Consider the following 57671-nt stretch of genomic DNA (forward strand, 5'->3'; position numbering starts at 1 on the left):
GGAGTTCCTCAAATTGATTTCGGAGTTCCCCAAATTGATTTCGGAGTTCCCCAAATTGGTTTCGGAGTTCCCCAAATTGGTTTCGGAGTTCCCCAAATTGGTTTCGGAGTTCCCCAAATTGGTTTCGGAGTCTGTCTTCCCAATTTTTCCCGCTTCTCTTCTCCCTACGCTCTCTTTGGGTATCCACCGTTCTGCTTCTTGAACATAAGGAGTTGCACCGAGTGCTGTTGATGCTAGGGTGCGTGTGGCTTGAATGCGATCGCCCCCTGCTACGCTAACATTTGGCAGGTGTGCTGTGCCTAGTGGAATGGTGACGGTGAAACAGCTACCCACTTCTGGAGTGCTGGTTACATCTAAAGTTCCACCATGCAGTTTAATTAATTCATGTACTAAAGCTAGACCAATTCCCGAACCTTCATGTGTTCTGGCTTTTGCCGCGCACACTTGATAAAACCGTTTCATAATATAGGGCAGTTGTTCTGGCTCAATCCCTACACCTGTATCTTGTACCTGTAGCGTTACATGATGATCATCAGCTAAATGCAGCCTAACGGCAATTTCACCCTCAAAGGTAAACTTAAAGGCATTGGAAAGCAAGTTGAGAACAATTTTCTCCCACATTTGGCGGTCTACATATACAGACTCAGCTAAAGGTGGACAATCGACTACTAGCCGCAGCCCAGCTTGTTCAATGGCGGAACGAAATACACTGGCTAACTCGGTTGTGTACATTGCCAACTCGGTTGGTTCATAAACTGCTTCCATCCGTCCGGCTTCAATACGGGAGAAGTCAAGTAGGGTATTAACTAGCTTCAGCAGTCTCAGCGTGTTGCGATGTACAAGTTTCATAAGAAATTGCAAGCACAGCATAAATTTCCCCATTTTCAGCCCGAAGTGGCGTTAAGCGTGAAATATAACTGTGATCGTGGGCATTGTGTTCGTGTTCAAACCCCTCACCTGCCAGAGCTTGACGGTACCTTGGCTCGTAATACGTGGCTAATTCAGAGGGTAGTACCTCGAAAATTGTGCGTCCAACGAAATCTTCTCTTTGGAATCCGGCGATCGCTAATGCTTCGCCTTCGGCAACTAGATAGCGCAAATTTTGGTCAACGACAAACACCGCTCCACCAGGCAGATTCGAGATCAAAGCGCGCAAACTTTCTTCTGTTAGTTTGCATTCCACAATTTGGGCTGTCTTAGCCGCATTCGCCGCCTGTAATTTTTGCGTTTGGCGCTCCTTCAAGAGGGCAGCAGTAGTAAAGTCTGCCAAAAGAGTCATTACCCGTACATCTTGGGAATCAAAATGCCGAGAAATATCGTGCGACATCACCCAGATTGTGCCAATGGTATGATTATCGGCAATTAGAGGTAACACTAACGCTTCTACAATGGGCGTGTTGCCTGCCTGTAAAGAAGTAAAATACCGTTCAGGATGGGACAAAAGTTGAGGACTACCGCAATCAACACAGACACCACAGAAGCTCAAGCTACGCTTTGTAGTGCCATTTCCGTACTGTACTAATGCTCCTGCTAACAAATGAGTGTGAAAAACTTCTTCCCCATTGGCAGTTTCTAGTAAATTAATGCCTGCGCTTCCAGCACTGCATAAATCGAGTGCCATATCAACTATGCTTTGGAGCAGAGTAGGTGAGTTAGCTGCCATCTGCCTTGCTACCGATTCCACTGCCTTGTTCAGTGAGGGCCAGTCAGGGTTACGGGGAGCGCGTTTGAATAACTCCTCGGTAATCAAAACGTCCTTGAGTGTAAACTTTTGTGGCTCTTGTCCTGGCATGACACTGCTTGCTCTACCCTTGCAAGGTATTTTTGAATTCGGCACCAGTTATCAAAGGCAATTTAACTCTAAATGTTGCGCTTTTTTCAACTTTGCCACTGGTTGCTTCAATTGTACCCTTGTATAATTCTCCAAGTTGATGCACTTACGACCTTTGCCGCTACTGTTCACTGTAGACAACAGCGATCGCTATTCCACGAACGCCATAAAGCCCAAAACATTTTTTCTCCCAATCAGTTCCGCACATCTGAATTTAGGACAATCTTCTGTAGACAGATAGTTGGCTAGATAAATTGAGGCGATCGCGCCAACTTACGAAATTCTCCGCTGAAACAAACAGTCCTGGATCAGTATAAATCCAGCAAAAATACGCCAAACAGTATATAAGCAATGTCCATTCATGGAGCTATGGCAGATTAATTCTCTGTCACAACAACAACAATCTGTCACCGATGACAGATAATGTGTCACTGTCCATGAGAACTCTGAAACCTTTAATTTATAGCTTTTTTACACTTAGTGCGGATGAAAGGACTTGAACCTTCACTCCTCTCGGAACTAGAACCTAAATCTAGCGCGTCTGCCAATTCCGCCACATCCGCATCAGTCAACTACCCTAGCATAGCATATTCTTCCAGGAATATAAACACTAAAAGGATGAAGTTTAAATAATTAATTATGTACACTTCACCCTCATACATTTCCAAGACTACTAGATAACTCCCACACGCGGTAGGCGATGCTTAAACCCACACAAAATTTCCCAAGAAATCGTATTTAATTGTGCAGCCCAATCATCAGCAGTGATTTGTTCTTTTCCTTGGTCGCCTAATAAAGTCACAATTTCCCCTTCTTGAATCTCAGGAATCATACTGATATCGATCATCAATTGATCCATTGTAATTGCGCCAATTTGAGGTACTCGCTGACCGCGCAACAATACCTGCATCTTATTAGAAAGGTTGCGTGGGATACCATCAGCGTAGCCAATAGCCACAACAGCAATACGCATTTCTCTGTCAGCTACAAATTGATGTCCATAGCTAACACCAGTACCAGCGGCGATAGTTTTGACTTGAGTGATTCGCGCTTTTACCTGTAACACAGGTTTTAAGTGAATTTTTTGTTTTAAATGGGGTGCAGGAGCAAGACCGTAAACGCCTAAACCCACTCTTACCATATCGTAGTGCAGTTGGGAATCTGCGAGAGTGGCGGCTGTGTTTGCTAAGTGCAAGCTCGGAATTTTGATGCCGATTTTTTGAATTTGGGCGATCGCAGTTTTAAATCTGCTATGCTGTTCTGCCATAATTGCTGGATCAGGACTATCAGCAGTGGCTAAGTGGGAATAAACACTCGCAATTGTCAAATGCGGTAAGCGTTCGACTAACTGCACAAACTCGGCCGCTTCTTGCCAATTCGTCCCTAATCGCGACATTCCCGTATCCAATTTAATATGTACAGGTACAGGGGAACCGTAGTTAATTGCTTCTAAAATATTGGAAAAAATTAAAGCTTGTTTGGGACTGCATAATGTTGGCTGGAGTTTCCAATGAGCGATCGCATGAATTTGCTCTGGTGTTTGGGTTGCGCCTAAAATCAATATTGGCGCTTGTATTCCCGCTTCCCGTAATTGAATCCCCTCTGGAACAGTGGCGACTCCTAACCAACTCGCTCCCGATTGTAATGCTGTTTGCGCGACTGTGACTGCTCCGTGTCCATAAGCATCAGCTTTGACTACCGCCATCAACTGAGTACGTGGTGATAACAACTGCTTTAGTTGCTGTACATTGTGCGACAACGCATCTAAATCAATTTCTACCCAAGCACGCTGGGAAAACCACGCATAAGTGTCGCACTGTTGATGAGATGTAACACTAGTCACTTGATCACGACTTAGCATATTTCTGTTCTCCTATCACACCACCAATAAACTTTCACAATTATGTATTCATTTTTAGATATTCATACTCATTTAAGCTACTTCCGTGTTGATTGAAAACTTTTTCTGAAAAGGAATTGAGTATTGAAAAATACTTTCAACTACAGTTAATAAAAATTTACAAGTATTTCTTTTTACCTCAGATTTAGCGCCAAATTAAGGTATCCCTGGCTTTATCTCATTGTAATTGTGCAGTGAGAACTAACTATTAAGACGTTTAGTCAAAAATTTCTGATTGAATACAACAATTATTCAATTATTCCGGAAGTATAATTTATTCTCATCTCCCAAGGATAAGAGAATCGTGTTAATATATGTAAAACTAATACCTTGAGCTTTAATCAATGGGTAAGGTTTTAGTCTTAAACGCCTCTTACGAACCGCTCAATATTACTAGCTGGCGACGCGCTGCGGTTTTGTTAATCAAAGGCAAGGCAGAACGAGTCGAACACAATGGCAGGTTACTTTACGCGGGTTTCCCGTTGCCAACGGTGATTCGCTTACGCCATTATGTGCGTGTTCCCTATAAAGAGATGCCTTTGACTCGTCGAAACCTTCTGCACCGCGACGGACACACTTGTCAATATTGTGGCTATACAGGGGACGAATTGACTTTAGATCATGTCATACCGCGATCGCGTGGTGGCGGCGATAGCTGGGAAAACATAGTTACGGCTTGTGTCCGTTGCAATGTGAAAAAAGGCAATCGCACACCTCAAGAAGCACACATGCTCCTACGTCATTTACCCCGTCAACCTTACAGTAGCCTCTATTTTGAGGTTAGTAAGCATCTTAAAAGTGGACTGCATCAAGAGTGGCAAAAATATGTAATAGGTCTTTGACACAAACAATTACAGCCTAACTTGACATAGCCACAAAAACCTCTTGTCAGGGTAATGGTTTTGTCTGAGTAGGAGCAATTATAGGTTAGGTGCTAACATACTACTGGTGTTGCATTCTAATAAAGAATTGCAGTTGCGTCTGGGGATAGCCCAACAGTAGCTGTTAGAGTAGTGTGCTGGCATCTGCCTAAATAATTCAACAGTTTCCTATTATATATCCATAAACTTAAAAAATCTAGACTTGCTCACAAAATTCTCTCTAACTCAGAGAATGGTCTAGCGACAATAAAAATTAAAGTTTGACCATAAACCCGAAACATTGATTTTCTGCCGCTATATGTAATTGGGTAGAAGTTGAGAAAATTTTGCCTAGTTATCTTGACAAAAAATACACCAAGATACGTATCCCCAGGTTTCTATATTTTTGCGAAGATCAAGATGTGTGGCTAAATCAGTAAAACCCTGGTTGTAACTTTCTCAATCAATAAGGCCTCACACTTAACAAAGATGTTTTCTATGCAACTAAATTCTTCCTTGAAGCAGTCAGAGAGTTTTTCATTGACCACAGAGCCGAGTCCAGAGGATGCTGAGGTAGACCAAGAAGTCGTTGAACTACCACTGAATCGGCCATCCTTGCCAGCCTCTACAAGCGATGGAGTGAGTGTTTATCTCGGTCAACGTAACAATTCCTTAACTTTTCAAAAAGCCGAGGAACTGCAAAAGACCCTATTAGCCCATAGACATGAGCGCCAGCTAATCATTTTGCAAGATTTTCCTGACCCTGATGCGCTTTCATGTGCTTGGGCTTACCAGCTAATCGCTCAACAATACGACATTAAATGTGAAATTGTTTACGCTGGGACTTTGAGCCATCAAGAGAATATCGCCTTAGTCAAGCTGACAAATTTACCAGCCCAGCGTTGGACACCACAAAATGTTAAATCCAAAGATTTGTCTTGTTATCAAGGCTTTGTATTAATTGACAATCAAGGAACCACCAGTCAGTTATTAACCCCAGTACAACAGGCTGGAATGCCCTTAATAGCAGTGGTTGACCATCACAGCTTACAGACAGAACTCAAATCAGAGTTTGTCGATGTCCGTCCTTATGTACGAGCAACAGCAACGATTTTTACCCAGTATCTACAATCTGGGTTACTGGCTTTAGACAGCAGCATTAGCCACCACGTTAAATGTGCCACAGCCTTGATGCACGGCTTGCGATCGGATACAAATCGACTGATGCAAGCGCAAGAAGAAGATTTTATGGCGGCTGCTTACCTGAGTCGATTTTATGACGCTCAATTATTGAACGCGATTCTTCAAGCGAACCGTTCAAAGCGGGTGATGGATGTAATTGAGCGATCGCTCAAAAATCGTATAGTACAGAATAACTTTTCAATCGCTGGTGTTGGTTATCTGCGCTACGACGACCGCGATGCTATTCCCCAAGCAGCTGATTTCTTAGTCACAGAAGAAAATGTTCACACCGCAGTAGTTTACGGTATTGTTCACGATGAAGACGACGAACTAGAAGTAGTTATCGGTTCTCTCAGAACCACCAAACTCACCCTCGACCCCGATGAATTCATCAAAGAAGCCTTTGGTCAAGACAGCACCGGACGCTTTTTTGGCGGTGGTAGAACCAGCGCTGGTGGTTTTGAAATTCCAATGGGTTTTCTCTCAGGTAGTAACGAAAATCCTGCTTATGCCAAGATGAAATGGGAAGTTTTTGACGCTCAGATTAAGCAGAAATTACTGAGGTTAGTTAATCCTAAAGATAACCCGATTCAGTCAGAGTAAATCTGGCGATTGAAGGCAAAGGATAAAGTTTAACTGAATTTAAATTGGCAGCCAGAAATTTATTTCTTGGCTGTTTATTTACTATATCAATCTAAATTTGTGAATTATAAAAATCTACCTAAGAATTCTTATATGAACGTGAGAAAACAAGAATTTTAAATCTCACGCATAGACGCGGTAGCGGCTTCCCGTAGGTTAGGCGCAAAGAGTTGTGGAATTACGATTTCCTCAAGATGAAATGTGCCGTCCTAAACAAGATTTTTTGAAAGAGAGATTCGAGTAGTGTGAGTGGTGTATGTAGTGCGATCGCTCATCGCTGTCCGTTCTGGCAAGATAGCTAATGAGATGCACTGGTAGTATTCGAGAATAATTAGGATATCTTAAATAACATCAGGCGTAAATCCTAACTCAGCACTCAGGGCTATTATTGTGGAATTGTATCTGATTCGACATGGCATCGCGCAAGAAAAGCAAGCTGGTATCAAAGATGAAGAGCGCGAACTTACCAAAGAAGGAAGGCAAAAAACCGAGAAAGTTGCCCAGCGTCTCCTTCACCTGAATTTTAAATTTGATTTGATTGTCACTAGTCCTTTAGTCCGCGCCCATCAAACAGCAGAAATTCTCATCGCCACCGGACTCAGTTCGCAGTTAGAAGAATCTACTCATCTTGCGCCTGGAGGTCATCTTTCTAGTTGGTTGGTTTACTGGTTAGAATCCAAAAATTATTCTTCAAATACCCGCCTGGCCTTGGTAGGCCATGAGCCTGATTTGAGTAGTTGGGCAGAAATTCTACTTTGGGGAGAAATCAAAGGCTGTTTAGTCCTGAAAAAAGCAGGTATGATCGGAGTAAAACTACCAGAAGCAGACTCTGTTGTGGGTCGTAGTCAAATGTTCTGGTTGACACCCCCCAAATACTTGCTATAACAGTTTTTCAATTCTTCTCGAAGAATTGTTGTGAGAACGACTACTGTTATGGCAAAAATAATTTCTGGTAAGTTAGCGTGATCGAATATTTCACAAAGTAAATGGTGTTGCCATGATGGTGTGTGAATACAAGCCTGGTTTAGAAGGCATTCCCGCAGCTCAATCGAGTATCAGTTACGTAGATGGGCAGAAGGGAATACTAGAATATCGTGGCATTCGGATTGAGGAATTAGCAGCCAAAAGTACCTTTCTCGAAACTGCTTATCTCCTCATCTGGGGTGAATTGCCAAGTAAAGAAGAACTCCAAGCATTTGAGGAAGAAGTTCGCTTCCACAGGCGGATTAAATACCGCATTCGGGACATGATGAAATGCTTCCCGGAAAGTGGTCATCCAATGGATGCTTTGCAAGCCTCGGCGGCAGCTTTAGGCTTATTTTATTCTCTGCGAGATTTACATAACCCCGCCTACATTCGGGATTCAGTTGTGCGCTTGATAGCAACTATCCCCACAATGGTGGCAGCATTCCAGTTGATGCGTAAGGGTAATGACCCCGTAAAGCCGCGTGATGATCTAGATTATTCCGCCAATTTTCTCTACATGCTCAACGAGAAAGAACCGGATGCTTTGGCGGCAAAAATCTTTGACATCTGCTTAATTCTGCACGTTGAGCATACAATGAATGCTTCGACTTTTAGTGCTAGAGTAACAGCCTCTACCTTAACTGACCCTTATGCTGTAGTTGCTAGTGCTGTGGGAACCTTGGGTGGCCCGCTGCACGGAGGAGCCAACGAAGAAGTAATTCAGATGTTGGAAGAAATCGGCTCGGTAGAAAACGTTCGTCCCTATGTTGAAGAGCGCCTGCAAAACAAACAAAAATTGATGGGCTTTGGGCATCGCGTCTACAAAGTTAAAGACCCACGCGCCATCATTTTACAAGACCTTGCAGAGCAATTATTTGACAAGTTTGGCGGGGATAAATACTACGACATTGCCCAAGAAATGGAACGGGTAGTTGAGGAAAAACTTGGTCATAAAGGGATTTATCCTAATGTTGACTTTTACTCTGGTTTGGTGTACAGAAAGATGGGTATTCCCACAGACTTGTTTACACCAATATTTGCGATCGCCCGTGTGGCTGGTTGGTTAGCTCACTGGAAAGAACAACTAGCAGAAAACCGGATTTTCCGTCCCACCCAAGTCTACAACGGTAAACACGAAGCTCCTTATACACCGCTTGAACAACGTTAACTGGCAGCTTAACCATTAAAATAGCACCTACCTGCAACTAAAAATATCAGCATCAACCCCCAATTCAGGGAATCAGAAATCCTATAAGCAGCAAATAACCGTTGCCAGCATGGAAGCGGCAGTTTTTTGATGCTTGCTTGTGCTGGGGGCTAGAAGTCAAAAGCTAAAAGGCAAAAGTAAAAATATCAAAATTTTTTGCCTTTTAACTTTTTACTTTTGACTTTTTCATCCCCCATAGCGAATCTCAATCCTACCTATAAGCAGAAGTTCTTGTATAGCTACAGGGACTGAAAACCATGCAACGATATACTAGGCATGGGAATATAGCAACAAATCTTCAATCAGGAGTCATCTCAGAAAGGCTGAAGGCTGAAGGCTAAAGATTGAAGTATAAAATACTTCATACTTCATACTTCACACTTCACACTTCACACTTCAACTGACTTAAAGAGCGGAAACATGAACTCAGGAATTGACCTTCAAGGAACGTTTATTAAATCCGTGATGGATTTAGGACTACCAGCAGGCACGGCCAAAGCACTTTGGATGCCGCTGCCAATGATCCTGATGCTGATTGGGGCAACAGTAGGTGTATTGGTGTGTGTATGGCTGGAACGGAAGATTTCAGCAGCAGCACAACAGCGGATCGGCCCTGAATTTATTGGGGCTTTTGGCTTACTGGCTCCGGTCGCAGATGGTTTAAAGCTGGTGTTTAAAGAGGACATTGTACCAGGTAAAGCTGACCCTTGGTTGTTTACTCTTGGCCCAATCATTGTTGTATTGCCAGTATTTCTGTCTTATTTAATTGTGCCTTTTGGACAGAATCTTGTCATTACAGACGTGAGTATGGGGGTCTTTTTGTGGATTGCCTTGTCCAGCATTCAGCCAATAGGCTTGTTAATGGCTGGCTACGCATCCAATAACAAATACTCTCTCCTAGGAGGGTTACGGGCAGCAGCGCAGTCAATTAGCTATGAAATTCCCCTGGCTCTGAGTGTACTGGCGATCGCTATGATGTCTAACAGCCTCAGTACCATTGATATCGTCAATCAGCAATCTGGTTACGGCATTCTTGGTTGGAATATCTGGCGACAACCAGTCGGCTTTCTCATCTTTTGGATTGCCGCTTTAGCAGAATGCGAACGCTTACCCTTCGACTTACCCGAAGCGGAAGAAGAACTAGTAGCAGGTTATCAAACTGAGTACTCAGGCATGAAATTTGCTCTGTTCTATCTCAGTTCTTACGTTAACTTAGTGCTTTCTGCCTTATTGGTATCAGTTTTATATTTAGGCGGTTGGGATTTTCCTATTCCTCTAAACACCATCGCTAGTTTACTAGGCATTAGTGAAGCTAATCCCGTATTACAAGTAGTCACAGCGGGTTTGGGAATTACAATGACCGTAATCAAAGCCTACTTACTAGTGTTTATCGCCATCCTGTTGCGCTGGACAGTACCACGGGTACGCATTGACCAACTCTTAGATTTGGGATGGAAGTTTTTGTTACCAGTGGGTTTGGTTAATCTCTTATTAACCGCCGCCCTGAAATTAGCTTTTCCCGTCGCCTTTGGTGGATAGTCCAATTTTAGATTTACGATTTTAGATTTTCGATTGAATCTAAAATCTAAAATCCAAAATCCAAAATCCAAAATTGAAAGAGAGAGTGAAACACAATGCTAAAGTTCCTGAAGCAAGTTGTTGATTACGGCAAAGAAGCAATACAAGCTGGTCGTTACATCGGTGAAGGGCTATCCGTCACCTTCGACCACATGCGTCGGCGACCAATTACCGTACAGTACCCTTACGAAAAACTGATTCCTGGAGAACGGTTTCGCGGTAGGATTCACTATGAATTTGATAAATGTATCGCCTGCGAAGTGTGTGTGCGTGTATGTCCCATTAACTTACCTGTAGTTGATTGGGAATTTGACAAAGGTAGCAAAAAGAAAAAGCTCAAACACTACAGTATCGACTTTGGGGTTTGTATCTTCTGTGGTAACTGTGTGGAATACTGCCCCACCAACTGTCTATCCATGACAGAAGAATACGAACTTTCCACCTACGATCGCCATGACTTGAACTATGACAGCGTGGCTCTAGGTCGTCTACCTTACAAAGTCACTGATGACCCAATGGTGACACCACTACGCGAACTCGTTTATCTCCCCAAAGGTGTACTTGAACCCCACGATTTACCAGCAGATGCACCTCGTGCTGGCGCACGTCCTGAAGACCTTGTAGAAAAATAAATGTCATAAGTCATTTGTTCTTTGTCCTTTACTAATGACCAATGACTAATGACTAATGACTAATAACCATTGACCGAGGACAAAAAAAGTGAATCTAGCGGAAGGTGTACAGATTGTTTCTTTTGGCATATTAGCTGTAATGATGATTGGTGCAGCACTGAGCGTAGTCCTGTCTTCCAGCATTGTTTATTCTGCTTTTATGCTGGGAGGCGTATTTATCAGCATAGCGGGAATGTATTTGCTACTGAATGCTGACTTTGTAGCCGCAGCCCAAGTGCTGATTTATGTTGGGGCGGTCAACGTATTAATTTTGTTTGCCATTATGTTGGTCAACAAGCGCCAAGATTTTGCACCATTTCCTAGTGCTGGAGTGCGAAAAGTACTCACAGGTTTAGTCAGCATTGGGCTGTTTGGACTGTTGAGCGCAATGGTTTTGGCAACACCTTGGGCATACTCAACTACTCCTGTGGCTGGCGAAAGTTCAATAATTCTCATTGGTGAGCATTTCTTCACCGACTTTCTATTACCTTTTGAACTAGCTTCTATTTTGTTGCTGATGGCAATGGTAGGAGCAATTATTTTGGCACGTCGTGAGTATCTGCCAGATCAAGTGACACCTTCCACTATTCTGACTTTGCCAGAACGCCCCAGAGAATTGGTGTCAGCAGGTCGAGAAACCCAAGACTAGAAAGTAAAAAGTAAAAAGTGAAAAGTAAAAAGATATGGGTGAGACTGCGATAAACTCTTGCGAATAAACCATTTTCTTTTTCTTAATTTTGCCTTTTAACTTTTTACTTTTACCTTTTACCTTTTGCCTTGTCCAGCATATTAGAGAAGGAATACTAGGATTCATGCAACTTCAGTACTTTTTATTACTAGCTGCCGCTTTGTTTTGTATCGGCATTTATGGTTTAATTACCAGTCGTAATGCTGTGCGGGTACTGATGTCAATTGAGTTACTGCTAAATGCTGTTAATTTGAATTTAATGGCATTTTCCAACTTTCTTGACTCAACATTAATTAAAGGCCAAGTGTTTACCGTATTTGTCATTACTGTGGCTGCTGCCGAAGCGGCGGTAGGTTTGGCGATCGTTTTGGCCATTTATCGCAACCGCGATACCGTCGATATGGAGCAGTTTAATCTCCTGAAGTGGTAATTTTGCGTGCAACTCAAGCAGGTAATCATTGCTTATAAGGCGCGAGATTCTCAAAGTAAACGCTGGGCAGAAATTTGTGCCAAGCAACTAGAAAATCGCGATTGCCATGTATTAATGGGGCCTAGTGGGCCAAAAGATAACCCTTACCCGGTGTTTTTGGCATCTTCTGGTCAACCAATTGATATGGCTTTGGTACTCGGTGGTGATGGTACTGTTTTAACCAGTGCCAGACATTTAGCCCCAGCTGGTATCCCCATTCTCGGTGTGAATGTGGGTGGTCATCTGGGCTTTTTAACCGAGTCTGTAGATGAATTTCAAGATACGGAAAAGGTTTGGGATCGGTTGTTTGAAGATCGCTATGCTATCCAACGGCGGATGATGCTGCAAGCCGCAGTGTATGAAGGTCATCGCACAAACTTAGAACCAGTAACTGAACGCTACCTTTCATTAAATGAATTTTGTGTCAAACCCGCTTCTGCCGATCGCATGATCACCTCTATTCTAGAAATGGAAATTGATGGTGAAGTAGTTGATCAATATGTGGGGGACGGGTTGATTATTTCTACTCCTACAGGTTCCACTGGTTACACAGTTTCGGCAAGTGGCCCCATCATGCACGATGGTATGGAAGCCGTCACCATTACTCCCATTTGTCCCATGAGCCTTTCTAGCCGTCCTTTGGTTTTACCGCCTGGAGTGGTGGTGAGTATTTGGCCTTTGGGCGATTATGATTTGAGTACCAAATTGTGGATGGATGGGGTGTTATCTACTTCAATTTGGCCGGGACATCGCGTTGATGTGCGGATGGCTGACTGTCGAGCTAAGTTTATTGTTTTACGCGAAAACAATTCCTATTATCAAACACTGCGCGAGAAGTTACTCTGGGCAGGTACAAGGGTTCGCTACAGTAACAATCATCGTAATTGATTGACACTCCCAAGTAGTCTGGGTGTAACTCTCCGTAATGGATAATAGATGTTTTCTTCTACCTCAGTTATTTTTGTAACTTACAGCCCCTGAAAAAATTCGGGGGTTTTTTGTCCTTATGACGCTAATTCCATACCAGCACAATTGAAACGAGTCTTACAAGTCCTCTAATTCTTGTAAAATCGACTCAACAGTTACCTTAAGTTCGGGTAAACTTGCTCAATCACGCCCCAAACTCGGTTTAAGTTTACTTTTAAATAATCATGAATCAATACATCTCTAAAACCAGCTATTTGCTGCCAAGGTACATCTGAATAAGCTGCTCTGATTTCAGGAGATAACCGCTTGGTAGCTTCCCCAATAATTTCAAAATTTCTAATCACCGCATCTTGAATTATCGTGGTTTGTAAAAATGTCTCTTTACCGTCCTGGGTATAAGATTCGATGCGCTGGATACATTCTAAAACGTTGCTTAAGTAAAGCCTGTCATCTCTCATAACACCACAGCTTCCCGCAATACTTTATCTCTAATCAACTCATGTAGAGTTTCAGGCTCTGCCACATCCACTTTACGCCCTAACAATTCTTCCAAGGATTGTATCAAAGCAATTTGGTCTAACAAAGTTCTTTGCGGTTCAATTTCTAGCAAAAAATCTACATCACTATCAGATCTGGCCTCCCCCCTAGCAACGGAACCAAATACCCGCACATTATACGCCCCGTACTTAGCCGCAATTTGCAAAATTTCTTCTCGGTAAGCTTGAAGAATTTCATCAATACCCATCGTCTAACCGCAAATGATTGTAATAACTTCCTTTTGAAATTAGTATGACAAATAAACGCTTGTATCACATTGGTTTTGGGCAAGAGGATTTAGGCACATCGCCTCCCACGATTGCTTTATTATCGGGCGATCGCGATCGCGCCCGTCTCATTGCCCAAAATTATTTACAAGATGTGCGTTTGTTGTCGGAAAATCGCGGACTTGATAGTTATCTCGGATACTTACCCAATAATCGCCCCATCTTATCTGCAACTAGTGGGATGGGTGCGCCTTCTTTAAGTATTGTGGTGAATGAATTAGTGCAGGTGGGAATCCGGCAAATTATTCGCATCGGGACTTGTGGCTCAATTCAACCTCACATACCAGTTGGCAGTATTGTCATTAGTAGTGCCGCTTTATGTCGACAAGGTGCAGCTAATGACATTGCACCTGTGGAGTATCCGGCCGCAGCTGATCCATTTTTGACGGTGGCTTTAGTCAAGGCTGCACAAGAATTAGGGTTTGAGCATTATTTAGGAATTACCGCTTCTGTTGATACTTTTTATGAAGGACAGGAACGTACTAATTCAGCAAACCCGGATTTAAGGCGATCGCTCCGTGGTATCACGGAAGAATATCGGCGGTTGAATATTTTGAACTATGAAATGGAATGTGGCACACTGTTCAAAATGGCAGGAGTGTATAAGTTTGCGGCGGCGGCTGTTTGCGGTGTAGTGGCGCAACGTACTGTGGATGAAAAGGTAGTTTTAGAACAGAAAGAGGTTGCTGTGAAAAATGCGATCACCACCGCTATCCATGCAGTAATGAATTATTTTCCCTCGCTTTAAATCTGACCTCAGTAGTTTCATTGAGTCTTTACTTAATCTTTAAACTAGCGTTTCCTTAATCTAGATAATATAGATTTATCAGGTGCAAATTTCGCGTTTTACAGATGGATAAATCCTGAAAAATAACTTGTTTGTCAGAAAAATATTTAGAAATAAGTGGAATCAAGGAAACAATTAAATTAATATTAATTTTTTCATGAAAAATTTATTTTTCGTATTTATAGAAAATCGGAGAATGACATCCAATGAACTGTGCATTGCAGCGGGGAATTACTCATATTAACTTAGCGTTGATTGCAGTAATGCCAGCGCTGATATTTTCAGCATTCGCACACCGAGCAATAGCTGAAGATACGAGCGCGTGTTTTATGGTGACTTCTTCCGGGATGACTGTAGAGTTAACAAAGCTTTGCAACGAGACAAATAGAGCTAAGACCACTTCCGAAGGCAGAGTTTTTCGCGTACCGATTAAACGCCACTTTGGGAGAACTCCAGTAATTGATGTCACCTTTAATAACCAAAAAACCTTTGAGATGGTTGTCGATACAGGTGCGAATGGAACTTTGATTACTCAAGCAATGGCGAATTCATTGCAAATCAAGCCTACAGGTACGCTCAATGCTCAAACGGCCGATGGTAACCAAGTACAATTTCCTACAGGTAAAATAAAGTCTATGGCTGCGGGTGGCATTGTCGCCAATAATGTAGAAGTAGCGATCGCATCTAAAGCGGGTATTGGCTTACTTGGTCACGATTTCTTCGGCAATTATGACATTAAAATTTTACAAACAGCCGTAGAATTTCATACGCGTTAAACATTAGGTAAGGAGGCGTACTTCGACTGCGCTCAGTAAGCTTGTAGAATTAGAGATTATTTAACAAGTTGAGTAATCAGCTTCACTAACTCAGTTGGCTCAATCGGCTTGGATGAGTGCAGTTGAAAACCAGCTAATAGAGCTTGTTGCTTGTTTAATTCTCCCGCATAAGCTGTGAGAGCGATCGCCGGAACTTGCCCGCCTTTTTCTGGCGGCAGACTTCTAATTTGCCGTATGAGCATATAACCATCAACATCAGGCATTCCAATATCAAAGACGAGGACATCTGGTTGTAATTGGGTAAAAGCCGAGAGTGCTTCCTCCGCCGATGGGACGGCGATGACTTCTGCGCCACATTCTTTGAGCATAAAAGCCACCACTTCCCGCGAATCTACTTCATCATCTACAACTAAGATGCGAATACCTGTTAACTCTTGGTAAATATCAGACTGTTCAGTACTTTGAGATAGCTGAGTCTGACTTTGAATTAAGGGTATCCTCACAGTAAAGATAGCTCCTTGCCCTTCCCCTGGACTGGCTGCCCAAACTGCACCACCATGTAACTCTACCAGATGTTTGACAATTGCCAGTCCTAATCCCAAACCACCAAATCTTCTAGTAGTTTGACTATCGGCTTGGCGGAAATAATCAAATACAAATGGTAAAAACTCTGGGCTAATTCCTTGTCCTGTATCAATGACTTGAATTTGCGCTTGTCTGCCAACTTCCTCTAAGCGGACTTCTACACGACCACCAGAAGAGGTAAACTTCACAGCATTAGACAGCAAATTCCACACTACTTGTTGCAAACGTACAGGATCTCCCAAAACAGCACCAACATCTGGTGCTAAGGTAGTTTGAATTTCAATTGCTTTAGCTTGGGCTGCTAACTGTACAGTTTCCAACGCTGCCGAAATAACCGATTGCAAATTTACAGAGGCAATATTGAGGCTGAGTTTACCCCGGAGAATTTGGGATATATCTAATAAGTCTTCTATCAATTGTGCTTGTAACTTAGCATTGCGCTCAATAGTTGCCAAAGCTTCCGATATTTTGGCTTCGCTTAATTTGTGGGTGGTGAGTAACTTAGACCAACCTAAAATCGGATTCAGAGGCGATCGCAACTCATGAGATAAAATAGCGAGAAATTCATCTTTGATGCGGTTCGCCGCTTCGGCTGTTTGGCGTGCTGTCTGTTCTCGTTGCAAAAGTTGTTCTCGCTCTTGTTCTGCTTGCTTACGTTCTGTTAAGTCAACGACAAAGGTAAAACCATCAGTTTGAGAACCTTCTCGAAAAGCACAACCGATGAGAATAGGAACACGATAACCTGCTTTGTGAATGTAATACTTTTCTACAGGAGTTGAAATCCCACACTGTTTCAATTCTTCAATAATCCGTAAATCTTGCTCGTTGTATTCAGACTCGGAGATATCTGTCCAACGCAAACCTCTTGTTTTCATGTCTGCGCGTGTGTAACCTACTAGCTGTAAATAAGCATCATTAGCGGCTGTAATATTGCCATCACTATCCCAAAAACAAATCCCAATGACATTTGATTCAAATATCCATCTGAATCTGGCTTCACTTTCCTGGAGTGCTTTTTCGGCATATTTGCGCTCAGTAATGTCTTCAATAATGCCATCAATAATTGTTGTATCGCCGTTATTCGTAAAAGTTTGACTAATCCGTACCCAAATTTCCCTACCATCAAGGCGATGCAAGAGTAATTCACGCTCCCGCATTCCTGCATCTGTTCGTAGTTGTTGCCAAAGTCGAGCATCATCTTCTGATGCAAAATAAGACTCCCAGGTTTGATTTAGGGGAATTTCTGTTAAAGAATCTAGACCCAACAGTTGTAAAAATGCAGCGTTAGTATCTAGGACAATACCATCGGCAGTAATGCGGTAAACTCCCACTTTCAGTTGATTGAGTAAAGTTTGAAACCGCGTTTCTAACCCTGTGATTTGATTTTGTGTTGTGGCTTGCTTGAGTGCCAAACGCACCGCCACAGGTAAACGCATATAATGACTAGGAGACTTGATTACATAATCATCTAAACCAGATTTCATCGCCTCCACGGCAATTTCTTGTGAGCCACTGTTAGTAAACATCACCACAGGGATTTCGGGATAGCGGCTTTTAATATTGCGAAGTACTTCTATACCGTTACTCCAGCGCAATTCGTAGTCAGTAATTACTAAGTCAAATTCTCCCGCTGACAATGCTTGCTCAAGCTCTTGCGGACGAGCAATTTGCTGGATTTTCAAGTCAACAAACTCTCGCTCTAAGGCATGAATTGCCAGCAAGCGATCATGGGGATTATCATCAATTAGGAGAATGCGTAACATCGAACTTAATAATTAATTTATTTAAGAAGTACCAAGTTCTGGTTTTTGGTTAAAAACCATCCAATGTTGGTTAATAATCCTGACAATTTCCACTAAATCATCAAAAGCCACAGGTTTAACCATGTAAGCATTTGCACCTAAATCATACAGACGATTCACATCTGTATATTCTTGAGAAGCAGTCAAAACGACAACTGGCAAACGTTTGAGAACTGGTTGTTGCCTTAACCACATCAAAACTTCAGCGCCAGAACGACGCGGCAGTTTTAAATCAAGCATAATTAAGGCAGGTAATGGATAAAGCTGGCGATCGCTATAAGCAGCTTCTCCCGCAAGGTAAAGTACAGCTGCATCGCCATTGTTAACTACTTGTAGTGGGTTAGTAATGCCAGCTTTGCGAAATGCTCTTTGCACCAGCAAAATATCATGGGGATTGTCTTCTACTAATAAGATTGTTTCCCCTATAGATAAAGTATTCATGGGGATGTTGTCACTTTTGACAAATTAAACCTAAAGTCATTTATCTGTATTAATTTAAACTTTACTGTTAGTTGATTTCTCATATAACTCCTTTTTAACTTCATCAACTGATGTGTGTGTTGATAGAACATCCAAAAACTACCTAATTATTATCCTGAGCAATTTTTGAGTTTTTGTCTTCTACCGCAGGGGTTATCGAAGTTACATCAAAAAAATCCTCTACTGAGATAGTCATTAACTATCTTTGGTGTGTTGGCGGTCAAATAATTTTGGATTTTAGATTGACTCCACAGGTAGATCTGGGAGCTTGTCAGCTTTCGGTAGAGCAATCCAGAAGCGACTACCTGTACCTAGTTGGGATTGAACTCCACACAAGCCACTCATGCGTTCTAAGGCTTTCCGCACGATCGCCAATCCAATACCTGTACCGGGATAGATTTCTACACCGTGGAGTCGTTCAAACACCCGAAAAATTCGCTCTTGATGTTCTGGTGCAATCCCAATGCCATGATCAACAACAGACAACTTGATCCAAGTAATATTTTCCTGAATATATTCCTCAAAGCAGATATGCACGATAGGTAAATCATCAGGTTTGACAAACTTGATGGCGTTGTTCAATAAATTGGTTAGGACTTGCACAAGGGTAGAGCGATGTGCCATGACCTGTGGTAAAGCATGGTCAATAATAATTTGAGCTTGGTGTTCCTTGATTTGCGCGTCTAATTGTTTCAGCGCTTCTCTAACTACAGTATTTAAGTCCACAGGTTGAATGGGAATTTGGATACGACCTAGACGACTGTAACTGAGCAAGTCAGTAATTAAGGTATCCATTTGCAGCGCTCCCTCAGCAATATAGTTGAGATAGCTTTGACCAAAAGAATCTAGTTGGTTGCTGTAATCTTCTAGTAAAGCTTGAGCAAAACCTTGCATAGTCCGTAGAGGAGCGCGTAAATCGTGAGAAACGGAGTAGTTAAAAGCTTCTAAATCCTGATTAACTTCTTGGAGTTGGGCAGTACGTTGTGATACTCGCTGCTCTAATTCTGTGGCATAATTTTGGAGTTGTTGGCGGAGTTGAGATTGTTGAATGGCGATCGCTAATTGTGCGGAAACTTCACTGGCAATTTCGACAATTTCACTACTAAAGGTTGTTGCGTCAGCTTTAGCTAAAATGATTTCACCAATCACACTATCTTCCACCTGCATGGGGATAATTAAGCAACTATTTAATCCAGTAGCTAGTAATTTTTTGACAATTGGCGGATGCTGGTTCTCTACTGAAAAAATGTGGGTAGTCTGAAGAACTTCCACAGGCGTAAAATCGGTAATTGGCCAGATACTACCTTCAACTAGCTGTAATTCACCATCACCATTAGCTGCAAGCACCGCGGCTGTATTGTCCTCAAAATTAAACAAAATAGAAAATGCTTGTTGGCAATTTATCAGTTGACGCAACCTTGACAAACCATCCCTAATAATTGTCGCATCAGGTTGAGCCGATAAAATGGCGCGGTCAATTTGATGCAAATCAGCCAAGCGTTGAGCCGAAAGTTGAGCATTTTTAGTTTGCTCAATCGCAGTTTTCATGGCCTGTTCATAAGTTTGCGATACCTTGAAAATTTGTTGTCGGATGTAATAAGCAAGAATTAGCCCAATTAACAATGCCAAAATAATGCTAGTTGCCCTGACTTGTTGCGCGGTATGACGCGCAGTCCGGCTGCGTTTGTTACGTAATTGTTCTTCTGTAGTAATAAAAGCCGCGATTTGCTGGCGCATTGCATCCATCTGCTGCTTACGCACCTCAAAAGCTGTTAAAGGTTCAACATTTCCTTGCTGACGACGTTTCACTGCTTGCGAGATGAGACGATTCCATTCTTGATAATTCACCTCTAATTGCTGCACACGTTGAACTTGGGGAGGATTATCTGCAACTAAATGTTTTAATTCTAGAAAAGCAGCGCCAGTGATTGGCTTGGCTTCTTGATAAGGTTCGAGAAATTCTGGCTTTCCTGTGAGGATATAACCGCGAGAGCCTGTCTGCTCATCTAATAGTAGTTTATGGGTGCGGTAAGCCTGAGCAATGACCTGATCTGTATGATCTACCCATTCCAATGCTGAAAGTAGGCGGTTGACTTGCCACAGGGAAACCCCAGAAAATGACAATAACAGAACGCTGGGAAAAGCGATCGCACTTGTTAGCCGACGGCGGAAAATAGACTTAGCAATTTGCAGCAGCATAACACTATGCTAATAGCTCTGTCTGAAAATTAGCATAGTGTGGGCGTAGGTGCGATCTACCTAAAAGTGTTACTTCCCTAGTCTCAATTTTCCAAATAAGTATCCAAACTAGGAACATCAACCCAACTGCTTGTTTGATGGGATTGATGAGATAAATCCATCAACAATTGCGAATAAACACCTTCTCGCAAGGATGGAACTATGGACTGCTGTTGGTCAATTCCTTGCAACCATTGGTCTACTACCCTAATGAATGCAGAAATGCGGCCATCAGTGAAGTTTTGGGTAAACATTAACTGCTGTGGGATTTCAATTTCTGCTAAAGGTTGTCCTACTTGAGAACCCCAAACGCGAAAACCGTGGATGTAGTCTTTTTGATTTTCGCTGCCTAATACTAAAGTACCGCGATCGCCATACACTTCAACCCAATGGGTTCTCGGTGCATGAACCACCGCACTAATATTCAGTTGACAAGGTGTTCCATCAGCTAATTCTAGGGATAACAAACAGTTATCATCCGTCTCCACTGGTTTGAGTTGACCATTGCTAGGGTCAATCCGATTGGGGATAGCTGTACTTAAATAAGCGCTTAATCGGCGGACTGACCCAAATAACCAATAAATATAATCAAAGGCGTGGGAACCCAACGAACCTAATGCACCACCACCTTTTTCTTGAGAAGAATACCAATTCCAAGGGCGGGAAGTATCAGCGCGAGAAGAACCAAACCAATCAATTTTAATTAAGCGTTTGTTGCCGACATAACCTGATGTTAATAATTCTGCAAATAATTGCCATCCTGGGACAAAGCGAAATTCAAAATCAACAACCGCCGTTACCTTATTTACTGTTGCTAAATTATATAACTCCTTGGCTTCGTCTGCATTTAAAGTTGTCGGTTTTTCTAATAATAAATGTTTGCCTGCTTGTAGCACAGTTTTTGCCATTTCATAGTGTAGAAATGGTGGTGTTGATATACTAACTGCTTGTACTTTTGGGAGTTTGACAATATCTGCAACACTATTACAAGCATGAGGAATATTATGAGCATTGGCAATGGCTTGAGCTTGATGAATATCCCGATGATAAACAGCAACCACCTCAGTTCTGGGATGGGCATTAAACCCAGGAATATGCACTTTTTGACCAAATCCAGTACCGACTACAGCCACACCAATTACATTCTGATTCATGGTTAATTCTGCCCAGCGAAATTAAATTTAACAATAGATCTATTATCTACTAAATTTCCATCTGGCTATAGTCCTGACTGCTGGAATTTGGCTGAAATTAATTCCAAAACTGAGAGCTATTAGTAAAATAATAATAATGTAAATAACTATATATAGAGGCAGAGATGTTTGAAAAATAAATGATTATTTGCCCTAAGTGTCTACCCAAAAATATCGGATTTTTTGCCTTTTTCAAATAAACAAAGGTAATAAAATATTTATCAGGGGAATATAAACAGGGATATTAAAAAATACTGCGTTTATTAAGCAAATTGGTAGCCTGATAAGCGCTGCAAGATGACATGACATAGCCCATAATCTTGCTTGGTATTCAATATTGTAATTCATTTTTTCCAGCGTTAGCGGCAATGTTCTTTATGATAAATCTTAATGGATGCAAACGTCTCTAGGAATAATAGTCATAAAATTACTGTAGATGTTGATTTTTGAACCTTAAGAGATTAACTTGTAAAAATTTAAGAGATATATTAGCTTTTCATAAATTAAAGTCTGTTTTTAGATAGTAGTTGATTTTCTAATGTTGGTAATATTACTGAAACTTTATAAAAAGTAAAGTTTCTATTTTTATATATAAAAATTAGAAGATTTTTTTAAAACTTCTGGATAATAAATATTGATATAGTTAAACTATTAGCTAGTAATAATATTACTAGTTTTAAGTAATTAAATACCAAAAAAAATTCTAGGTTAAAATATTGCAGGTAAACTAATGTATACACCTCAAAAACTAAGAGTTACGCCTTCGCAACTAGTAGCCATCACAGTACTATTAACATTACTCTTATTTATTCCTCAAATTTGGCTTAATTGGCAAGCGTATTATAATTTCAACAATCTGACTAAAAATGAATTTAGATTACAGAAATTGAGCGATGAAATTATTTATCTTGATGAAGTATTAACCATGTCAGCACGGATGAATGCTGCTACAGGTAACTTGATGTGGGAAAAACGCTATCGTCAATTTGAAGTAAAACTTGATAATGCTATTCAAGAATCGATTAAACTAGCGCCTCAAGCATATAACAGCAAGGATGCTGAAAAAATTGATGTTGCTAATCAGCAGTTAGTTAAAATGGAATATCAATCTTTTGATTTAGTCAAAAAGAATAAACAACAAGCAGCACAACAACTATTGTCTAGCCGCAAATATGAGACGCAAAAACAGATTTATGCTGATGGCGTTATTAAAAGAAAGCAGAATATATCACTTGAGTTACAACAACAAGTCGCCAAATATCGCCAAAAAATATTTTGGGCAATTTTAGCTTCTATTATAAGTTTATTATTGCTAATTCCTGCATGGCTTTTGGTACTTAATTTATTGCGAGAATACTTAAAAGTGAAAAAAAATGCTCAAGTTGCTTTAGAAGAAACTAATTGGATTTTAGAAACAAAAGTTGCAGCAAGAACAGAAACATTAAATCAGAAAAATATTCAATTAGAACAGACATTACAAGAACTAAAAAACACTCAGGTACAACTGATTCAAACTGAAAAAATGTCTTCACTTGGTCAACTAGTAGCTGGTGTTGCTCATGAAATTAATAATCCGGTTAATTTTATTTATGGCAATTTAATATATGCGAAGGAATATACTCAGAAATTAATAGACTTAATTAAATTATATCAACAAGAATATTCTCATAATAACTCAAAAATAACTACTGTAATAAAGGAAATAGATTTAGAATTTATTCTTGAGGATCTGCCTAAAATCGTATCTTCAATGACACTCGGTGCTGATCGTATCCGTGAGATTATAATTATCTTGCGTAACTTTTCACGTCTTGATGAAGCTGACATGAAACCTGTTGATATTCATGAAGGAATTGACAGTACTTTGATAATTTTACAACATCAGCTAAAAGGTAAGCCGGAACAGAAAGAAATCAAAATTATTAAAGAATATTGTAGTAATTCACCTGTTGTTGAATGTTATGCAGGAGGATTAAATCAGGTATTTATGAATATTATTGGAAATGCTATTGATGCTTTACGCGAGAAGGAAGTAAAAGATTTAAAACAAGCAAAGGAACGAAATGCTAGTTGCATTACAATTCAGACTCAAGTGAAAAATGCAGAATCTTTAATAATTAGCATTAAAGATAACGGTTTAGGTATAAGTGAGGAATATAAAAATAGATTATTTGACCCATTTTTTACTACTAAACCTGTAGGCAAAGGTACAGGTTTAGGGTTATCTATTAGTTACCAGATTATAGTAGATAAGCATCACGGCAAAATTAACTGTATTTCATCTCCAGGAGAAGGGACAGAATTTGTGATTGAAATTCCGATAAAGCAGACAAAATAAGTAGTCAATCAATTTTAGATTTTGGATTTTAGATTTTAGATTAACTGGGTAAGTCCTATCAACTAACTCTCAGCGCAAAATTCGCATTGTCAAAGGATAACGATAATGTTCTCCATGATATGCTTTGATGGCAGCAAAAGTGACAAGAAAAGATTGTAAAAAAAGTAACCCAAAAATTAAAAATGTCCAGACTAAAAGCAAACCATCTAAAACCGATTTAATTTCGTTAACTGCACCATTAGTTGTGATGGCAATACCACAGCTACCCAGTACCAGTAACAAAGAAAAAATAATTATAATTAAAGTATACAAAGTTAGTGAGATTTGAAAGTTTAAAGATTCTCTACCTTGAAAGTCAATCCAAGGATATTGAGATTTTTTTAGCCGCCAAATTACTAAGGGTAATAAAATATTCAGCGGTAAATACAAAGGAATACCCAGAAAGACTAATCCAAATAACAATAGCCATGCTACTAAAGCCGAAATATGACATAACATCGCCCATGTACGCATTTGTTTTTGGACTTGTTTTCTCATGGCTTGTTAATTAAGGCTGTGGATAAATAAAATTGATATCTACCACACTACCTTTAAACTAGCAGGACAAAAGTTTAAAATTTGAGTATTTCTCGCTCATAATTTTCGGGTAAAGGTTCTACTTCCCAGACGATACCTTCGCCTGGTTCTAAGGCGACTTCTACATAGAGTTGTTCAACAGCGGTTGTGGCTATATCTTCGTTGTTGGGGAAAGGTTGTAAGTCTTCTGTGAGGAGTCGGATTTTAAAACCGCCGGGAATAGCTGCGCCAACTATGGCGTTACGCAATTCAAACCGCCAGTAGGGTGAGTCTGGTTCGCCTTGGGGTGTAATTGTGAGTTCGTAGAATTGTCCAGCGATCGCCAGCCGTCGTGATATATTCACCTCAGTTTGTCTATCGCCTACACTCCGCGACGCTGCACTTAATTCTAAATTCCAGCGTTCCCAACCAATAGTTTCTGCAAGTTGCGATACGCCACTTTGCAACCATTGTAAAACTGAACGCTGTTCTGGTAATCCGATGCGTTTTTCATAAAGATTTTGTCGCCAACCGCTATGTTCAATTAACCCACCCCACAGTTGAAAGGGAATTGCTAACCGCGGGGTGATGACTTCGGTGTTAGCGAGGCGGTCAATTAAGTTGTGCGCTTGGGCTTGTGGTAGGGTGGGAATTGCTGTAACAGTGCTGCGTGTCGGTTCTGCTGGACAAAATTCTCGCGCTACCGCTAAGACACTAATATCAGTAATTATCTCAGTCGCATCTAAAGAGTAAGTGCGATCGCCTGGATCATAATTTCCTTTATGCTTGAGTTGGGCATGAGTGCAATAACCCCAAACTCTGACATAGCCTGCATCTGGTTCTACTTGCACAGCTAAATAATAATCACCCAACCAACTTGGTAAATCTACCCATTCTTGTGGTACGCGCAACTCACTCAAATCGATACTTTCACTGGGAACTAAGATAAATCTCATTGCATCTACTGTAATAGGAGTTCCATTCACCAGTTCCCAAAAACTGGATAATGCAGTGGTATTTGGCCAAACCTTTGCCTGTGGTGTAAAGTCCTCCTGTAACCAAGGTAAGACAGCATTCAGGCAAAGTTCATTTAAATAGGCTTGATAATCAGCACTAGGATGAGAAAAAGCTTGACTGCGTTGGCTGAATTCGGGAATCTCTAAAATTAAGTCTGTGGAATTGGTTAAAGTAAAAGTCATGGCGGTTTCTCCGGGGAATGGTTTGGCTAGTTTTGGCGCTACCAGGGAAACAATCTCTTCCCCGCACAGGCTACAAAATGAATTTGGGTATAAGTTAGTGAGAAGATGCACTGTAGTAATTTTGTAGCCATTCTTCCATCACAGCACTCATACTTTTTAGTAAGTCTGATGTCACAGAAATATGCAGACTATCTTTGCACCAGTTAGCTAAAGACCGAAACAAAACCTCCTTCGCTTTGGTTAGTCGCCGCGAAACAGTATATTGTTTCATATCTAGTTGTTTAGCGATCGCATCTTGATTAAGTTGCTGTGCATAGTATAGTTGCAATATTTCCTGAAGTTGCGCTTCTAGTTGGGCGATTGCCGTTGTTAATATTTGATTAATCTCACCTTGCTGTTGAGTTCTCGCTTGTGCTTCTTCTTGGGCGACAATTTCGTTAATTAAAGATTCTTGCGTCCCTGGTAAATTATCCAGCAACTCAAATCCATCATCACCACCTTTGGAGACATTGAGAGAATCGGGGGTGGGATAAAGATACTTGCGAACAGCTTTCGCCGCACTGAGTAGCCACTTTTCCAGAGTTTCGGGATTAGCTGGTTGGCTACTTTGGGAATTGTAGAATTTCGCGATCGCTTCCCAAGTGGTATCATCAGGGCGAGATAATTGCCGAGAGTTACTCGCTTTGGTAGGAACATACAAAGTTTTGAAAGCATTCCCAGCCAAAATGTAAGCGCGGACTGTCTCTGGGGATAAACCAGCATTTTGCAAAGATTCTTCTAATCGCTTTTGACTAGTTTTGCGTAACAAACCCCAATCACTACAGATATCGACTTCTTGACGCTGACGCAAAGTTTCGCGGATAGCGGTACTAAAAATCAGACTAGCGTAGTTTTTTAAAGTACTAGTTTGGGAAGGATTGAAACCTTTGAGAACACGTTCAACTTGAGCGATCGCAATTTGAAAACAATCAGATAATTTAAATTGGCTACTAGCAAAACCAGCACAAGTTTTTTGCGATGTCCAATAACAAGGTTCTTGTAAATACGCCGTGAGATGCTGTTTCGCTAAGGATGCGGTGGCTGAATCTTGGCAAAATTTATACCAATACAGTACCCAGAAATATTCCGAATTTTCTTTGGGTATTTTCTGAAGACAACCTTGGATACTGCGACGCAAGCGCGATTCCGTCGCCCAACGACTGAAGCGATCAGCATCAAACTGCACGAAAGTTGAAAAAATTTCAATAATGCTTTGTCGAGGTTGCATAAAAAACTGACAATCCGACCTATAGGATAACGAAAGCTGCACAAACTTTACTACAAGGGCATTGCATTATGTTTCGGCTGTTAATGAAATCTTTAGGGCGATCGCTTAAATGTCAATTGTCGCTAATATCATAATGGAATTTTCCATATTTAACGGGGAGCGGAGGTAGATAAATGGTTCAGTCGCTACCAATTCCTATAAGTGTTGACCAGTTCCTAGACTGGTATCCAACCAATTCAACCCAGTTTCGTTATGAACTTCATCATGGATTTATTAAACAAATGCCACCACCAACAGGTGATCATGAGTTAGTTATTGCATTCTTAGTTAAACAAATTTTACTGGAGTGCGCCCGTCTTTCAAAACCGTTAGACATTCCTAAAATGGCATTTGTTCAATCAACTGAAGGTGAATCTGCTTTCTTACCTGATGTGCTGTTATTGAATCGTCTTAACCTAGTCAACGAGTCATTATGGAGAACCAAATCAACGTTAACTCAAGCGGATTCAATCCCTTTGGTAATTGAGGTAGTGAGTACGAACTGGCGTGATGATTACTTTACCAAACTTGGTCAGTATGAAGCTATTGGCATTCCAGAATACTGGATCATAGATTATGCGGCTTTGGGTGGAAAAAAATTTATTGGCAATCCTAAACAACCCACTATCTCGATTTACTCATTGCTTGAAGGAGAATACCAAGTTAAACAATTCCGAAACAGCGATCGCATTGAATCACCTACATTTCCAGAATTAATTTTAACTGCCGAACAAATTTTTCAATCTGCTGTAGCCAATTAGGGCGATCGCCCTCTAACTTCTGACACCTGTAAACTGTACTTCCAGCTTCATGCCAATTTTTGTAGCCTTGAGGCGCTGTTTCACTACCTCAATTGTTAATTTCACTGCAATACATTTGCTCTAAAGTTACTCTGTAATTTGGGATAATTTAAGATAATTGACGGCAAAAATATCACCATTATTCGTGCGGCAAAAATATAGTCCCAATAATAAAAGCCGCCATATTTTAGTGGCGGCTTTCTTGTAAAATGGGCAGTACCAGACTCGAACTGATGACATCCTGCTTGTAAGGCAGGCGCTCTACCAACTGAGCTAACCGCCCGTTCATTTCACTAACAATCAATATAGCAAAATATTTTGAATCGCGCTAGTATTTTTGAGAAAAAATTTTTTCCTTCTTTTTGAGAACCTGTAAATGCCCTCTGGTCAAACGCACGATCGCATTACTTTATGGGCTTTGCCGTTGGTGGCGGGTGTGTCTTTCTGGCAGACTCGCAGTAGCAGCGTGACTCTGCTGGTGGCTGGTGGGTTTATGTTTGGCGGTCTGATGTTTGGCCCCGATTTAGATATTTACTCTCGGCAATATCAACGCTGGGGATACTTGCGGTGGATTTGGCTACCTTATCAAAAAAGCTTGCGTCATCGTTCTTTCTTATCACACGGGCCGATTATTGGCACGACGCTGCGGGTAATTTACCTTTTGGTGTTGCTGGCGATCGCAGCTTTAATCGTGTCGGTAATTATCGAAAAACTGGGAAGCACCGCATTTAATTGGCAAGCTTTAGGTAAAAATGTCGAGCGATCGCTTGTTGGTTATAGTACAGAATATCTTGCCCTATTTCTTGGTTTGGAACTCGGCGCGATGAGTCATTCTCTTAGCGATTGGGGCGGTTCGGCATATAAGCGAATGCAAAAGCAGGGAATTCGCGGTTTAATTCCTCACAAAGTCAAGAAACGTAAAGTATCAAGTCGCATTAGTCAGCCTAAACCTAAACCTAAACTTAAATCTAATAACAAGAAACCAAAATTGTAATCCTGTTGCTATCCTCACAAGTTCCTCAAATTGTTCTTCTAAATTAACAGTGTAGGTAAGACAAGCTTTATTTACTTAGGCGTTTTCCCGCTGATTCATCTGTGCATTCTGACTCCTGAATTCTATTAATATCAAGCAGCTACTAAAGTTTTTCCCCATAAAAATCAATTAGGAGAAGAATTTATGTCTATTGCCAAAATAATACAATCAATTACAGATGGTACGACGCAAGTTTTCACTTATATTTTAGGTGCAGCCAAGAGAATTTTTAGTCCTAGAGATGATAATTACCCAGAAACGGGCGTTCAACCATTTGAAGGTGATATTTCTGAAGATAAACGTAGACATTAAGGTTATATGGGCGACCAAGTAAGTCGCCCCAATCAAGTAAGGCGGCAAATATGATTACTGTTAGGAAAATTAACGATGAGTTAGCGATCGCCGGACAAATTACATTAGACCAATTACAGGAATTGGCTAATGAGGGTTACAAGTCTATACTCAATTTGCGATCGCCAGATGAAACAAACTCATTAGATAACGAACAAGCAAAAGTGGAGTTGTTAGGATTACAGTATATTAATTTTCCGACAAATTTGAGAGAAATTAATCATCAAGCCGCACTCGAAATTTTTCGAGTTATCAATCAATCATTAAAACCTACGTTGATTCATTGTGATGATGCTATTCGTTCAGCTGCCATAGTCTTTTTATATATTGCTACTAAACAAGGTGTGACTTTTGAAAACGCACTCCAACAAACTATCAATTTAGGCTTAATTTCTTCTCATTGCTAAAAATAATCTGATTAATCATTTATTTTTATTCTTTTATAGCTGTAGCCAAGGTAGTTAGGACATCGGTAAGCGATAAAACTTAGACAATAAAAGACTTTTAACTCTGTCACCTGTCACCTGTCACCTGCTATATAAAAACACCATGATAAATTGGTGCCTCATCATCAAAAATCCACATTAAAAGAGGCGATTTAAAATGACTAAAACTTTGATTAATCTGACAATATCCATAGTTATTCAAGAGCTTGAGAGTATTTTAGACACTTACCCTCATCATCCCTATCAGGAAGCTTTTGCCAATCCAGATATTAGGCAAACTCTAGTTGCTTATATTTTAAGCCGAATTCCCAATCAGTACATCACAGTTGATGCCGCAGAAAAACCAGAATTTAATTGTTCCGAATCTATGTGTCGTTCTTTAGAACGTTCATTGCACTTAGAATCCGTTATTCGCCAAGGAATTGAAAAAGTCTTAGGTGAAGCAGAGGAGGATATTCATCGCTACATCCCCGAAGCAGTTGATCCCAATTTAGCTGCATCTCATTGGTTTGGCTAAGAAGACAATTGAATGAGACTGTTGGCGATCGCCAATGAGTGCTACAAAAAAGATAAATAGTCAATTCCTCTCATATTGGGAACTTAGTGTGTAAAATTCGTGTCTTTCAAAGCACTGAGAAACTTATGTAATCGCAATGTCGAAAACATCTTTAAATAGAGGGATACGATTATCTTTGACGATATTGGCTTTCTGCGTCACATCAACAACTAATACCATCACTAATGCTCAAGAAGCACCACCGATATTTGGAGATGTGACTGTCAACCATCCATTTTCCCCAGATCCTCTAACTGTTCGGGGAATGAGTGGCGGTTCATTCTCTGGGAGTAAAATTGCTGGTAGGAGAGAAACACTTACTGGGCCTTGTGATGGATTTGTGGATGAGGCACCAGACCATACCTTAGCACTCACAACCAAATTTGATTATCTCAAATTACAAGTGCAGAGTCCCCAGGATGTAACTATGATTGTTAAAGGGCCTGGCGGTACATGGTGTAATGACGATTTTGAGGGCAAAAATCCTGGTATGAGTGGTGAATGGCTACCAGGAAATTATCAAATTTGGGTAGGTTCATACAAAGAAGGTCAATATTACCCTTACACGTTGAAGATTACGGAAGTGAAATAGTTCAGAAGGCTTACATTCTCAACTTTCAGCAGCATATTGATTACCTGAATTGATGTAGATTCAGGTTCTACCTTTCCTGGAGACGTTGTTCAATCCTCAAGGCTGATTGATCTCTAGCTAAATTACCTTGTAAACCACCAGTGTGAACAAGCAGTAGGCGATCGCCTTTACTAAAAAATCCTTGTTGTAATAAATCCATCACCCCATAAAACATCTTGGCGGTGTAGACGTAATCTAAAGGTATACCGTGGGTTTGGTGAAATTGCTGGCTAAACTTGAGTAGTTCATCGTTGATTTTGGCATAACCGCCGAAGTGGTAATCACAGATTAATTCCCCCGTACACACAGAGTTATTTGGTGTTGGTAAACCAGAAGCAAGATAACTCTGTAATAAGCTGTCAATTTCTGATTGCAGAAATGAACCATTTTTGAGGATGGGAAAAGCGATTCCTCTCTGCTTGTGAGTTAGTGAAAGTAAAATACCTGCAAAAGTCGTACCTGTACCACAAGCAACGCAAACAATATCAAAGTCTCCAACTTCTGGGAGTATTTCTGTACAACCGCGCACACCGTTTAAGTTACTTCCACCTTCAGGAATGATAAATACTTCACCGTAGCGTTCTTTTAGCTGTGCGTGTAATTCTGTGGTGTGGCGTTGTCTGTAAGTAGTGCGATCGCAATATACAAGCTGCATACCCTGTTGTACAGCAAAACTTAAAGTAGGATTCAGTGGTAATCTTTCCTCACCACGGATAACCCCAATTGTCTGCAATCCAAATAATTTCCCTGCGCCTGCGGTTGCAAAAATATGGTTAGAATAAGCACCGCCAAAGGTTAGCAGTTGGGAAAAATTCTTCTCCTCAGCCTCTAAAAGATTGTATTTCAACTTAAACCACTTATTCCCATTCACCCACGGGTGCATTAAGTCGAGACGCAGCACTGATAGTTTTATCCCAGCACGTTGGGTAATGTTGCAATGAATCTGTTGAGTAGGCGGAGGAAGAAAGATTGAGGACATGGAGACTATTGCACTTCTAATGGCCTTCAGATACCCGAATTCTTGAAGAAGTCGGGTATCTGCTCATTTAAAAACTAATGATAAACATTGATTAATTACAATGCTAAACCAATTTTAATCATAAATAAAACTTCCTGATGAGTAACTTTAGAAATTGGCATTTTACCAAATGAAAATAACAGTTCAATATAAGAGTAAGCAGATTCACTCCAGATAAATTTCTTTTTGGAGAAACCCAATGGTAGCACTCACAGAAACTACTCCAATTTTTTCTCATCCATCACGTTTAACTATCCAAACTATTGAAATTGCCACTCAAACTACCGCAATTCGTTGCCTTGATTGGGATAGAGAGCGTTTTGATATTGAGTTTGGTTTACGTAATGGTACAACATATAATTCTTTCTTAATTCAAGGTGAAAAGATTGCTTTAGTTGATACTTCACACCGTAAGTTTGAGCAATTGTACTTAGAAATATTAACAGGATTAATTGAGCCAACAAAAATAGATTATTTGATTATTAGTCACACAGAACCAGACCATAGTGGACTAGTTAAAGATATTTTGCGATTAGCGCCAAATATTACTGTTGTGGGTGCGAAAGTAGCGATCCAATTTTTAGAAAATATGGTTCACCAGCCATTTAAATCTATAATTGTGAAAAATGGCGATCGCTTAGATTTAGGCAATGGTCATGAATTAGAGTTTATCTCGGCTCCTAACCTGCACTGGCCGGATACAATCTTTACTTATGACTACAAAACAGGCATTCTGTACACCTGTGATGTGTTTGGGATGCACTACTGCGATGACCATACATTCGATGAAAATTTAGCCATTATTGAAGAAGATTTTCATTATTATTATGACTGCCTGATGGGGCCAAATGCGCGGTCAGTTTTGGCAGCTTTAAAACGCATTGAAAAATTAGAGATATTAACAGTAGCAACAGGTCACGGGCCATTGCTAAAACACAATACTTCTGAATGGATAAACCGCTATCAAACTTGGAGTTTAGAACAAACAAAAACTGAGTCATTTGTAGCGTTATTTTACACAGAAGATTACGGTTATAGTGAAGGTATTGCCCGTTATATTGCACATGGTATTACTAGAACTGGAGTAGTAGTTGAATTAGTACCGCTGAATAACACTGAACCTCAAGAAATTCGGGAATTAGTCTCACAAGCTGCTGGTTTAGTAATTGGAATGCCACCCCAATCTGCTATAGTTGCCCAAACAGCATTAAGTACGATATTGGCGGCGGCTCATCATAAACAAGCTGTGGGTTTATTTGAGTCGGGAGGAGGGGAAGATGAACCAGTTTATCCTTTACGCAACAAGTTTCAAGAAATTGGATTAACTGAAGCTTTTCCACCAATTTTAATTAAAGAAACTCCCACCAGAGCCACAGAACAATTGTGTGATGAAGCGGGGACAGATATTGGATTATGGTTAAACCGCGATCGCGCCATTAAACAAATCAAGTCCATCAACACTGATTTAGAAAAGGCTCTGGGACGCATTAGCACAGGCTTATACATCATCACCGCCAAAAAAGCCGAAATTCACAGCGCCATGTTTGCGTCTTGGATAACACAAGCCAGCGCCAATCCTTTAGGCGTAGCAATTGCTGTGGCTAAAGAACGCGCCATTGAATCCTTGATGCACGTAGGCGATCGCTTTGTGTTAAATGTCCTGGAAGAAGGGAACTATCAAGGTTACATGAAACACTTCCTCAAGCGTTTTCCTCCTGGTAGCGATCGCTTTGCTGGCGTGAAAACCTATCCTGCGGCGAATGGTTCCCCCATTCTTGCTGACGCTTTAGCTTACATGGAATGTGAAATCACCAGCCGTATGGATTGTGGCGATCATTGGGTGATTTATAGCACTGTGAAAACCGGACGAGTAGCCAACATCAATGCACTCACCGCTGTTCATCACCGCAAAGTTGGTAATCACTACTAAATAAAGGCAAAAGTAAAAAGGCAAAAGTAAAAAGCGCAAAGTTGAGCCAGTCACTTGCGGGGGTTTCCCCCGTTGAGTGAACTGGCGTGGCGGTGTCGGTTTCCGTCCCCGAAGTTTGCTCAACGCGGGGAACCCGCGCACGCAACTTCTCTTCGCCTAACTTTGTAAGAAGGTAAAAGTAAAAAGAAAATATTTATTACCTTTTTACTTGGTTAATAATCCATCATTCTTTATAACAAACCATGTATAAACCTGTTGATGATAACTCAATTAATGCCTATGAACTCAATAGAGTTCGTGTTGTTCGCAGCTTAGAAATGATTCAAGATGTGATTGTCATTTCTTTATGTATTGGCTTATTTAGCTTCATGGTTATTCAGGTGAGAGATATGTTTCTCTCGCTGTTACCTCCTCTGAACTTTCAAGTTGTCACTGCCGATATTCTTTTCTTGTTAATTTTAGTTGAGTTGTTCCGGCTGCTGATTATTTACTTGCAAGAACAACGTATATCTATTGGGGTAGCAGTCGAAGTTTCTATTGTTTCTGCTTTACGAGAAGTGATTGTTAAAGGTGTACTAGAAACTAATTGGACTCAAGTTTTAGCGACTTGTGCTTTCTTATTAGTCCTAGGAATTCTCTTAGTTTTACGAGTTTGGCTACCGCCTACATTTGAAGGTATTGATCCAGAACAACAAGTATCTCAACGCTACAAAAGCCATCGCATAAATCATTAGTAAATACGAAGTATGAAATGGATAAATTAGTATATCCAGCTTGATAAAAATTCATGGCTTGACCGATGAGTAACTTGGAAAAATCAAGCCTCTATCATAAAGCACCAAAAATTTTCATACTTCGTATTTCATACTTCAAACTTTTTACGAGGTTAATATATCCATGACTACTATCACACCCAGTCGTCCTAGAGATGTTCAGGTTGCAGAAATTGGACAGGATACAATAATTTTGCGATCGCGGACTTGGGAAAGACTAAAATTTGAGGTGGAATATTCCCGCCAAAAAGGAACCACAGCCAATTCTTATTTAATTAAAGCTGATAAAACAGCTTTAATTGACCCGCCTGGTGAATCTTTTACTGACATTTATATCCAGGAACTAGAACAACATCTCGATTTAGCCACTCTAGATTATATTATTCTCAATCATGTTAACCCCAACCGCCGCACCACACTTCAAGTATTACTATCTCATGCACCACAAGCAACGGTAATTTGCTCTCGTCCGGCGGCTAATGCTTTGAAATCCTCTTTTCCCGAATGGGAAGCACATATTCAAGCGGTACGTTCCGAAGATACTTTAGATTTAGGACAAGGTCATTTTCTATCATTTATCACTGTACCAACTCCTCGATGGGCAGATGGACTCTGTACTTATGATTCTGGTAGCAAGATTTTGTATACAGACAAATTTTTTGGCGCTCATATCTGCGAAGATACCCTTTTTGACGAAGACTGGAAAAAATTAGATGCAGAACGCCGTTATTATTTTGAGTGTCTTCATGCACCCCAAGCCAAACAAGTCGAAGTAGCCTTAGATAAATTGACAAGCTTAGGCGCGAGATATTATGCTCCGGCGCATGGCCCAGTTGTGCGTTATAGCTTGAGTCGTTTTACTTACGATTACCGCCAATGGTGTCAAGGGCAAAAATCGCCAGAGTTTAGCGTGGCTTTACTGTATGCTTCAGCTTATGGGAATACGGCAATTTTAGCAAATGCGATCGCTCAAGGATTAATTCAAAATGGTATTAATGTAGAGTCAATCAACTGCGAACTAGCAGACACAGCAGAAATTACTCGCCTCATAGAAGCCTGCGATGGATTTATTATTGGTTCACCCACTTTAGGCGGTCATGCACCGACACAAGTGCAAACAGCTTTAGGAATAGTACTTTCAACAGCCACAAAAACTAAGTTAGCAGGTGTTTTTGGTTCCTACGGTTGGAGTGGCGAGGCTATTGATTTATTAGAAAACAAACTCACAGATGCCAATTATCGTTTAGGGTTTGAAACCATCCGCGTACGCTTTAGCCCAACTGAAGAGATTCTCCAACAGTGTACAACTGCGGGTGCTACCTTTGCCCAAACTTTAAAAAGGAATAAAAAACTCCGTGTCCCTCGTCAAGTAGTTACAGAAGCACAAGTAGACCGTACAGAACAAGCTGTAGGAAGAATTGTTGGTTCTTTGTGTGTTGTGACAACTCGTGACCAAAATAGCCACAAAGGTATTTTAACTTCTTGGGTATCACAGGCAACTTTTAATCCACCAGGAATTATGATTGCAATTTCTCAAGAGCAAAACGCTGATTTGATGCGTCATCCTGGCGATAAATTTGTGTTAAATATTCTTAAAGAAGGTAGAAATGTCCGCCGCTATTTTTCCCGTCATAGCACTTCGGGAGACAACCCATTTTCCAATCTTGGCACACAAACTGCGGCTAATGGTTGTCTCATTCTTGATGACGCATTAGCCTATTTAGAATGCACAGTGCAGAATCAATTGGAATCTGGAGACAGATGGTTGATTTATGCGGTTGTCGATAAAGGAGAAATGTTAACTTATGATGGTATGACTGCTATTGAACATCGGAAATCAGGGAGTTTTTATTAATCTTGTGATCTCGATTTATAGCGTTTTTTAAAACACCAATTCAGTAATCATAAAATAACCTCTCCCCTAACCCCTCTCCGCGTCGGAGAGGGGAGTTGAACTACCTCCCTCCCTCGCAGGGAAGGAGGCTGAGGGGTTAGGTTTTTGAGAATATTTAATCTACCTTTTGCAATTGTGCTACTCTGGGGTCAATAATTTTTTGACCTAAACTAGCAAATTTAATTGCTACAGATATTTTATTTCCTGTACCAAAAACATGAGTTATTTCCCCAATTCCAAAGGTTTTGTGTAGTACTTGATCACCAACTTGCCAATTGTGAGAGCCTTCTTGCTGTACGTTGTTTGTTGTAGCAGTTTTAGGATAATTTTGACGAATTTTACTTTGGCTAGTTAATAATTCTGGGGGTAATTCGTCGAGAAATTGCGATCGCAATGCAGGTTCCCGTGAACCATATAAACGGCGTTCGCGGGCGAAGGATAAATGTAACCTTTCTTGGGCGCGGGTAATTCCCACATAACACAAGCGGCGTTCTTCTTCTAAGGATGCAGGATCATTCATAGAACGGTAGTTGGGGAATAATCCCTGTTCTAAACCCACTAAAAAGACTACGGGAAATTCCAATCCTTTAGAAGCGTGCAGAGTCATCAAAGAAACCGCTGTTTGTCCTTCTTTTAAATTATCTAAATCAGAACTCAGGGCGGTACTTTGCAAAAAGGCTGTTAAGGAAACATCTTCATTTTCTTCTTGAAATTGCAAGACGGCGTTATAAAGTTCCTGAACGTTTTGAATTCTATCTTCTGCTTCATCAGTACCTTGACTTTGCAAATCTTGAACGTAACCAGATTCTTCTAACAAACCCATGACAATTTCCGAAACTGGAACCGTGGCGACTTGTTCTTGATAACGGCCAATCATTTGGCCAAAGTTATTCACCGCTTTTGCAGAACGCCCAGCCAACGTATTCACAGATGTTTCATCGCTGAGAATTTCCCACAAGCTGACACCTAATTGCTGCGAGGCGTTAATTAAGTTATCAATGGTGGCTTTACCAATTCCCCGTCGGGGAGTATTAATTACCCGCAATAAACTGACTGTATCAGATGGGTTGGCGATCGCTCTGAGATAAGCTATCACATCTTTAATTTCTTTCCGGTCATAAAATTTCATCCCCCCCACCACTGTATAAGGGATTTGATTTCTCACCAACAATTCTTCAAAGGGGCGAGATTGAGCGTTGGTGCGATACAAAATAGCAAAACTACCCCAATTTAATTCGGGATGTTGATGTTCTAAAGTCCGTATTTGCCGAATGACAAAATCTGCTTCCGCCAGTTCATCATCAGCTTTATGACAATAAATTTGTTCACCACTTCCCCGTGTTGGCTTGAGAACTTTATCAATGCGTTGGGTATTATTTTCAATTAATTCGTTTGCCGCTTGCAAAATATTTTCACAAGAGCGATAGTTTTCTTCTAACTTCACCATTGTGCGGGTATCTTCATCTGGCAACCCATCGCCAAAATCGTTCTGAAATTCCAGTAAAATAGTAAAATCTGCCATACGAAAACTATAAATTGATTGGTCAGCATCGCCTACTACAAATACCGAGCGATTCTGCCAATTCCATTCGCTTTTTCTCTCTTCACCGTTGGTCACTAACAACCGAATCAAGTCATATTGAGTGCGGTTGGTATCTTGATATTCATCTACTAAGATATGACAAAACTTGCGATGCCAATAACCTAATACTTGCTCGTTTTGTTGAAATAACTTAGTAGGGACAAGAATTAAATCATCAAAATCAAGGGCGTTGTTTTCTGCAAGTTTATCTTGATAGGAACTGTAAACTTGAGCTATTACCCGTCCGCGATAATTAGGCTGGTCTTTTTCAAATTCTTGGGGTGACAAACCTTGGTTTTTGGCGTTACTAATAGCGTAGCGTACAGAACGCGGTTCAAACTTTTTATCGTCGAGGTTTAATTGTTTAGTGACGATTTCTTTAACTAAAGATTGAGCATCAGATTCATCGAAAATTGAAAAATTCCGATTCCATTTGCGCCCCTTTTCATCTTGATATTTCTCAATATCAAACCGCAAAATCCGCGAAAATAAACTGTGGAAAGTGCCACACCACAAATCTTTGATGGTTGTGCGGTAAACTTGCGATCGCAGTTTTGTTTGTTCGTGTTCTGGTAATAAATCAAATTTTGTCCCGTGTTGCGTCATCGCCAATTGTTCGGCGAATAGCTTTTGAATACGTTCCTTCATTTCTCGTGCGGCTTTGTTGGTAAAAGTCACCGCCAAGATATTTTCCGGATTGACACGGTGTTTGAGAATCAAGTTAGCGATGCGATAAGTTAGTGCGCGTGTTTTACCAGAACCAGCGCCAGCCACAACTAACAACGGGCCACAATAGTGTTCTACGGCTTGACGTTGGCTAGGGTTAAGGTGACTGAGAAAATCAATAGTTGTAGTCATGGCGTGAGGGATGCGGGTGTGTCGCTGCTAGTCATAAGGTATTTTAGCAGTGTCAACCCTGTGGTTTTAACTAGAAAAGTGCGATCGCACAAATATCAAGCCAGAGTATTCTTGTTGATCATAAAGACTAACCCAAAAACGGAAATAAGTCTTACTAATGTGCTGTTATCAAACTTGAATATCATTCACTACAATAACAACGCTGCAATCTTGGCTTGCACTTCTTCAATCACTGTCTCTGGTAAAGACTCAACAAACTTAACATTACGAGCTTTCCAGTCTAAACACTTAATTTGATCTACAAGAATAACTCCGTAAGTCTTAAACCCTGATGGGATAATTACCTCCAAAGGATAGCCCTTCTGTTGCTTGGTGATAGGCATCAACAATGCTAAGGAAGTTTTCTCATTATAAGTATAGGGAGAAATCACAAAAGCAGGCCTCACACCTTTTTGCTCATGTCCTCTTGTGGGTTCAAAGTCTAAATAAACAATATCTCCCCGATTAGGAACGTAAGGATTCACTTGTGTTACCAAACTTCATTTCCTACATTGATTCCAGTATCAACTTCAGTATGGAGATTATCTGGAGTGATTTCTTGTACCAATTCTTCAAGTGAGTATCGCTTGCGAATTTTGGGTTTCACTACTAAATTTCCATCTACCACACCAATTTCCACTTCAGAACCTTCAGCTATTTGAATTTCTTTAGCTAAATTTTGGGGAATACGAACAGCAAGACTGTTTCCCCACTTTGTAATAGTTGCAATCATAAGACACCACTAAAATGAGTAAAACAACTTTAAGCAATCTGGGAATTAACTACGTATATACATAGTATATACGTATAATTAAACTTATTTGATTGTTTGGAACATAAACTTTACTAAACTAAATACCCCTCAACACTCCTCAGTATAAGTCTTGCAGCAGATGAAACACCCCGACTATCTCCTAATTGTATTAAGCTTTCGTGATTAACATTGGCTTACGTACTTGTCAATGAGTACATATTGCATATACTGAACAGTATAGTGATTATAAAGTTTTGTATAGCGAGGACTAGGAATGTACATAGTACAGATTGCCTCGGAATGCGCTCCTGTAATTAAAGCAGGCGGTTTAGGGGATGTTGTTTACGGACTGAGTAGAGAATTAGAGGGCAGGGGAAATTGCGTTGAAATCATTCTGCCCATGTATGATTGTATGCGCTACGACCATATTTGGGGTCTGCATGATGCTTACAAAGACTTGTGGGTACCCTGGTACGGTGCAGCAATTCACTGTTCTGTATACTGCGGCTGGGTGCATGGTAGGCTGTGCTTCTTTATTCAACCCCACTCCGAAGATAATTTCTTTAATCGCGGCTGTTATTACGGTTGTGATGATGACAATATGCGCTTTGCCTTTTTTAGCAAAGCCGCTTTAGAATTTTTAAATCAAAGCAACAAGCGACCTGATATTATCCATTGTCATGACTGGCAAACAGGCTTAATTCCCGTATTGCTGGCTGAGATTTACAAGTATAACGGTATGGAATATCAGCGGGTTTGCTACACCATCCATAACTTTAAGCATCAAGGAATAGGCGGTGGAGAAACCCTTGCGGCTACAGGTTTAAATCGAGAGGCTTATTATTTCCAATACGATAAGCTGCGTGACGACTTCAACCCCTTTGCGTTGAACTACATGAAAGGGGGTATTGTTTATGCCAATGCAGTCACTACAGTTTCGCCAAACCACGCTGAGGAAGCTCGTTATACAGAAGTTGGTTGTGGTTTAGGTCATACGTTACATTTGCATCAAGATAAATTCACTGGGGTGCTTAACGGTATCGATTACGATTTTTGGAATCCTGAAATTGACCGCTACATCCCCACGAACTATACCTACGAAGATTTTGAACAAAAAATATATAACAAAAAAGCTTTGCGAGAGCGACTCTTGCTTGACGCTGCGGATAAACCAATCGTTGCTTATATCGGTCGGTTAGATAATCAAAAAGGTGTGCATTTAGTACATCATGCTATTTATCATGCACTCAGTAAAGGCGCACAGTTTGTCTTACTTGGTTCAGCTACAGAAGCCGCAATTAATACTCATTTCCACCACGAAAAAGAATTTTTAAATAATAACCCCGATGTGCATTTAGAATTGGGCTTTAATGAGGAATTATCTCACCTTATTTATGCAGGGGCGGATATGATTGTTGTTCCCAGCAATTACGAACCCTGTGGTTTAACCCAGATGATTGGTTTAAAATACGGCACAGTACCCATTGTTCGTGGTGTTGGTGGGTTAGTAAATACGGTATTTGATCGAGATTACGACCAAAATTTACCACCAGAAAAACGCAATGGCTACGTATTTTATGACACAGATAATTATGCGCTTGAGTCTGCGATGAATCGAGCAATTGATTTGTGGTATGAATCGCCTGATGAGTTCCAGCAACTAGCGATTCAGGGGATGAAATATGACTACTCATGGAACATTCCGGGAGCAGAGTATCTCAAGATTTATGAGTGGATTAGACATCGTGGGTAAGCCAGCGTCATTAAATGACTTTCTCTGAGAAGCGGATTTATCTTGGGTTAATTTAATATAAATTCGATACTGTAGGGTGCGTTTCGTGATGGCGATCGCACCTTTACTAATTTATAAATCTTCAAATAATTTTTACTAGTTAAAGATTTGTTTCTTATTCTCTTAATTGTCTGGAAAGTCTAACGATGCAGCTTGAAGTTAACCAAGACTGTAGCTTGTTGCGTTAATAATTTTTCACATCTAGTGAAAGGTCAATATAATTCTCTGACTAATTGAATATCTCAAGATAGAGTTCAATCTTGTAAAACAAGCTATAGATCAAAATATCAACGTTCTCATAGCTTGATATTTTCATCATGTTTTAAGAGGTAACTATGCTCCACCACATTTCTATTTCTGTAAAAAATCCTCAGCACGTAGCTAATGTAATGGCAGAAATTATGCACGGTAAGGTAATGCCATTTTCACCAAATCCTGGTGGATATATGCTGCTGGTAGGAGATGAATTTGGCACAGGAATTGAGTTTTATCCATTGGGTAGCGAGCTTATTCCAGATAGATGGGAAGGACAAGCCGGATTTCAACTGAATGAACATCCCGCAAATTACACATCAGTTCATGCAGCAATTTCTGTTCCCCTTAACATAGAGGAAATCGAACGTATTGGCGCACGGGAAGGCTGGCGAGTGCTTCCTTGTAGCCGTGATGGTGCTTTTGATGTGGTGGAATTTTGGCTGGAAAACCGTTTGATGTTGGAACTCCTGACACCGGAGATGACAGCAAAGTATTTGGAAGCAACAAACCCAGAGAGATTAGAACAAAGAGCTAATTCTGTTGCAGGTGTTAATGTGCGTAGATAAACTTTTAAGCTGTTACACTCTAAAAGAGGGTAACAGCTAATATTTGATGCAGCAGATACTAAACCTTTTAGTTTGGCTATTACTGCTTGGAGATAAGCTTAAGTCATTTCCACAATTGCTGTAGATACGCCTGAATATCTGAGAAATTATTCCAGAGAATATAAGGTTTTTTGTGTTGGTCTAAATAGTGCGCTAGGCGATCGCGGGCAAATACAATAGAAGCTTGTAAGCCCATATTTAAGTCTGTGAGGGAGTCACCAATAGCAATTGTCTCATCAGCGGGATATTCAGCCATCACTTGCACTTTGGCGACTAATTCTGTACCACCTTCATAATCAGAATTCACCTTGAAGTAAGCACCACTACTATCTAGATCAACGGCGTGAATCGCGGCTACTCTTGGGACTATCTCACCTAAAACAACTTCTACCATTCCCCGCAACCCGCCAGACACCACAACCAAAGGGACACCTTGAAAATCCAGAAAATCTAGCAGTTCGCTAAAGCCTGGACGGATGAGTTGCGATCGCGTATATTCTAAAATTTCTCCATATTGTGCAGAGGGAATTGATTCTAAAATTTTCTTGACTCCCTCTCTTAGTGTTACCCGCTGTGCATACATTTCTGGTAGTAATTGTGCAGCAACTTCTGGTGCAAACTTTTTTAGCACCGCTACAAAGGTTTCTTCAACTGTGATTGTGCCATCAAAATCACAAAAAACAATTCTCTTCACAGCTTGAGCCTCTATCTAAAGTATGAACTTCTCTATACATATCGATAGATATATTTAGATCTGCATTTGTCACAAGTCATCCTATTAGCTTATGACTTGAGATCGATTAATAAATACAGATTTTCCATTAAAAGAATACAAGTACTAAATATTAGGAAATTAAAATAAAAATTTTGTATAGAGATTTACAAAAAAACACAATATCGTATGTTAAGTTTAATACTAATATAGCAAAAATCAAGCTATTAACTGGGTGAGATACTATTATGTTTTAATCAAAGATAAATCAAGTACTCATATATGTATACTAAGTAAGTTGCTAAAATCCAGATTTTATAAGCTATCAAGGGCTGAGAATAAATACTTGTAAATTTTGTAACCAAATATAAATACGATACTCAGATTTAGTTTCAAAGAATTGCAAACATAAACGTTAGCAAGTGCTATCTCAAATAGTTTGACAACTAAGTTACAAAATTAATTGCTCGACAAAACTGATCATGAATGCACTATCCATTACAAAGCTTGCTGTCCCAGATCGATTTTGGTACACAGGAGTTGGAAAAAAAGTCTTAATTGAGTTTGGTGGCGATCGCCCGAAAATTCTGCCAAAAGCTGGACATAGTTCAGGATTTGAAGCAACTGCCAGCTATACTGATCCCATAACAGGTAGACTTCGGTTATATAGCGATGGTCAACTAATCTTCAACGGGCAAACTCATCAAATTTTAGAAGATGGAGTTTGGGGTGCAAAAAGTTGGTCAGCGACACAAGCAGTGACCATTGTACCGACTCCTGATGGTAATCCTGACAGATTTTACATCTTTACAAACAACAACCAGGCGATATTCTACTCTATTGCAGATTTATCTAAAGGTATCAACGGCTCAGTTATTCTTTTGAACCGAAAACTCACAGGGAAACTCGAGAACCCAGGAGAAGCCCTTGGCGTTGCGCCGCATAGTAATGGTAAGGCTTTCTGGTTATTGATTTTCAACGGTAGAACCGAGATAAGGGCTTACTTAGTAGATAAAAGTGGTATCAATAGCAAATATGTTGCCTCATCAATTGTGTTCCCAGAAAATCGGCTGAACCCCTTAGTTGCTAAAAGAGTAAATAAAGGTTCAATTATTTTCAGCCCCAATTGGAACAAAGTCGCCTTGGGTGTAGCAGGATTGGGAATTGCGATCGCCAAAATTGACCGGACTACAGGTAAAATCAGCCACAGTGATTTTTTAATTCGTGGTTCCGCTGGTTATTCCTGCGCCTTCTCACCTGACAGTACAAAGTTGTATTACGCTAAAGGTGATTGGGAGTTTGGTCAGTGGAGTAAACATACTTTAGAAGGTTGGAATGCGACTCCACATCAAATGGATTTAGTCACCGAGATAGAAACCGAAATTGATACCCTAGCTATTGGTGATGTAACTGGCTATTCTGGGCCGAGGTTAGCACCTGACGGCAAAATCTACTGGACAGGCCAAGGTAAATCGTCCCTAGCTGTAGTAGAAAACCCCAACGCACCAGGATACGCTCTCCGATTCCACCCTGATGGTTTACCCTTGGGAAATGGTGTATTTGGTAGTTGGAACTTACCAACACAAACATTTAGTTTTTTGACATAATTCTTGGTCGAAACAGATAAGGATTCTCAATAGTTCACTGTGTCATGGTAGAGAAGTGTCTAGTTCTGCGATCGCCGTATAACTCAGGTTATAGTGGGATTTTCTTTCTGAAAAAGAACACCCCAGATACAGTGAAATGAAATATATTAAGCGTCACGTTAAATGGATTGAACTCATTGTCGAAGTTATTTTTTTAATAGTTTTATTTCTACTGGGACTCTTCCTAGAATATAAATTCGCGGCTTCCTTGTTCTGGCAATTTTACTTATTTATGGCTGTTTTAGCCCTAATCTTACTCTTGCCAATACACTTACAATCTCGGCGTAAACAAGAATTGTGGCTGTTCATTGGTTTCAATATCATTCTATTAACTCTACATTTTTTGACTCTCAATCCTGTAAAACCTTTCACCAAGTTTTATCTCGATGCTAAAAATGGGATGACAATTCAGGAGGTTCAAAGCTTATTTAACCAGCATTTTCCCCAAGGGGGAAGATTTCCTCAACCGGAATGGGCATTAAATGATGAACATAATGATGGTGTCTGGGCAAATCGTAACCCTAAAGAAAAAGGCTTTGTCGCTATACCCGACCAGAATTTAAATTACATTCTTGACCCAAACGATGGTGATTACAATGCGGAAATAGTGACTGTTTATTTCAAAGAGGGCAAAGTGGTAGGCGCTAAGTATTTGCCCGATTGATACTCAGTACTTAGTGATTATTCACCCACATAAGTGCCTAAAGCGCGAGCGCTTTGTACCAAATAACCGCCAGGGTCTACGGGTGAGGGACTTTTAGCCACTACATCTGCAATGGGAACAGCGACAACTTGACCATTTTGCCAAGCTACCATCTGGTCATATTTTTCTTGAGCGATTAAATCGACAGCAGCTTTGCCAAAGACTGTAGCTGTTAATCTGTCTAAAGCCGAAGGAATTCCACCGCGCTGAATGTGACCTAAAACCGAAACTCGCGTATCAACTTTATGACTAGTACATTGCGTAATTTGGTCAGCAATATATTGTCCCATCCCACATTTTAATGATGGGTATTTACCATTTACGTCTAAACTACAACTATTACCAAAATCTACTGTCATTGGAGAAATGCCTTCCGCAACCACCACAATGGCAAATTTTCGTCGCCAAGTATTTCGCAGTTCGTCAAGATGTTGACATAAACCGGGAATTGTGTATGTTAATTCCGGGATTAAAATTACATCTGCGCCGCCTGCGATACCTGCGTATAAAGCCAAATGTCCAGCTGTGCGCCCCATAACTTCGACAATCATCACGCGATCGTGGCTGGCGGCAGTAAATGTGAGACGATTGAGAGCATCGACAATTGTATTCACAGCCGAATCAAATCCGATCGCTCTTTCTGTTAAAGCAACGTCATTATCTATGGTTTTGGGGATGGTGATTAAATTCCAATTGCCCAGAGTAGCTAGTTGATGGATGATGTTCATACTGCCATCACCACCAATGGCAATCAAGGCATCTAATTTTAATTCTGCATAACTAGCAACCATCTCACTAGCATGGGCTAGGGTATCGCCTTTATTGATTGTCCCTAAAATAGTACCACCCATATTCAGCAGGGGATCAATACCGCGTAAATCCCAACCGTGAACACTGAGTGCGATCGCTTGTCGCTCTAATAAACCTTGTGTAGCATAGGGAATACCAACAACTTCCCAATTGTATGTGAGTGTGGCATGGCTCACAACTGCACGAATTACACAGTTTAATCCCGGACAGTCGCCGCCACTAGTCAAAATACCAATACGTTTTTTCATAGTCAATGGTCATTGGTCATTGGTCAAAAGGCAGAAGGCAGAAGAATGAAATTTCATACTTCATCTCATCCGTAATAATAAGACGGCTCATAAATTCGCCCCCATTCTGGTTTGTAAGTCTGCAAAGCCTTCATATATTGAGCGCGTTCAAAGGCGTTAGGATTAGGACAATTTTTCTGGCTCATGCTTCCTTGCAATTGCTGGACGGATTCATATTCGTGTTTTTCCATCCATTGGCGCATTTCTTCTTCAATACAGCGGATGTGATTAATGCCTTGACGCAGCAGTACAGAACACAACATGGTAATATTTGCCCCAACCATCAGCATTTTTAAGACATCGTGAGCGTTATGAATCCCACTAGTTGCAGCTAAGTCGGCATTGATGCGATCGTAGAGAATAGCAATCCAGCGCAGAGGTAAGCGGATATCTTGGGGAGTGCTTAACAGTACATTTGGTTGGACTTCTAAGGTTTCGAGGTTGATATCTGGTTGATAAAATCGGTTGAACAACACCAAAGCATCAGCCCCAGCCTGATCTATACGCTTGGCCATATTTGCCATATTGGTAAAATATGGACTCAATTTGACTGCAATAGGAATATTTACAGAAGATTTGACTTTATGCACCATGTTTGCATAACCTTGCTCTATTTCTTCGGCTGTTACTTTTGTGTCAGTTTGAACGTAATAAGTATTTAATTCTAGTGCTGATGCACCTGCTTGTTCTACAAGTCTGGCGTAGTCAGTCCATCCACTCAATGAAGAACCATTCAAGCTGGCAATAATGGGGATATCTACCCTTTCCTTGGCGTGGCGAATTAGTTCTAAATATTCTTCTGGGCCGATGCGAAATCTATCTGGTTCGGGAAAATAAGTCAAAGATTCAGCAAAGCTTTCTGTGCCATAAGTTAAGTGATGGTGCAGTTCGTAGCTTTCCATGATTAACTGTTCTTCAAACAGTGAGTGCATAACTACTGCACCCGCGCCAGCATCTTCCATCCGTTGAAGATTATCAATCTCTTCAGTTAATGGCGATGATGAGGGGACAAGAGGCGATCGCAATTGCATCCCCATGTATGTTGTAGTTAAATCCATATAACTTTATTCCTAAATAGCTGAGAGATGTGGAGTAAAGCGATTTCTTAGAACCCCTCTCCCCAAAGCGGAGAGAGGCTTTGAATCTTGCTACCCTTCCCTTGCAGGGAAGGGGTTGGGGGTTAGGTTTGAGAGAAAGTTGTATACGGAGTGAAGTATAAAGTAGGAATTTTCACACTTCAGACTTCATACTTGCTAAGTATTGATACATTTGCCATCGAGTATTTACATCGACTTGCGCTTCTTGGAGTAATTGCTTCGCCGCTTCTGGGTTAATTTTGGTCAACATTTTGAAGCGGTTTTCTAAATACATCGATTGTTCTAGCGGTAGTTTTGGTGTGCGTGAATCTAGTTGTAAGGGATTTTCGCCAATGTTGCGGAGTTCGGGGTTATAGCGATACAGTATCCATCTGCCTGAGTCAACAGCGGCTTTTTGATTTTGCATAGCTGTACTCAAGTCGATGCCATGAGCAATGCAATGACTGTAGGCGATAATTAACGATGTTCCCGGATAAGCCTCGGCTTCTAAAAATGCTTTGAGTGTATGTTCATCTTTTGCACCCATTGCCACACTCGCAACGTAGACGTTCCCGTATGTCATGGTGATTAAACCTAAGTCTTTTTTAGCTGAAGGCTTACCACCAGAAGCAAATTTGGCGACAGCTGCTTTCGGGGTGGATTTGGACATCTGCCCGCCTGTGTTGGAATACACTTCGGTATCGAGAACCAAAATATTCACATTTTGATTACTAGCTAAAACGTGATCTAGTCCACCAAAGCCGATATCATAAGCCCAACCATCACCGCCAATAATCCAGACGCTCTTTTTCACGAGGTAGTCGGCAATACTCAGCAGTTCCTTGGCTTTGGGATGATTAAGTGTTTCTAGCTTTTGCTTGAGAATAGCAATGCGATCGCGTTGTTCGCAAATATCAGCTTCATCTTTCTGCACCGCATTCAAAATACTATTTGTAAGTTCTTCGCCTACCACTGGTGCAAGTAAAGTCAGCAATTCGGCGGCGAATTGGGCTTGTTTATCAATGGAAATGCGAAAACCTAAACCAAATTCAGCGTTATCTTCAAATAAACTGTTAGACCAAGCAGGTCCGCGTCCTTCAGCGTTATGCGTCCAAGGTGTTGTCGGTAAGTTACCGCCATAAATTGAAGAACAACCTGTGGCGTTCGCTACCACCATGCGATCGCCAAACAACTGTGTTGCTAATTTAATATAAGGAGTTTCCCCGCAACCGCCGCAAGCACCAGAAAATTCAAATAGCGGTTCTTGCATTTGCTGTTGGTTGATATGATTTAGCTTCAAGTTGCGTCTATCAGGGTTGGGAAGATTCAAAAAGAACTCCCAATTTTGCCGTTCAGCTTCTCGCAATGGACGCTGAGGTTCCATATTGATGGCTTTTTTGCGCGTTTCGGTTTTATTCTTCGCCGGACATACATCAACACAAATACCGCAACCTGTACAATCTTCTGCTGCTACTTGGATGGTATATTTTAACCCGTGCCAATCATGGTCTTTGGCATTGGTACTCTTAAAAGTTGGCGGTGCATTTTCTAGTTGCTGCGGTTCGTAAACCTTGCTGCGGATAACGCTATGGGGACATACCATCACACATTTACCACACTGTACGCAGACATCTGTGTCCCATACAGGAATTTCTTGGGTAATGTTGCGTTTTTCCCATTTTGCTGTTCCAGTGGGATAAGTCCCATCTACAGGTAACGCACTCACAGGTAAATCATCGCCACATTTAGCAATCATTTTACCCAACACTTCTCGCACAAAATTTGGTGCCGTATCAGGTACAGGCTGGCGTAGTTCAATGTGACTATCTACACTTGTAGGAACTTTAACTTGATAGAGGTTCTCTAAGGTTTGGTCTACGGCATTGAGGTTCATTTGCACGATTTCGTTGCCCTTTTTACCGTAGGATTTGGTAACAGATTGCTTAATTTGAGCGATCGCTTCTTCTCCTGGTAGCACACCAGACAAAGCAAAAAAGCATACTTGCATAACCGTATTTATTCTGCCACCCATCCCCGCTTCGCGGGCAACTTTATAAGCATTAATTACATAAAATTTGAGTTGTTTCTCAATAATTTGTGTTTGGACTAATCTTGGTAATTTCTGCCAAACATCCTCTAAGCTATAAGGACTATTTAATAAGAAAGTACCACCAGGGATAATATGCGCCAACATATCAAACTGTTCTAAAAATCCCCATTGGTGACAAGCGACAAAGTTGGCTTGGCTAATTAAATAAGTAGAGTGAATAGGTTGAGAACCGAAACGCAGATGCGAAACCGTCACCGAACCAGATTTTTTTGAGTCGTAGACAAAATAACCTTGGGCGTAATTATCAGTTTCCTCGCCAATAATTTTGATGGAGTTTTTATTTGCACCCACAGTTCCATCGGAACCTAAGCCGTAAAAAATTGCGCGGACTATATTATCTGGTTCGATGTTAAATTCAAGGTCATAATCTAAGCTGGTGTGAGTGACATCATCGTTAATGCCGATGGTGAAATGATTTTTAGGTGTAGTCTCAGCCAAATTATCAAACACAGCTTTAATCATCGCTGGTGTAAATTCTTTGGAAGATAAGCCATATCTCCCCCCCACTACTTGAGGTAATTCTTTCCCTACACCCCAAACTTCATGCAAAGCTGTAACAACATCCAGATAAAGTGGTTCACCTAATGCGCCTGGTTCTTTAGTTCGGTCTAAAACGGCAATACTGCGGGTAGTTGGGGGTAAAACATTAACAAATCTTTGACTATCAAAAGGACGATAAAGCCGCACTTTGACTACGCCGACTTTTTCACCACGGGCATTGAGATAATCTACTGTTTCTTGGACGGCTTCGCAACCAGAACCCATAATAACGATGATTCTTTCGGCGATGGAGTCGCCATAATATTCAAATAATTGGTATTGTCGCCTTGTCATTTGGGCGAACTCATCCATCACTTTTTGGGTGATTTCAGGACAACCATCATAGTAAGAATTAACTGTTTCCCTAGCTTGAAAATAAACATCAGGGTTTTGGGCTGTACCCCGTAACACTGGTTTATCGGGAGTCAGGGCGCGGGAAAGATGGGCAAAAACTAATTCATTGGGGATGAACGTGCGTAAATCATCCTCATTTAATAGTTCTAATTTATTAACTTCGTGGGAAGTACGAAAACCATCAAAGAAATGTAAAAAAGGGATGCGCGATTCTAAACTTGCTCTAGTAGAAATTAAAGCAAAATCATGGGCTTCTTGCACAGAGGCGGCGCATAACATAGCAAAACCAGTACCACGGGTTGCCATAACATCACTATGGTCGCCAAAAATTGAGAGACCTTGGGCGGCGAGCGATCGCGCGGCAATATGAAATACTGTAGGTGTGAGTTCTCCCGCAATTTTGTACATATTCGGGATCATCAACAATAATCCCTGGGATGCGGTGAATGTGGTTGTCAGAGAACCCGTTTGCAACGCCCCATGTACAGCACCAGCCACACCGCCTTCACTCTGCATCTGCACTACCTTTGGTACAGTTCCCCAAATATTGAGCTTGCTTTCACTAGTCCAAGCATCAGCCCATTCAGCCATCGGCGACGAAGGTGTAATGGGATAAATTGCTATGACTTCATTTAGTCGATAGACAACTTGGGCGACAGCCTCATTACCATCTATGGTTGCAAAGGTTCTCTTGTTCATTGTTCTGCATTCCCCTGAGTTAAAAGAAAGTGCTGAGTAAAAATACTAGTTCCTAGAGCATCGATTCACTAATCAAAAACCTAACCCCCAGCCCCCTTTCCTACTAGGAAAGGGAGTAGCTCAACACCCGTCTCCGATACAGAGAAGGTTATAGGGAGAAGTTCTTTCAGAATTACTGAATTGGTGTTCTAGTACATATCGGCGAAAATAAAACATTGATTCATTTCAAACTTCCGCCTTTTTGTACTAGCCTGTCTTTCTTCTAGACTTTGCTGTTTCTAACTTGAAGTTAGAACAGAAATTTGAGGAACTTGTGAGGACAATATACAAGGGATAGTATGTAGTGATTTCTGGTTTAATTTGCACATTTGAGAACCACTATCGAGTCAGGCTTTAACCAATATCTTCAAAATATGCGTCTTGGATATGAGAATTTTTGCTTCGTCCTAACAATATTTAGTGTAATAGATTATACAAAAATATTATAGTTGCTTCTAAACATCCTATTTTTAAGATAGACTCTCAATTCCTCGACTTTACATCAATTTGCTGATTGTAGCTGGGTGTGAAAATTAAGCCGCTTCTTGGGCATACTAGCTTTACAGCGTTAAATTATACTGCGAGGTAAGTAGAAATGGTAGACAAAAATTTTACTCCCGTCATCCCTGGATATGAAATTAGTTAGAAGAATAGACATAAAGTCTTTTCCCAATTTTGGAAATAATTTAAGCATCGTTAACGTTATTTACTGTTCACATAGCAATACTATCCAGACACAACTTGTAGAACACGGCTCATGAAAGGTATAAATTCACTTTCTCTGACACAAAAATCTCCAGTCATTCTAGTAGCTGATGATGATCCAGTTATCCGAGTGACATTGCGACGAATTATGGAAAATGAAGGCTATCAGGTGGTTGAAGTTTCTAATGGTAAGCAATGTTTAGATGCTTATGAAACTGTTAAGCCAGATATCATTTTACTAGATGCTATCATGCCTGTGATGGATGGTTTTACATGTTGTCAACAGTTATTGCAAATTAACAGAAATAAGTTGAAATCAGCCCTTACAAAGTTTAATACTGATTTAGAAATACATGATATTTTAATTTCTAAACTTTGGAAACATACTCCAATATTAATGATTACGAATCTAGATGATGAGGATTCTATTAATCGTGCCTTTGATGTCGGTGTAATCAATTTTATTAGCAAGCCGATTCAACTAACAGTATTACGTCGACAGTTGCGACAATTACTTAAACAAGCCCAAGTTTATAAACAACTAGAGGCGGCCAATCAGGCTTTACAGGAATTAGCAAACGTAGATAGTTTAACTGGTTTGGCTAATCGTCGTCGTTTTGATGACTACCTCAATACTCAGTGGATTAATTTAGCTCAACAAGAGTCTCCTTTATCTTTGATTCTCTGTGACATTGACTTTTTTAAATTTTATAACGACAAATATGGCCATCCTGTAGGAGATATTTGTTTACAGAAAGTAGGTAATGCGTTACACTCTACAGTTCAAAAATATCAAGATTTAGTAGCCCGTTATGGTGGAGAAGAATTCGCAGTTATTATGCCAAATACCCATGCGGCTGGGGCTGTTCATATTGCCCATTTAATACAATCTGAAGTCAGAGACTTACAAATTATTCATGACGGGTCTTTAATTAGTCAATATGTTAGTTTAAGCTTAGGAGTAGCAACTGTTATTCCTACGTGGGAATCTTCGCCTCTAGATTTAATTGTGGATGCAGATAAGGCACTTTACCAAGCAAAAGAAGCAGGACGTAATCGCATTGTTTCAAATATTAAAATGATGGTTTAAAATCTCAGTTATTATTCAGCTAATACAAAGCATTCACTCATTACATCTGTCACCTGTCACATATACCCTACGATATACTGCACAATAAATGTAGTTCGTTGTGGTGACTACCAACAAATGCCAACTACACTTGCAGACGCGCAAAATTTAGTTTCTGACCTCATCTCCCGCTACTCATCCCGTGTAGATTATTTGATGATTCGCCTAGAGGAAGCAGAAGGGACTGATATCTTGTTGCGTGGCGACAAGGTAGAAACCCTGAGTGAAGGTATTTCTATTGGTGGACATATTCGCGCTTGTTATAAAGGTGGTTGGGGTTTAAGCAGTTTTAACCAGCTTTCTACTATTAAAGAACGGATTGAAGAAGCGATCGCAGCTGCTTTGATGGTGGGTGATGAAGAAACTTTACTAGCTCCCATTGATCCAGTGCAAGCCATCTGTCAACTACCGCTAACGGGGACAGATCCGCGTAAAATTAGCTTATCGCAGAAAAAAGAATTGTGCGATCGCTACACGCAACTATTAAAAAGTGTTGACCCTCAAATTACTACAACTTCTGTCCGTTACGGTGACAGCGCCCAAAGAATCATTATTGCCACCTCCGAAGGTACACTGATTGAACAATCTTGGGTAGATATGGAAATGCGCTTTGCAGCGACTGCAAGAAATGGCGAAACTGTCCAAACTGGAAGGGAAACTACTGGTTCTCGCAAAGCCTACGAAGATTTAATTAATTTAGATGAACAAGTAAAAAGTTCGGCTCAAAGGGCGGTTGCGGCTTTATCTCTCCCATCAGTTAAAGGTAATACCTACACCGTAGTTATTGATCCCATCCTTACAGGTTTATTTGTTCATGAAGCTTTTGGTCATCTTTCTGAAGCAGATATGGCTTACGAAAATCCCGACTTACTAGAAGTTATGACCATCGGACGGCGGTTTGGGCCAAAAGAACTGCAAATTTTTGATGGTGCAGCCCCAGAAGGACATCGCGGAAGTTATTTTTATGATGATGAAGGGACACCCGCTACTACCACCCAACTCATCCAAGATGGAATTTTAGTTGGTCGGTTACATTCACGGGAAACCGCAGGTAAATTAGACGAAGCCCCCACAGGTAACGCCCGTTGTCTTAATTATCACTTCAGCCCCATTGTCCGTATGACCAATACCTGGATAGAACCGGGTAAAACTCCAGTTGCAGACTTATTTACAGATATCAAAGAAGGCGTTTATGCTCGTAACTGGCTAGGCGGGATGACTAATGGCGAAATGTTTACCTTTAGCGCCGGGGAAGCATGGATGATTAGAAACGGTAAAATTGCTGAACCCGTTAAAGATGTGACACTTTCGGGTAATGTTTTTCAAACCCTGGCTGATATTGAAGCAATTGGTGATGACTTCTACTGGGATGAGTCTGGTGGTTGCGGTAAAGGTGGACAAAATGGTTTACCTGTAGGTTGCGGTGGCCCCAGTCTGCGAATTAGAGATGTAGTTGTCGGTGGAGAAACCTAGGTAATTTGTAATTCGTAATTTGTAATTTGTAATTAGCAACTACGAGTTATCAATTACGAATTATCTATGACTTTTTTGAGTAAAGCCATCCACATATCTGGCGGATCAGCATAATAATCTATTTCTTCAACTTGATATTTAGTTAATTCAGCACCACGCCGCAAAATAATATAATCACAAGGCTGAATACCTTTGCCAACCCCTGTCATTTGTCCTTCTAGACCTTGATTGATTGACTCAAATACGTAATCTCTGCCTTTAACAAATTGACTGTAGTCATGTGTTTTGTACTTTTGGGCAGTCTCATTTGTGGGAATAATTAATAGCGGCAACCAATTAAAAAAATTGAAACTTAAATTCATGGCTTTTTTGATACAAATTTAATATTTTGTCAAAGTTGTTTCTATAAAACAGAGCAATAATATCATTTCCAAGTTAATTAGTTATGATTCGGGCATCTGTGTAAAAATCGGCAAACTATCTTTACCCTATACCCAACAATAATTTTATAAGCGATATTCAGAATTGATTCAAGTTTTTTGTAGACCTAATTCTGAATTTTGATTGTTTAATTTTTATCTCAAAATTATATCTGTGTTGCCGATGATGCCAAGCAGATTATTCTTAAACTATTGACTTTCTTGTTTTAAACTCCAAAGCTACTCATTTACTACATAAAATACAGGAGTATAAACCACAGTGTCCACAGTAAATTTACTAAAGTAATAATTTAGAATTATTAAGGTATAAATCTTGTTTACCTGACTTTAAATTGTTGATGAATATACAAATTTCAAATTACTTTGGAGGGTAATTTATATGAATTCTTGTATACATTTATTCCTAAACAACTTCAGCTTTGTTTAAAGCAACATCTACCTGAAGTAGCAGTGATTGTAAGGTAGAAGAGTTATCTAATACAACATCTGCCAGAGATATCTTTTCGGCTAAAGGTAATTGGCTGGTAATTCTTGCTTGTGCTTGTTCTGGATGAAGATGATTTCTCTGGATTAATCTTTGCAACTGTTCTGCTTCTGAACAACTGACTACCCAAATTTCTGTAACTAAATGTGTCATGTGGGCTTCAAACAAAAGTGGAATAACTAACACCAGAGTTTCCGCAGTGGATGTAGCAATTGCTTGTAGAAAACAGTTTTTGACATAAGGGTGAATCAAATCTTCTACCCATTGGCGTTCTTGTTGATTTTGAAAGATAATTTCTCCTAGTTGCTGACGGTTGAGATTACCATCAGGAAGTAATATTTGTTCACCGTAACGTTGAGCGATCGCCTGTAAAATAGGTGAACCAATAGAAACTGCATCTCTAGCATAAATATCCGCATCAAAAATCGGCAGGTGATAAGCACTGGCTAAATAATTAGCAACGGTGGTTTTACCTGTAGCAATTCCTCCAGTTAAGCCGATGATGCGTTTGGTCATTGGTCAATAGTTAAAAGTGCTGTTAGCGGTAGCGGGGCGTTTAGCCCGTGCTGAGTAGTAGTATATTCTTCCCCTGGACTTCACACTTCATACTTTTTCACCAAGGCTTGAGTTAGCCCATCTAAGGTATATTCTTCAGCCTCAACATCTACCCGTCCGAATAAAGCATGACAAGTTTTAGAAGTTTGGGGGCCAATGGAAGCAATGCAAACATCCTGTAAATTGACAACAGAGTGATTAGCAAATGTGTTGTCTATAATTTGACAGAAAAATTGTACAGTTTTAGAACTCGCAAAGGTAATAATATCTACTTGATGATTTTGTAAAGCTAATTTGGCTGATTCTGGAATACTATTGGGACAGCAAGATTGATATGCTGCAACTTCAACAACTTCTGCGCCCTTGGCTGTTAATTCTTTGACTAAAATTTCTCGACCACCAGTTTCGACCCTGGGGAATAAAATCTTTTTACCTGACAAAGCTTCGGGAAAATGTTCTACTAAAGAATCTGCGACAAAGTTAGGGGGAATAAAATCTGGTTTTAGGGCTTGTTGTCTGAGACATTGGGCTGTTTTTTCGCCAACAACTGCAATTTTCACATTAGCTAAAGCGCGAGAATCTTGACCCAAGGCTGTTAATCTGGCAAAAAAGTATTCAATACCGTTGGTTGAAGTGAGAATTAACCAGTGGAAGTCAGATAAACTAGCGATCGCACAATCTAAATCTGTCCAACTAGAAGGCGGGCCGATTTCTAATGTGGGCATTTCAATGACTTTAGCACCAACCGCCTGGAGGAGATCGCTAAATTCGCTCGACTGTCCCACAGAACGAGTAACTAAGATAGTTTTTCCAGCGAGGGGGAGGTGGTTGGACATAGTGGCGCGACTAGGAATAATTGCTGTAGTGGAATCCTCAGAATTTATTGTCTCAGATTGTAAGTACTGCCGTAGACCAACAACTTCACCAATGACAATTACCACTGGCGAGAGTGATAACCCTGCGGTTTTTTCTAAAATATTGTTGAGTTGACCAGTCCAAATTTCTTGATTTGGCGTTCCCGCCCAACGGATAATCGCAATGGGAGTGAGAGGCGATCGCTTCCGCCGCAACAATTGATGTAAAATCTCTGGTAGATTCTGCCCACCCATCAAAATTACTAGCGTCTCTAACCTTGACAGCGCCTCCCAGTCCAAAGCATCTGGTTCGTGGGCGGTAAACACAGCAAAACATCGACTCATCACCGGGTCTGTCAAAGGAATTCCCGCAAACAACGGTGCTGCTAAAGCCGAAGAAATTCCTGGTATTACTTCAAACTCACAACCAGCAGCTTTCAAGGCTGCAATTTCAGCAGTACAGCGGCCAAAAATAAACGGGTCGCCTGATTTTAACCGGACAACTTGTTGACCCGCTTGACAGTGCTGTACTAATAATTTGTTAATTTCCCCTTGGGGTGTACTGGGTTTACCACCACGTTTACCCACATCTAACTTCAAACAATTTGCTGGTACACACTGTAATAATTGCTCATCTACCAGAGCATCGTAGACCAATACCTCAGCCACAGCCAAGAGATGATAAGCCTTAACTGTCAAGTACGCCACATCTCCCGGCCCTGCACCTACGAGGT

Annotated in this window: 50 protein-coding genes and 2 tRNA genes (1 of these 52 cut by a window edge); 27 read left to right on the forward strand and 25 right to left on the reverse strand. The window is 40.6% G+C overall.

Features of this window, described 5'->3' with window-relative positions; genetic code table 11:
• The 4 genes from NCWK1_RS04820 to alr form a co-directional block, all read right to left on the reverse strand.
• Positions 1 to 825, reverse strand: an 825-nt coding sequence (locus NCWK1_RS04820) for a sensor histidine kinase (protein WP_245894843.1), incomplete at its 3' end; no start/stop codon positions are given.
• Positions 803 to 1792, reverse strand: coding sequence for a PAS domain-containing protein (locus NCWK1_RS04825; protein ID WP_103123923.1), 990 nt, complete (start codon positions 1790 to 1792; stop codon positions 803 to 805). The genes NCWK1_RS04820 and NCWK1_RS04825, both read right to left, overlap by 23 nt.
• A 520-nt stretch (positions 1793 to 2312) precedes the next feature.
• Positions 2313 to 2394 (reverse strand) — tRNA-Leu (locus NCWK1_RS04835).
• A gap of 110 nt (positions 2395 to 2504) precedes the next feature.
• Positions 2505 to 3692, reverse strand: a complete 1188-nt coding sequence (alr, locus tag NCWK1_RS04840) for an alanine racemase (RefSeq protein ID WP_103123924.1) — start codon at positions 3690 to 3692, stop codon at positions 2505 to 2507.
• Between the two features lie 383 nt (positions 3693 to 4075).
• Between alr and NCWK1_RS04845 the strand changes: the two genes are divergently transcribed.
• The 9 genes from NCWK1_RS04845 to NCWK1_RS04885 all read left to right on the forward strand — a co-directional run bounded on the left by NCWK1_RS04845 (position 4076) and on the right by NCWK1_RS04885 (position 12882).
• Positions 4076 to 4573, forward strand: coding sequence for an HNH endonuclease (locus tag NCWK1_RS04845; RefSeq protein WP_015115127.1), 498 nt, complete (start codon positions 4076 to 4078; stop codon positions 4571 to 4573).
• A 516-nt stretch (positions 4574 to 5089) separates the two neighbouring features.
• A complete protein-coding gene (locus NCWK1_RS04850) occupies positions 5090 to 6376 on the forward strand; it encodes a DHH family phosphoesterase (RefSeq protein ID WP_103123925.1) in 1287 nt (428 codons plus the stop codon).
• Positions 6377 to 6805: 429 nt separating this feature from the next.
• Positions 6806 to 7300 (forward strand): phosphohistidine phosphatase SixA, encoded by a 495-nt coding sequence (gene sixA / locus NCWK1_RS04855; RefSeq protein ID WP_103123926.1) that lies wholly within the window; start codon positions 6806 to 6808, stop codon positions 7298 to 7300.
• A gap of 112 nt (positions 7301 to 7412) precedes the next feature.
• Entirely contained in the window at positions 7413 to 8549 is a 1137-nt protein-coding gene (locus NCWK1_RS04860; RefSeq protein WP_096580764.1) for a citrate synthase, read from the forward strand.
• A 459-nt stretch (positions 8550 to 9008) separates the two neighbouring features.
• On the forward strand, positions 9009 to 10127 hold the full coding sequence (gene nuoH, locus NCWK1_RS04865) for an NADH-quinone oxidoreductase subunit NuoH (protein ID WP_096580766.1): 1119 nt from the start codon (positions 9009 to 9011) through the stop codon (positions 10125 to 10127).
• 95 nt (positions 10128 to 10222) lie between these two features.
• Positions 10223 to 10798 (forward strand): NAD(P)H-quinone oxidoreductase subunit I, encoded by a 576-nt coding sequence (ndhI, locus tag NCWK1_RS04870; RefSeq protein ID WP_096580768.1) that lies wholly within the window; start codon positions 10223 to 10225, stop codon positions 10796 to 10798.
• An 88-nt stretch (positions 10799 to 10886) separates the two neighbouring features.
• Positions 10887 to 11486: an NADH-quinone oxidoreductase subunit J gene (locus tag NCWK1_RS04875; RefSeq protein ID WP_096580770.1), complete on the forward strand. Its 600-nt coding sequence runs from the start codon at positions 10887 to 10889 to the stop codon at positions 11484 to 11486.
• Positions 11487 to 11649: 163 nt separating this feature from the next.
• On the forward strand, positions 11650 to 11955 hold the full coding sequence (gene nuoK / locus NCWK1_RS04880; protein WP_006199065.1) for an NADH-quinone oxidoreductase subunit NuoK: 306 nt from the start codon (positions 11650 to 11652) through the stop codon (positions 11953 to 11955).
• 6 nt (positions 11956 to 11961) lie between these two features.
• Positions 11962 to 12882 carry an NAD(+) kinase gene (locus NCWK1_RS04885; RefSeq protein ID WP_096580773.1) on the forward strand — a complete coding sequence of 307 codons (921 nt, stop codon included), beginning with the start codon at positions 11962 to 11964 and terminating at the stop codon, positions 12880 to 12882.
• Positions 12883 to 13076: 194 nt separating this feature from the next.
• Here NCWK1_RS04885 and NCWK1_RS04890 read toward each other — a convergent pair whose 3' ends face one another.
• Entirely contained in the window at positions 13077 to 13379 is a 303-nt protein-coding gene (locus tag NCWK1_RS04890; RefSeq protein ID WP_245894822.1) for a HepT-like ribonuclease domain-containing protein, read from the reverse strand.
• Positions 13376 to 13666: a nucleotidyltransferase family protein gene (locus NCWK1_RS04895; RefSeq protein WP_103123927.1), complete on the reverse strand. Its 291-nt coding sequence runs from the start codon at positions 13664 to 13666 to the stop codon at positions 13376 to 13378. Before NCWK1_RS04895 ends, NCWK1_RS04890 begins: the two co-directional genes overlap by 4 nt.
• Positions 13667 to 13710: 44 nt before the next feature.
• Here NCWK1_RS04895 and NCWK1_RS04900 point away from each other — a divergent pair, with 44 nt between their 5' ends.
• The gene (locus NCWK1_RS04900; protein WP_103123928.1) at positions 13711 to 14493 is read left to right on the forward strand and encodes a nucleoside phosphorylase; all 783 of its coding nucleotides are present in this window, start codon (positions 13711 to 13713) and stop codon (positions 14491 to 14493) included.
• Between the two features lie 245 nt (positions 14494 to 14738).
• Complete coding sequence (locus NCWK1_RS04905) at positions 14739 to 15308, forward strand: retropepsin-like aspartic protease family protein (RefSeq protein WP_103123929.1); 570 nt, start codon at positions 14739 to 14741, stop codon at positions 15306 to 15308.
• Positions 15309 to 15364: 56 nt separating this feature from the next.
• Here the strand turns inward: NCWK1_RS04905 and NCWK1_RS04910 are convergent, their stop codons facing one another.
• From NCWK1_RS04910 to NCWK1_RS04925, 4 genes are all read right to left on the reverse strand, one after another.
• A complete protein-coding gene (locus NCWK1_RS04910; RefSeq protein WP_103123930.1) occupies positions 15365 to 17656 on the reverse strand; it encodes a hybrid sensor histidine kinase/response regulator in 2292 nt (763 codons plus the stop codon).
• A gap of 21 nt (positions 17657 to 17677) precedes the next feature.
• Complete coding sequence (locus tag NCWK1_RS04915) at positions 17678 to 18136, reverse strand: response regulator (protein WP_096580783.1); 459 nt, start codon at positions 18134 to 18136, stop codon at positions 17678 to 17680.
• A 276-nt stretch (positions 18137 to 18412) separates the two neighbouring features.
• A complete protein-coding gene (locus NCWK1_RS04920) occupies positions 18413 to 20374 on the reverse strand; it encodes a CHASE3 domain-containing protein (protein WP_103123931.1) in 1962 nt (653 codons plus the stop codon).
• A gap of 83 nt (positions 20375 to 20457) precedes the next feature.
• Positions 20458 to 21567, reverse strand: coding sequence for a Gfo/Idh/MocA family protein (locus NCWK1_RS04925; RefSeq protein WP_103123932.1), 1110 nt, complete (start codon positions 21565 to 21567; stop codon positions 20458 to 20460).
• A gap of 769 nt (positions 21568 to 22336) precedes the next feature.
• Between NCWK1_RS04925 and NCWK1_RS04930 the strand changes: the two genes are divergently transcribed.
• Positions 22337 to 23944: a sensor histidine kinase gene (locus NCWK1_RS04930; RefSeq protein ID WP_103123933.1), complete on the forward strand. Its 1608-nt coding sequence runs from the start codon at positions 22337 to 22339 to the stop codon at positions 23942 to 23944.
• 69 nt (positions 23945 to 24013) lie between these two features.
• Here NCWK1_RS04930 and NCWK1_RS04935 read toward each other — a convergent pair whose 3' ends face one another.
• The 3 genes from NCWK1_RS04935 to NCWK1_RS04945 form a co-directional block, all read right to left on the reverse strand.
• The gene (locus NCWK1_RS04935) at positions 24014 to 24481 is read right to left on the reverse strand and encodes a DUF4870 domain-containing protein (RefSeq protein ID WP_096580791.1); all 468 of its coding nucleotides are present in this window, start codon (positions 24479 to 24481) and stop codon (positions 24014 to 24016) included.
• Between the two features lie 74 nt (positions 24482 to 24555).
• Positions 24556 to 25698: a DUF1822 family protein gene (locus NCWK1_RS04940; RefSeq protein ID WP_096580793.1), complete on the reverse strand. Its 1143-nt coding sequence runs from the start codon at positions 25696 to 25698 to the stop codon at positions 24556 to 24558.
• 94 nt (positions 25699 to 25792) lie between these two features.
• Positions 25793 to 26965 carry a sigma-70 family RNA polymerase sigma factor gene (locus tag NCWK1_RS04945; protein ID WP_103123934.1) on the reverse strand — a complete coding sequence of 391 codons (1173 nt, stop codon included), beginning with the start codon at positions 26963 to 26965 and terminating at the stop codon, positions 25793 to 25795.
• Positions 26966 to 27138: 173 nt separating this feature from the next.
• Here NCWK1_RS04945 and NCWK1_RS04950 point away from each other — a divergent pair, with 173 nt between their 5' ends.
• Positions 27139 to 27765 carry a Uma2 family endonuclease gene (locus NCWK1_RS04950; RefSeq protein WP_103123935.1) on the forward strand — a complete coding sequence of 209 codons (627 nt, stop codon included), beginning with the start codon at positions 27139 to 27141 and terminating at the stop codon, positions 27763 to 27765.
• A gap of 249 nt (positions 27766 to 28014) precedes the next feature.
• Here NCWK1_RS04950 and NCWK1_RS04955 read toward each other — a convergent pair.
• Positions 28015 to 28087, reverse strand: a tRNA-Val gene (locus NCWK1_RS04955).
• Between the two features lie 93 nt (positions 28088 to 28180).
• Between NCWK1_RS04955 and NCWK1_RS04960 the strand changes: the two genes are divergently transcribed.
• The 5 genes from NCWK1_RS04960 to NCWK1_RS04975 all read left to right on the forward strand — a co-directional run bounded on the left by NCWK1_RS04960 (position 28181) and on the right by NCWK1_RS04975 (position 30782).
• On the forward strand, positions 28181 to 28798 hold the full coding sequence (locus NCWK1_RS04960) for a metal-binding protein (protein ID WP_103123936.1): 618 nt from the start codon (positions 28181 to 28183) through the stop codon (positions 28796 to 28798).
• 183 nt (positions 28799 to 28981) lie between these two features.
• Positions 28982 to 29149 carry a hypothetical protein gene (locus NCWK1_RS29405; RefSeq protein ID WP_187308058.1) on the forward strand — a complete coding sequence of 56 codons (168 nt, stop codon included), beginning with the start codon at positions 28982 to 28984 and terminating at the stop codon, positions 29147 to 29149.
• A 50-nt stretch (positions 29150 to 29199) separates the two neighbouring features.
• On the forward strand, positions 29200 to 29595 hold the full coding sequence (locus tag NCWK1_RS04965) for a protein tyrosine phosphatase family protein (RefSeq protein ID WP_103123937.1): 396 nt from the start codon (positions 29200 to 29202) through the stop codon (positions 29593 to 29595).
• A 196-nt stretch (positions 29596 to 29791) separates the two neighbouring features.
• Complete coding sequence (locus NCWK1_RS04970) at positions 29792 to 30151, forward strand: hypothetical protein (protein ID WP_103123938.1); 360 nt, start codon at positions 29792 to 29794, stop codon at positions 30149 to 30151.
• 136 nt (positions 30152 to 30287) lie between these two features.
• Entirely contained in the window at positions 30288 to 30782 is a 495-nt protein-coding gene (locus NCWK1_RS04975) for a hypothetical protein (RefSeq protein ID WP_096580805.1), read from the forward strand.
• Positions 30783 to 30849: 67 nt separating this feature from the next.
• Here NCWK1_RS04975 and NCWK1_RS04980 read toward each other — a convergent pair whose 3' ends face one another.
• Entirely contained in the window at positions 30850 to 31800 is a 951-nt protein-coding gene (locus NCWK1_RS04980; RefSeq protein WP_103123939.1) for a 1-aminocyclopropane-1-carboxylate deaminase/D-cysteine desulfhydrase, read from the reverse strand.
• Positions 31801 to 32038: 238 nt separating this feature from the next.
• Between NCWK1_RS04980 and NCWK1_RS04985 the strand changes: the two genes are divergently transcribed.
• The 3 genes from NCWK1_RS04985 (at position 32039) to NCWK1_RS04995 (ending at position 36397) form a co-directional block, all read left to right on the forward strand.
• Complete coding sequence (locus NCWK1_RS04985; RefSeq protein WP_103123940.1) at positions 32039 to 33769, forward strand: diflavin flavoprotein; 1731 nt, start codon at positions 32039 to 32041, stop codon at positions 33767 to 33769.
• A gap of 242 nt (positions 33770 to 34011) precedes the next feature.
• Positions 34012 to 34503: a phosphate-starvation-inducible PsiE family protein gene (locus NCWK1_RS04990; protein WP_103123941.1), complete on the forward strand. Its 492-nt coding sequence runs from the start codon at positions 34012 to 34014 to the stop codon at positions 34501 to 34503.
• A 163-nt stretch (positions 34504 to 34666) separates the two neighbouring features.
• Complete coding sequence (locus NCWK1_RS04995) at positions 34667 to 36397, forward strand: diflavin flavoprotein (protein ID WP_103123942.1); 1731 nt, start codon at positions 34667 to 34669, stop codon at positions 36395 to 36397.
• A 154-nt stretch (positions 36398 to 36551) separates the two neighbouring features.
• On the opposite strand, the gene pcrA is transcribed toward NCWK1_RS04995, so the two are convergent.
• The 3 genes from pcrA to NCWK1_RS05010 all read right to left on the reverse strand — a co-directional run bounded on the left by pcrA (position 36552) and on the right by NCWK1_RS05010 (position 39648).
• Positions 36552 to 38876, reverse strand: coding sequence for a DNA helicase PcrA (pcrA, locus tag NCWK1_RS05000; protein ID WP_103123943.1), 2325 nt, complete (start codon positions 38874 to 38876; stop codon positions 36552 to 36554).
• A 188-nt stretch (positions 38877 to 39064) separates the two neighbouring features.
• Positions 39065 to 39412: an endoribonuclease MazF gene (gene mazF / locus NCWK1_RS05005; protein ID WP_103123944.1), complete on the reverse strand. Its 348-nt coding sequence runs from the start codon at positions 39410 to 39412 to the stop codon at positions 39065 to 39067.
• On the reverse strand, positions 39406 to 39648 hold the full coding sequence (locus NCWK1_RS05010; RefSeq protein ID WP_096580819.1) for an AbrB/MazE/SpoVT family DNA-binding domain-containing protein: 243 nt from the start codon (positions 39646 to 39648) through the stop codon (positions 39406 to 39408). The genes mazF and NCWK1_RS05010 overlap by 7 nt, the downstream gene beginning before the upstream one ends.
• Positions 39649 to 39943: 295 nt before the next feature.
• Here NCWK1_RS05010 and glgA point away from each other — a divergent pair, with 295 nt between their 5' ends.
• Complete coding sequence (gene glgA, locus NCWK1_RS05015; protein ID WP_103123945.1) at positions 39944 to 41422, forward strand: glycogen synthase GlgA; 1479 nt, start codon at positions 39944 to 39946, stop codon at positions 41420 to 41422.
• A 374-nt stretch (positions 41423 to 41796) separates the two neighbouring features.
• On the forward strand, positions 41797 to 42282 hold the full coding sequence (locus NCWK1_RS05020; protein WP_096580823.1) for a hypothetical protein: 486 nt from the start codon (positions 41797 to 41799) through the stop codon (positions 42280 to 42282).
• 103 nt (positions 42283 to 42385) lie between these two features.
• Here NCWK1_RS05020 and NCWK1_RS05025 read toward each other — a convergent pair whose 3' ends face one another.
• The gene (locus NCWK1_RS05025) at positions 42386 to 43015 is read right to left on the reverse strand and encodes an HAD-IB family phosphatase (protein ID WP_103123946.1); all 630 of its coding nucleotides are present in this window, start codon (positions 43013 to 43015) and stop codon (positions 42386 to 42388) included.
• 500 nt (positions 43016 to 43515) lie between these two features.
• Here NCWK1_RS05025 and NCWK1_RS05030 point away from each other — a divergent pair, with 500 nt between their 5' ends.
• The gene (locus NCWK1_RS05030) at positions 43516 to 44640 is read left to right on the forward strand and encodes a hypothetical protein (RefSeq protein WP_103123947.1); all 1125 of its coding nucleotides are present in this window, start codon (positions 43516 to 43518) and stop codon (positions 44638 to 44640) included.
• Positions 44641 to 44776: 136 nt separating this feature from the next.
• Entirely contained in the window at positions 44777 to 45343 is a 567-nt protein-coding gene (locus NCWK1_RS05035) for a hypothetical protein (RefSeq protein ID WP_103123948.1), read from the forward strand.
• 17 nt (positions 45344 to 45360) lie between these two features.
• Here NCWK1_RS05035 and NCWK1_RS05040 read toward each other — a convergent pair whose 3' ends face one another.
• From NCWK1_RS05040 to nifJ, 3 genes are all read right to left on the reverse strand, one after another.
• Positions 45361 to 46440: an ATP-dependent 6-phosphofructokinase gene (locus NCWK1_RS05040; RefSeq protein WP_103123949.1), complete on the reverse strand. Its 1080-nt coding sequence runs from the start codon at positions 46438 to 46440 to the stop codon at positions 45361 to 45363.
• 65 nt (positions 46441 to 46505) lie between these two features.
• Positions 46506 to 47537: a dihydroorotate dehydrogenase-like protein gene (locus NCWK1_RS05045; RefSeq protein ID WP_103123950.1), complete on the reverse strand. Its 1032-nt coding sequence runs from the start codon at positions 47535 to 47537 to the stop codon at positions 46506 to 46508.
• A gap of 172 nt (positions 47538 to 47709) precedes the next feature.
• Complete coding sequence (gene nifJ, locus NCWK1_RS05050) at positions 47710 to 51258, reverse strand: pyruvate:ferredoxin (flavodoxin) oxidoreductase (protein ID WP_103123951.1); 3549 nt, start codon at positions 51256 to 51258, stop codon at positions 47710 to 47712.
• A gap of 796 nt (positions 51259 to 52054) precedes the next feature.
• Here nifJ and NCWK1_RS05055 point away from each other — a divergent pair.
• Positions 52055 to 53092, forward strand: coding sequence for a GGDEF domain-containing response regulator (locus NCWK1_RS05055; protein ID WP_103123952.1), 1038 nt, complete (start codon positions 52055 to 52057; stop codon positions 53090 to 53092).
• A gap of 117 nt (positions 53093 to 53209) precedes the next feature.
• Positions 53210 to 54604 (forward strand): TldD/PmbA family protein, encoded by a 1395-nt coding sequence (locus NCWK1_RS05060; protein ID WP_103123953.1) that lies wholly within the window; start codon positions 53210 to 53212, stop codon positions 54602 to 54604.
• Between the two features lie 53 nt (positions 54605 to 54657).
• On the opposite strand, the gene NCWK1_RS05065 is transcribed toward NCWK1_RS05060, so the two are convergent.
• The 3 genes from NCWK1_RS05065 to cobA form a co-directional block, all read right to left on the reverse strand.
• Complete coding sequence (locus NCWK1_RS05065; protein WP_103123954.1) at positions 54658 to 54966, reverse strand: hypothetical protein; 309 nt, start codon at positions 54964 to 54966, stop codon at positions 54658 to 54660.
• 481 nt (positions 54967 to 55447) lie between these two features.
• Positions 55448 to 56044, reverse strand: a complete 597-nt coding sequence (gene coaE / locus NCWK1_RS05070; RefSeq protein ID WP_103123955.1) for a dephospho-CoA kinase — start codon at positions 56042 to 56044, stop codon at positions 55448 to 55450.
• Positions 56045 to 56124: 80 nt separating this feature from the next.
• Positions 56125 to 57671, reverse strand: partial view of a uroporphyrinogen-III C-methyltransferase gene (gene cobA / locus NCWK1_RS05075; RefSeq protein WP_103123956.1) — the 3' portion only. 25 nt of this gene lie beyond the right edge of the window; only the last 1547 of its 1572 coding nucleotides appear in the window; its start codon lies beyond the right edge, outside the window; it ends in the stop codon at positions 56125 to 56127.

This window comes from Nostoc cycadae WK-1 (assembly GCF_002897135.1).
GTDB lineage: Bacteria > Cyanobacteriota > Cyanobacteriia > Cyanobacteriales > Nostocaceae > Nostoc_B.

Bases quoted from the DNA above. Each gene is read 5' to 3' on its own strand.
- NCWK1_RS04970 (WP_103123938.1), top strand. From the start codon at position 29,792: ATGACTAAAACTTTGATTAATCTGACAATATCCATAGTTATTCAAGAG.
- glgA (WP_103123945.1), top strand. From the start codon at position 39,944: ATGTACATAGTACAGATTGCCTCGGAATGCGCTCCTGTAATTAAAGCA.
- NCWK1_RS04905 (WP_103123929.1), top strand. From the start codon at position 14,739: ATGAACTGTGCATTGCAGCGGGGAATTACTCATATTAACTTAGCGTTG.
- pcrA (WP_103123943.1), bottom strand. From the start codon at position 38,876: ATGACTACAACTATTGATTTTCTCAGTCACCTTAACCCTAGCCAACGT.
- NCWK1_RS04890 (WP_245894822.1), bottom strand. From the start codon at position 13,379: ATGAGAGATGACAGGCTTTACTTAAGCAACGTTTTAGAATGTATCCAG.
- NCWK1_RS04845 (WP_015115127.1), top strand. From the start codon at position 4,076: ATGGGTAAGGTTTTAGTCTTAAACGCCTCTTACGAACCGCTCAATATT.
- nuoK (WP_006199065.1), top strand. From the start codon at position 11,650: ATGCAACTTCAGTACTTTTTATTACTAGCTGCCGCTTTGTTTTGTATC.
- NCWK1_RS04935 (WP_096580791.1), bottom strand. From the start codon at position 24,481: ATGAGAAAACAAGTCCAAAAACAAATGCGTACATGGGCGATGTTATGT.
- NCWK1_RS04920 (WP_103123931.1), bottom strand. From the start codon at position 20,374: ATGCTGCTGCAAATTGCTAAGTCTATTTTCCGCCGTCGGCTAACAAGT.
- NCWK1_RS04940 (WP_096580793.1), bottom strand. From the start codon at position 25,698: ATGACTTTTACTTTAACCAATTCCACAGACTTAATTTTAGAGATTCCC.
- NCWK1_RS04990 (WP_103123941.1), top strand. From the start codon at position 34,012: ATGTATAAACCTGTTGATGATAACTCAATTAATGCCTATGAACTCAAT.
- NCWK1_RS04895 (WP_103123927.1), bottom strand. From the start codon at position 13,666: ATGGGTATTGATGAAATTCTTCAAGCTTACCGAGAAGAAATTTTGCAA.
- NCWK1_RS04985 (WP_103123940.1), top strand. From the start codon at position 32,039: ATGGTAGCACTCACAGAAACTACTCCAATTTTTTCTCATCCATCACGT.
- NCWK1_RS05030 (WP_103123947.1), top strand. From the start codon at position 43,516: ATGAATGCACTATCCATTACAAAGCTTGCTGTCCCAGATCGATTTTGG.
- coaE (WP_103123955.1), bottom strand. From the start codon at position 56,044: ATGACCAAACGCATCATCGGCTTAACTGGAGGAATTGCTACAGGTAAA.
- NCWK1_RS04925 (WP_103123932.1), bottom strand. From the start codon at position 21,567: ATGAATCAGAATGTAATTGGTGTGGCTGTAGTCGGTACTGGATTTGGT.
- NCWK1_RS04965 (WP_103123937.1), top strand. From the start codon at position 29,200: ATGATTACTGTTAGGAAAATTAACGATGAGTTAGCGATCGCCGGACAA.
- NCWK1_RS05040 (WP_103123949.1), bottom strand. From the start codon at position 46,440: ATGAAAAAACGTATTGGTATTTTGACTAGTGGCGGCGACTGTCCGGGA.
- NCWK1_RS04980 (WP_103123939.1), bottom strand. From the start codon at position 31,800: ATGTCCTCAATCTTTCTTCCTCCGCCTACTCAACAGATTCATTGCAAC.
- alr (WP_103123924.1), bottom strand. From the start codon at position 3,692: ATGCTAAGTCGTGATCAAGTGACTAGTGTTACATCTCATCAACAGTGC.
- nuoH (WP_096580766.1), top strand. From the start codon at position 9,009: ATGAACTCAGGAATTGACCTTCAAGGAACGTTTATTAAATCCGTGATG.
- NCWK1_RS04910 (WP_103123930.1), bottom strand. From the start codon at position 17,656: ATGTTACGCATTCTCCTAATTGATGATAATCCCCATGATCGCTTGCTG.
- NCWK1_RS04860 (WP_096580764.1), top strand. From the start codon at position 7,413: ATGATGGTGTGTGAATACAAGCCTGGTTTAGAAGGCATTCCCGCAGCT.
- NCWK1_RS05065 (WP_103123954.1), bottom strand. From the start codon at position 54,966: ATGAATTTAAGTTTCAATTTTTTTAATTGGTTGCCGCTATTAATTATT.
- NCWK1_RS04995 (WP_103123942.1), top strand. From the start codon at position 34,667: ATGACTACTATCACACCCAGTCGTCCTAGAGATGTTCAGGTTGCAGAA.
- NCWK1_RS04930 (WP_103123933.1), top strand. From the start codon at position 22,337: ATGTATACACCTCAAAAACTAAGAGTTACGCCTTCGCAACTAGTAGCC.
- NCWK1_RS04960 (WP_103123936.1), top strand. From the start codon at position 28,181: ATGCCCTCTGGTCAAACGCACGATCGCATTACTTTATGGGCTTTGCCG.
- NCWK1_RS04825 (WP_103123923.1), bottom strand. From the start codon at position 1,792: ATGCCAGGACAAGAGCCACAAAAGTTTACACTCAAGGACGTTTTGATT.
- NCWK1_RS05035 (WP_103123948.1), top strand. From the start codon at position 44,777: ATGAAATATATTAAGCGTCACGTTAAATGGATTGAACTCATTGTCGAA.
- NCWK1_RS04850 (WP_103123925.1), top strand. From the start codon at position 5,090: ATGCAACTAAATTCTTCCTTGAAGCAGTCAGAGAGTTTTTCATTGACC.
- NCWK1_RS04915 (WP_096580783.1), bottom strand. From the start codon at position 18,136: ATGAATACTTTATCTATAGGGGAAACAATCTTATTAGTAGAAGACAAT.
- NCWK1_RS04945 (WP_103123934.1), bottom strand. From the start codon at position 26,965: ATGCAACCTCGACAAAGCATTATTGAAATTTTTTCAACTTTCGTGCAG.
- ndhI (WP_096580768.1), top strand. From the start codon at position 10,223: ATGCTAAAGTTCCTGAAGCAAGTTGTTGATTACGGCAAAGAAGCAATA.
- nifJ (WP_103123951.1), bottom strand. From the start codon at position 51,258: ATGAACAAGAGAACCTTTGCAACCATAGATGGTAATGAGGCTGTCGCC.
- NCWK1_RS05045 (WP_103123950.1), bottom strand. From the start codon at position 47,537: ATGGATTTAACTACAACATACATGGGGATGCAATTGCGATCGCCTCTT.
- NCWK1_RS04975 (WP_096580805.1), top strand. From the start codon at position 30,288: ATGTCGAAAACATCTTTAAATAGAGGGATACGATTATCTTTGACGATA.
- NCWK1_RS05055 (WP_103123952.1), top strand. From the start codon at position 52,055: ATGAAAGGTATAAATTCACTTTCTCTGACACAAAAATCTCCAGTCATT.
- NCWK1_RS04950 (WP_103123935.1), top strand. From the start codon at position 27,139: ATGGTTCAGTCGCTACCAATTCCTATAAGTGTTGACCAGTTCCTAGAC.
- NCWK1_RS04900 (WP_103123928.1), top strand. From the start codon at position 13,711: ATGACAAATAAACGCTTGTATCACATTGGTTTTGGGCAAGAGGATTTA.
- NCWK1_RS05060 (WP_103123953.1), top strand. From the start codon at position 53,210: ATGCCAACTACACTTGCAGACGCGCAAAATTTAGTTTCTGACCTCATC.
- NCWK1_RS29405 (WP_187308058.1), top strand. From the start codon at position 28,982: ATGTCTATTGCCAAAATAATACAATCAATTACAGATGGTACGACGCAA.
- NCWK1_RS05020 (WP_096580823.1), top strand. From the start codon at position 41,797: ATGCTCCACCACATTTCTATTTCTGTAAAAAATCCTCAGCACGTAGCT.
- NCWK1_RS05010 (WP_096580819.1), bottom strand. From the start codon at position 39,648: ATGATTGCAACTATTACAAAGTGGGGAAACAGTCTTGCTGTTCGTATT.